This is a genomic window from Pseudoalteromonas sp. 2CM36K (genome assembly GCF_023161865.1).
In the GTDB taxonomy this organism is placed as follows: domain Bacteria; phylum Pseudomonadota; class Gammaproteobacteria; order Enterobacterales; family Alteromonadaceae; genus Pseudoalteromonas; species Pseudoalteromonas tetraodonis.
On record NZ_JALNTK010000008.1, the window covers coordinates 1 to 57,671 of the forward strand.

50 protein-coding genes, 1 pseudogene and 1 riboswitch are annotated in these 57,671 nt (G+C 40.8%); of the genes and pseudogenes, 15 read left to right on the forward strand and 36 right to left on the reverse strand.

Going from position 1 to position 57,671, the window contains the following annotated elements; translation table 11 throughout:
* Positions 1-167: 167 nt before the first annotated feature.
* A complete protein-coding gene (gene orn, locus MTN97_RS06500) occupies positions 168-713 on the reverse strand; it encodes an oligoribonuclease (protein WP_028834530.1) in 546 nt (181 codons plus the stop codon).
* 122 nt (positions 714-835) lie between these two features.
* Between orn and rsgA the strand changes: the two genes are divergently transcribed.
* Together rsgA and asd are read left to right on the forward strand one after the other, a co-directional pair.
* The gene (rsgA, locus tag MTN97_RS06505) at positions 836-1,894 is read left to right on the forward strand and encodes a small ribosomal subunit biogenesis GTPase RsgA (RefSeq protein WP_248473986.1); all 1,059 of its coding nucleotides are present in this window, start codon (positions 836-838) and stop codon (positions 1,892-1,894) included.
* Positions 1,895-1,908: 14 nt separating this feature from the next.
* The gene (asd, locus tag MTN97_RS06510) at positions 1,909-2,775 is read left to right on the forward strand and encodes an archaetidylserine decarboxylase (protein WP_248473987.1); all 867 of its coding nucleotides are present in this window, start codon (positions 1,909-1,911) and stop codon (positions 2,773-2,775) included.
* Positions 2,776-2,867: 92 nt separating this feature from the next.
* Here the strand turns inward: asd and MTN97_RS06515 are convergent, their stop codons facing one another.
* From MTN97_RS06515 to MTN97_RS06550, 8 genes are all read right to left on the reverse strand, one after another.
* On the reverse strand, positions 2,868-3,665 hold the full coding sequence (locus MTN97_RS06515) for a HesA/MoeB/ThiF family protein (protein ID WP_248473988.1): 798 nt from the start codon (positions 3,663-3,665) through the stop codon (positions 2,868-2,870).
* Positions 3,649-5,175, reverse strand: coding sequence for a thiamine phosphate synthase (thiE, locus tag MTN97_RS06520; RefSeq protein ID WP_248473989.1), 1,527 nt, complete (start codon positions 5,173-5,175; stop codon positions 3,649-3,651). Before thiE ends, MTN97_RS06515 begins: the two co-directional genes overlap by 17 nt.
* A 12-nt stretch (positions 5,176-5,187) precedes the next feature.
* Positions 5,188-5,979: a thiazole synthase gene (locus MTN97_RS06525; RefSeq protein ID WP_076922725.1), complete on the reverse strand. Its 792-nt coding sequence runs from the start codon at positions 5,977-5,979 to the stop codon at positions 5,188-5,190.
* Positions 5,980-5,983: 4 nt separating this feature from the next.
* Positions 5,984-6,178, reverse strand: coding sequence for a sulfur carrier protein ThiS (gene thiS, locus MTN97_RS06530; protein WP_033104272.1), 195 nt, complete (start codon positions 6,176-6,178; stop codon positions 5,984-5,986).
* A 7-nt stretch (positions 6,179-6,185) separates the two neighbouring features.
* Entirely contained in the window at positions 6,186-7,187 is a 1,002-nt protein-coding gene (locus MTN97_RS06535) for an FAD-dependent oxidoreductase (RefSeq protein WP_036955831.1), read from the reverse strand.
* A gap of 103 nt (positions 7,188-7,290) precedes the next feature.
* Complete coding sequence (gene thiC / locus MTN97_RS06540; RefSeq protein ID WP_248473990.1) at positions 7,291-9,243, reverse strand: phosphomethylpyrimidine synthase ThiC; 1,953 nt, start codon at positions 9,241-9,243, stop codon at positions 7,291-7,293.
* A gap of 139 nt (positions 9,244-9,382) precedes the next feature.
* Positions 9,383-9,489, reverse strand: a riboswitch (TPP riboswitch).
* A 100-nt stretch (positions 9,490-9,589) separates the two neighbouring features.
* Complete coding sequence (locus MTN97_RS06545) at positions 9,590-9,988, reverse strand: META domain-containing protein (RefSeq protein WP_282447323.1); 399 nt, start codon at positions 9,986-9,988, stop codon at positions 9,590-9,592.
* Positions 9,989-10,114: 126 nt separating this feature from the next.
* The gene (locus MTN97_RS06550) at positions 10,115-10,513 is read right to left on the reverse strand and encodes an acyl-CoA thioesterase (RefSeq protein WP_248473991.1); all 399 of its coding nucleotides are present in this window, start codon (positions 10,511-10,513) and stop codon (positions 10,115-10,117) included.
* A gap of 102 nt (positions 10,514-10,615) precedes the next feature.
* Here MTN97_RS06550 and MTN97_RS06555 point away from each other — a divergent pair, with 102 nt between their 5' ends.
* A complete protein-coding gene (locus MTN97_RS06555) occupies positions 10,616-12,715 on the forward strand; it encodes a TonB-dependent receptor (RefSeq protein WP_248473992.1) in 2,100 nt (699 codons plus the stop codon).
* Positions 12,716-12,817: 102 nt separating this feature from the next.
* On the opposite strand, the gene epmA is transcribed toward MTN97_RS06555, so the two are convergent.
* Both epmA and efp read right to left on the reverse strand, forming a co-directional pair.
* Entirely contained in the window at positions 12,818-13,792 is a 975-nt protein-coding gene (gene epmA, locus MTN97_RS06560) for an elongation factor P--(R)-beta-lysine ligase (protein ID WP_076918890.1), read from the reverse strand.
* Positions 13,793-13,852: 60 nt separating this feature from the next.
* The gene (efp, locus tag MTN97_RS06565; protein WP_010390517.1) at positions 13,853-14,419 is read right to left on the reverse strand and encodes an elongation factor P; all 567 of its coding nucleotides are present in this window, start codon (positions 14,417-14,419) and stop codon (positions 13,853-13,855) included.
* Positions 14,420-14,459: 40 nt separating this feature from the next.
* On the opposite strand from efp, the gene epmB reads away from it, so the two are divergent.
* A complete protein-coding gene (epmB, locus tag MTN97_RS06570; protein WP_076922713.1) occupies positions 14,460-15,473 on the forward strand; it encodes an EF-P beta-lysylation protein EpmB in 1,014 nt (337 codons plus the stop codon).
* Here epmB and MTN97_RS06575 read toward each other — a convergent pair.
* Positions 15,470-15,679, reverse strand: a complete 210-nt coding sequence (locus MTN97_RS06575) for a hypothetical protein (RefSeq protein ID WP_024601670.1) — start codon at positions 15,677-15,679, stop codon at positions 15,470-15,472. The two genes, epmB and MTN97_RS06575, sit on opposite strands and share 4 nt — an antisense overlap.
* Positions 15,680-15,798: 119 nt before the next feature.
* Between MTN97_RS06575 and MTN97_RS06580 the strand changes: the two genes are divergently transcribed.
* On the forward strand, positions 15,799-16,089 hold the full coding sequence (locus MTN97_RS06580) for a hypothetical protein (protein ID WP_010390514.1): 291 nt from the start codon (positions 15,799-15,801) through the stop codon (positions 16,087-16,089).
* A gap of 55 nt (positions 16,090-16,144) precedes the next feature.
* On the opposite strand, the gene MTN97_RS06585 is transcribed toward MTN97_RS06580, so the two are convergent.
* Positions 16,145-16,630, reverse strand: a complete 486-nt coding sequence (locus tag MTN97_RS06585) for a DUF3016 domain-containing protein (RefSeq protein ID WP_248473993.1) — start codon at positions 16,628-16,630, stop codon at positions 16,145-16,147.
* Positions 16,631-16,881: 251 nt separating this feature from the next.
* Here MTN97_RS06585 and galE point away from each other — a divergent pair, with 251 nt between their 5' ends.
* On the forward strand, positions 16,882-17,898 hold the full coding sequence (galE, locus tag MTN97_RS06590; protein ID WP_013463948.1) for a UDP-glucose 4-epimerase GalE: 1,017 nt from the start codon (positions 16,882-16,884) through the stop codon (positions 17,896-17,898).
* A gap of 72 nt (positions 17,899-17,970) precedes the next feature.
* Here galE and zapE read toward each other — a convergent pair whose 3' ends face one another.
* Positions 17,971-19,080 (reverse strand): cell division protein ZapE, encoded by a 1,110-nt coding sequence (gene zapE / locus MTN97_RS06595; RefSeq protein ID WP_248473994.1) that lies wholly within the window; start codon positions 19,078-19,080, stop codon positions 17,971-17,973.
* Positions 19,081-19,138: 58 nt separating this feature from the next.
* Between zapE and rsuA the strand changes: the two genes are divergently transcribed.
* Complete coding sequence (gene rsuA, locus MTN97_RS06600; RefSeq protein WP_248473995.1) at positions 19,139-19,837, forward strand: 16S rRNA pseudouridine(516) synthase RsuA; 699 nt, start codon at positions 19,139-19,141, stop codon at positions 19,835-19,837.
* Positions 19,838-19,971: 134 nt separating this feature from the next.
* Here rsuA and MTN97_RS06605 read toward each other — a convergent pair whose 3' ends face one another.
* On the reverse strand, positions 19,972-20,745 hold the full coding sequence (locus MTN97_RS06605) for a YggN family protein (protein WP_008115461.1): 774 nt from the start codon (positions 20,743-20,745) through the stop codon (positions 19,972-19,974).
* Positions 20,746-20,884: 139 nt separating this feature from the next.
* On the reverse strand, positions 20,885-23,314 hold the full coding sequence (locus MTN97_RS06610; protein WP_248473996.1) for a zinc-dependent metalloprotease: 2,430 nt from the start codon (positions 23,312-23,314) through the stop codon (positions 20,885-20,887).
* A 155-nt stretch (positions 23,315-23,469) separates the two neighbouring features.
* Between MTN97_RS06610 and MTN97_RS06615 the strand changes: the two genes are divergently transcribed.
* Positions 23,470-24,438 carry a class 1 fructose-bisphosphatase gene (locus MTN97_RS06615; RefSeq protein ID WP_248473997.1) on the forward strand — a complete coding sequence of 323 codons (969 nt, stop codon included), beginning with the start codon at positions 23,470-23,472 and terminating at the stop codon, positions 24,436-24,438.
* A 113-nt stretch (positions 24,439-24,551) separates the two neighbouring features.
* On the opposite strand, the gene MTN97_RS06620 is transcribed toward MTN97_RS06615, so the two are convergent.
* Entirely contained in the window at positions 24,552-24,878 is a 327-nt protein-coding gene (locus tag MTN97_RS06620) for a hypothetical protein (RefSeq protein ID WP_248473998.1), read from the reverse strand.
* Positions 24,879-24,921: 43 nt separating this feature from the next.
* On the opposite strand from MTN97_RS06620, the gene MTN97_RS06625 reads away from it, so the two are divergent.
* Entirely contained in the window at positions 24,922-25,272 is a 351-nt protein-coding gene (locus tag MTN97_RS06625) for a DUF5522 domain-containing protein (protein WP_248473999.1), read from the forward strand.
* A 1-nt stretch (position 25,273) separates the two neighbouring features.
* On the opposite strand, the gene MTN97_RS06630 is transcribed toward MTN97_RS06625, so the two are convergent.
* From MTN97_RS06630 to MTN97_RS06660, 7 genes are all read right to left on the reverse strand, one after another.
* Complete coding sequence (locus MTN97_RS06630) at positions 25,274-26,104, reverse strand: sulfurtransferase (RefSeq protein WP_248474000.1); 831 nt, start codon at positions 26,102-26,104, stop codon at positions 25,274-25,276.
* A complete protein-coding gene (locus MTN97_RS06635; protein WP_248474001.1) occupies positions 26,101-27,273 on the reverse strand; it encodes a capsular biosynthesis protein in 1,173 nt (390 codons plus the stop codon). Before MTN97_RS06635 ends, MTN97_RS06630 begins: the two co-directional genes overlap by 4 nt.
* Positions 27,274-27,374: 101 nt before the next feature.
* On the reverse strand, positions 27,375-27,794 hold the full coding sequence (locus MTN97_RS06640; protein ID WP_248474002.1) for a group 1 truncated hemoglobin: 420 nt from the start codon (positions 27,792-27,794) through the stop codon (positions 27,375-27,377).
* Positions 27,794-28,624: a DUF3034 family protein gene (locus MTN97_RS06645; protein WP_008113758.1), complete on the reverse strand. Its 831-nt coding sequence runs from the start codon at positions 28,622-28,624 to the stop codon at positions 27,794-27,796. Before MTN97_RS06645 ends, MTN97_RS06640 begins: the two co-directional genes overlap by 1 nt.
* A complete protein-coding gene (locus MTN97_RS06650; protein WP_248474003.1) occupies positions 28,614-30,929 on the reverse strand; it encodes an EAL domain-containing protein in 2,316 nt (771 codons plus the stop codon). Before MTN97_RS06650 ends, MTN97_RS06645 begins: the two co-directional genes overlap by 11 nt.
* The gene (locus tag MTN97_RS06655; RefSeq protein ID WP_248474004.1) at positions 30,919-31,584 is read right to left on the reverse strand and encodes a methylamine utilization protein; all 666 of its coding nucleotides are present in this window, start codon (positions 31,582-31,584) and stop codon (positions 30,919-30,921) included. Before MTN97_RS06655 ends, MTN97_RS06650 begins: the two co-directional genes overlap by 11 nt.
* Before the next feature lie 137 nt (positions 31,585-31,721).
* Entirely contained in the window at positions 31,722-32,825 is a 1,104-nt protein-coding gene (locus MTN97_RS06660; protein WP_248474005.1) for a phosphoribosylaminoimidazolesuccinocarboxamide synthase, read from the reverse strand.
* Positions 32,826-33,003: 178 nt separating this feature from the next.
* Here MTN97_RS06660 and MTN97_RS06665 point away from each other — a divergent pair, with 178 nt between their 5' ends.
* From MTN97_RS06665 to MTN97_RS06680, 4 genes are read left to right on the forward strand one after another with little or no spacing between them, the layout of a single operon-like run.
* Positions 33,004-34,074 (forward strand): CDP-glycerol glycerophosphotransferase family protein, encoded by a 1,071-nt coding sequence (locus MTN97_RS06665; RefSeq protein ID WP_083238636.1) that lies wholly within the window; start codon positions 33,004-33,006, stop codon positions 34,072-34,074.
* Between the two features lie 7 nt (positions 34,075-34,081).
* Positions 34,082-34,780: an ABC transporter ATP-binding protein gene (locus MTN97_RS06670; protein WP_069438833.1), complete on the forward strand. Its 699-nt coding sequence runs from the start codon at positions 34,082-34,084 to the stop codon at positions 34,778-34,780.
* Entirely contained in the window at positions 34,777-36,024 is a 1,248-nt protein-coding gene (locus MTN97_RS06675; protein WP_248474006.1) for an ABC transporter permease, read from the forward strand. The genes MTN97_RS06670 and MTN97_RS06675 overlap by 4 nt, the downstream gene beginning before the upstream one ends.
* 14 nt (positions 36,025-36,038) lie before the next feature.
* Positions 36,039-36,539, forward strand: coding sequence for a DUF3299 domain-containing protein (locus MTN97_RS06680; protein WP_028834506.1), 501 nt, complete (start codon positions 36,039-36,041; stop codon positions 36,537-36,539).
* Positions 36,540-36,599: 60 nt separating this feature from the next.
* Here the strand turns inward: MTN97_RS06680 and tldD are convergent, their stop codons facing one another.
* From tldD to MTN97_RS06725, 9 genes and pseudogenes are all read right to left on the reverse strand, one after another.
* A complete protein-coding gene (gene tldD / locus MTN97_RS06685; RefSeq protein WP_248474007.1) occupies positions 36,600-38,039 on the reverse strand; it encodes a metalloprotease TldD in 1,440 nt (479 codons plus the stop codon).
* Complete coding sequence (locus MTN97_RS06690) at positions 38,036-38,875, reverse strand: carbon-nitrogen hydrolase family protein (RefSeq protein WP_248474008.1); 840 nt, start codon at positions 38,873-38,875, stop codon at positions 38,036-38,038. Before MTN97_RS06690 ends, tldD begins: the two co-directional genes overlap by 4 nt.
* Complete coding sequence (locus MTN97_RS06695; RefSeq protein WP_248474009.1) at positions 38,872-42,720, reverse strand: YhdP family protein; 3,849 nt, start codon at positions 42,718-42,720, stop codon at positions 38,872-38,874. Before MTN97_RS06695 ends, MTN97_RS06690 begins: the two co-directional genes overlap by 4 nt.
* Positions 42,720-44,192, reverse strand: coding sequence for a ribonuclease G (rng, locus tag MTN97_RS06700; protein WP_013463925.1), 1,473 nt, complete (start codon positions 44,190-44,192; stop codon positions 42,720-42,722). The genes MTN97_RS06695 and rng overlap by 1 nt, the downstream gene beginning before the upstream one ends.
* 1 nt (position 44,193) lies before the next feature.
* Complete coding sequence (locus MTN97_RS06705; RefSeq protein WP_036981129.1) at positions 44,194-44,763, reverse strand: Maf family protein; 570 nt, start codon at positions 44,761-44,763, stop codon at positions 44,194-44,196.
* Positions 44,763-45,242 carry a rod shape-determining protein MreD gene (gene mreD / locus MTN97_RS06710; RefSeq protein ID WP_036981128.1) on the reverse strand — a complete coding sequence of 160 codons (480 nt, stop codon included), beginning with the start codon at positions 45,240-45,242 and terminating at the stop codon, positions 44,763-44,765. Before mreD ends, MTN97_RS06705 begins: the two co-directional genes overlap by 1 nt.
* Positions 45,235-46,077, reverse strand: coding sequence for a rod shape-determining protein MreC (gene mreC, locus MTN97_RS06715; protein WP_171034717.1), 843 nt, complete (start codon positions 46,075-46,077; stop codon positions 45,235-45,237). The genes mreD and mreC overlap by 8 nt, the downstream gene beginning before the upstream one ends.
* Positions 46,077-47,120, reverse strand: coding sequence for a rod shape-determining protein (locus MTN97_RS06720; protein WP_036981126.1), 1,044 nt, complete (start codon positions 47,118-47,120; stop codon positions 46,077-46,079). Before MTN97_RS06720 ends, mreC begins: the two co-directional genes overlap by 1 nt.
* Positions 47,121-47,254: 134 nt before the next feature.
* Positions 47,255-49,178: pseudogene (locus tag MTN97_RS06725) on the reverse strand (SUMF1/EgtB/PvdO family nonheme iron enzyme).
* 336 nt (positions 49,179-49,514) lie between these two features.
* On the opposite strand from MTN97_RS06725, the gene MTN97_RS06730 reads away from it, so the two are divergent.
* The gene (locus MTN97_RS06730) at positions 49,515-50,423 is read left to right on the forward strand and encodes a 1-aminocyclopropane-1-carboxylate deaminase/D-cysteine desulfhydrase (RefSeq protein WP_248474010.1); all 909 of its coding nucleotides are present in this window, start codon (positions 49,515-49,517) and stop codon (positions 50,421-50,423) included.
* Between the two features lie 29 nt (positions 50,424-50,452).
* On the opposite strand, the gene MTN97_RS06735 is transcribed toward MTN97_RS06730, so the two are convergent.
* The 3 genes from MTN97_RS06735 to MTN97_RS06745 all read right to left on the reverse strand — a co-directional run bounded on the left by MTN97_RS06735 (position 50,453) and on the right by MTN97_RS06745 (position 54,544).
* Positions 50,453-51,643: an EAL domain-containing protein gene (locus MTN97_RS06735; RefSeq protein ID WP_248474011.1), complete on the reverse strand. Its 1,191-nt coding sequence runs from the start codon at positions 51,641-51,643 to the stop codon at positions 50,453-50,455.
* Between the two features lie 823 nt (positions 51,644-52,466).
* On the reverse strand, positions 52,467-53,156 hold the full coding sequence (gene ssb / locus MTN97_RS06740; protein WP_248474012.1) for a single-stranded DNA-binding protein: 690 nt from the start codon (positions 53,154-53,156) through the stop codon (positions 52,467-52,469).
* Positions 53,157-53,176: 20 nt separating this feature from the next.
* Positions 53,177-54,544, reverse strand: coding sequence for an MFS transporter (locus tag MTN97_RS06745; protein WP_248474013.1), 1,368 nt, complete (start codon positions 54,542-54,544; stop codon positions 53,177-53,179).
* Between the two features lie 163 nt (positions 54,545-54,707).
* On the opposite strand from MTN97_RS06745, the gene uvrA reads away from it, so the two are divergent.
* On the forward strand, positions 54,708-57,533 hold the full coding sequence (gene uvrA, locus MTN97_RS06750; protein WP_248474014.1) for an excinuclease ABC subunit UvrA: 2,826 nt from the start codon (positions 54,708-54,710) through the stop codon (positions 57,531-57,533).
* The last annotated feature ends 138 nt before the right edge of the window (positions 57,534-57,671 follow it).

The window sequence follows — 57,671 nt, forward strand, 5'->3', positions numbered from 1 at the left end:
TTCTAGGTTCTAGGTTCTAGGTTCTAGGTTCTATCAATATTAAACCTTGTTCCTTTAACCTTTCATCTTGAATCTTTAACTTAAGCTCAAACACACTAACCCCGCGGGGGTTATCGTCTTAAGCGGGGCAGGATTCTACAATAATTAGGGTGCTTTGCAAGTATTTTTTATAAATTAAAAAACTTTTCTCGGTAAACCTTTAATTCCATAATCGAATCTTTAATGTCGTCTAACGCTAAATGTGACCCTTTTTTATTCACTTGAGCCAATACATCTGGTTTCCAACGACGAGCAAGTTCTTTAATAGTACTTACATCTAAATTACGGTAATGAAAAAAGTCTTCAAGCTCACGCATATACTTATTCATAAAACGACGGTCTTGGCCAATCGAGTTACCACACATAGGTGAAGCACCCGCTGGCACCCATTGCTTTAAAAACGCGAGGGTTTGATCAACGGCATAAGCTTCATCGAAAGTACTTGCCTTACAACGCGCTGTAAGCCCTGATTTGCCATGCTGAGTTGTACACCACTCATCCATACCATCAAGTAGTTCATCACTTTGATGAATGGCAATGGTTGGGCCTTCGGCTAATATATTCAGATCAGCGTCAGTGACAACAGTTGCAATTTCAAGTATTTTGTCAGTCTCTGGTTCAAGTCCGGTCATTTCCAGATCGAGCCAAATTAAATTTGATTTATTAATAGTCATAATTACCTTAAACGGTGCTTTTCTTTAGATCCAACGCATTTCGATATATCATATTAGCATCAACCGTCGAGCTAAAGCTTTTTTTGGCAAACTCGGCATTTAACTCAGGTTATAGGCCTCAAGTGGCAAAACAGAAAAAATTAAGTAAAGGCCAATCCCGTAGGATCAAGGCCAATCATCAAAAGCGCTTATCGAATGCCGATACAAAACCGGCAAAAGTCGGCGCGCAAGAATGGCAAACAGATAATTTAGGTCAAGTGGAAAATGCGATTGTTATTAGCCGCTTTGGACAACATGCCGATGTAGAAACACAAAACGGTGATGTATTACGTTGTAATATTCGTCGTACCGTATCGAACTTGGTTTGCGGCGATGAAGTATTGTTTCGCCGTGCAAAAGTAAGTGAAGGTGATTTAGCGGGTGTTATTGAAGCAACTCAAGAGCGCCGTTCACAACTCACGCGCCCCGATTTTTATGATGGGGTTAAAGTGATTGCCGCTAACATTGATCAAATTTTAATGGTTTCAGCGGTACTGCCAGAGTTTACCCCGAGCATTATTGACCGCTATTTAATTGCCTGTGAAGACATGGGTATCGAACCCATTTTAGTACTTAATAAAATTGATTTAATTGATGAAGCTGGTTTAAACGAAATACAACAAATCCTCGACATTTACCGTAAGCTTAATTATCAGGTGCTGCTGGTTAGTAATATAACTGGCGAAGGAATTAATGAGTTAAAAGAAGTACTTGCGAGCAAAAACAATATTTTTGTTGGTCAAAGTGGCGTGGGTAAATCTACCTTAGTTAACACTGTACTGCCGGATGCTGAAATTTTGACTAAAGAAGTGTCTGAAAACAGCGGGCTTGGCCAGCACACCACCACGGTATCGCGCCTTCATCATTTACCGAGTGGGGGTAATTTAATTGACTCACCGGGAATTCGTGAATTTGGCCTATGGCATTTAGATGTTGAACGCGTCACTTGGTGCTTTAAAGAATTTAGAGAATTTATAGGCGGATGCCGGTTTAGAGATTGTAAACATTTAAACGATCCGGGCTGTATAATTAAACAAGCGGTAGTCGATGGCGATATTTCAAAATTACGCTTTGAAAGCTACCACCGTATTTTAGAAACCATGGCCGATGGCCGTGCAGGCGCTCGTGCGCCCCGCGTATAATAAGGGAATAACCTGTGAGTTTAGATAAATTTAAAATCGCCATGCAGTATGCCATGCCAAAACACTTTATTTCTCGTGTGGTAGGTAAACTTGCTGCAGCAAAAGCCGGTGCGTTAACAACCGCATTAATTAAATTATTTATTAAACAATATAAAATAGATATGAGCGAAGCTAAATATTCAGATCCGGCTCATTACAAAAGCTTTAATGAATTTTTTACCCGTCCGTTAAAAGACGGTGTGCGTCCTATGGTTGAAGATGACGATATTATTATTCATCCAGTAGACGGCGCAATTAGCCAACTAGGCGACATTGTTGATGGTCAACTTATTCAAGCTAAAGGTCACGATTACAGCTTACAAGCATTGTTAGGTGGATCACAAGACGACACAACCGCGTTTTTAGGCGGTAAATTTGCAACTATTTACTTGGCACCAAAAGATTACCACCGTATTCATATGCCAATTGATGGCACGCTAAGCAAAATGATTTATGTACCGGGCGATTTATTTTCGGTAAATCCTCTTACCGCACAAAACGTACCGAACTTATTTGCCCGTAACGAGCGTGTAGTAGCAATTTTTGAAACTGAAATTGGCCCGCTTGCTATGGTCCTTGTAGGCGCAACCATTGTTGCTAGCATAGAAACTATTTGGGCTGGCACAGTCACTCCACCAGCTGGCAGTGATGTGTTTAGCTGGAACTACCCAACTAAAGGCGAAAACGCGATCACCCTTAAGAAAGGGGAAGAAATGGGCCGCTTTAAATTAGGCTCAACAGTTGTGCTTGCATGGGGTGCAGATAAAGCCGATATTTTTGATGATCAACGCCCTGAAACGGTAACTCGTTTAGGCACTGCGTTTGCAAAAATTGATGATTAATAAATAGTACCAGTTGTCAGATCGAAATTAAAAAGCACCGCGTTTATTGTATTGAACGCGGTGTTTTTTTGTAGACGAAGAGCTTGCTCAGGTTAAAAGCGAAGCTGTTCTTTACTCACACTTGCGCACTCTCTACACGCTAAATTTTTAGCCATCTTAAAATGCTGTTGCTTTAAGCTTAATGCGTCAAAGGTTATAAACATACTCCCACCACAATGACCTAACAACATATTAAGAGTTAGCTGTGCCTGCATAGAGCCAATTACACCAAGTAAGGGACTAATAACGCCCGCATTGTCGCAATTAACAACATGGTTAGTATCATTTTGTGGAAATACGCAGCCATAGCAAGGGCTATCTGTTTGCCTAAAGTCAAAGCCCATTAATTGCCCTTGGGTTGCTAGCGCTGCTGCAGAAATTAGTGGTGTTTTGTTGTTTACGCAAAAACGATTGACGGTGTAACGAGTCGCAAAGTTATCAGAGCAATCAAGTACGATATCGGCGTTACTGAATAGTGCATCACTGTTAGCATCGCTCAACTTTTGCGAGTGAGTCACTATGTTTATTTGATTGTTAAGGCTCGCAAGCACCTTCCCTGCTGCATTTACTTTTTGCTGCCCTAAGTGATTCACTTTATACAGTATTTGCCGCTGTAAATTAGAGAGTTCAACGGTATCGTCATCAATTAATATTAGTGTGCCAATACCAGCAGCTGCTAAATAAAGTAGCGCAGGACTTCCTAGTCCACCTGCACCTACCACAGCAACGGTTGCCGCTTTAAGTGTTAACTGCCCCTCAAGCCCCACCTCTTTTAATAATAAGTGGCGGCTATAACGTAGAGTTTCTTTGTCGCTGAGCTGCTGCGTTTGCATGTTAGCAGGCATTCTCATTTATCACCGATTTTAAGGTATTGATTGCCTCTACATAATCATCAGCCTCGGTAATAGCACGCACCACGGCTACACTGCCCACGCCCGTTTTAGCAACCTCTTGCGCCCTATTTAAATCAATACCGCCAATAGCGACTGTAGGGTAACTCTGCATAAGCGGTACAAATTTATTGAGCTTTTCAAGCCCTTGTATTTGCCCTGTCATGTCTTTGGTGGTGGTAGGATAAATCGCGCCAAAGGCCATGTAGCTTGGGCGGTAATTATGCGCCCGAAGCATTTCATAAAACCCATGGGTAGAGAGACCAAGTCGCAGGCCTGCTTCTTTTATAGCAACTAAGTTTGCACTCTCTAAGTCTTCTTGCCCTAAATGCACCCCATAGGCGCCATGTTTGATGGCAAGTTGCCAGTAATCATTTATAAATACCTGCGCATTATACTGCTCACCCAAGGTGACCGCTTTGGCAATCAGTTCATCTAGCTCATTCTGCGTTTTATTTTTAACACGAAGCTGAGCTGTTTTAATTCCTTGCTGTAAGCACTTTTCTAGCCATTCAATACTATCAACCACACCATAGAGGCCAAGCTTTTTACTTTCACAGGCTGCAAAATCAGCAGCCATATTAAAATCAAGCGGCACATCAAAATCCAACTCATCACCTAACCAGCTACCCGGTTCAATCACCTGAGGGTAATGCGCTAAATCGGTAGGAAACTGCGTTTGTGCAACCGGCCCTATGCCCTCGCCATAGCGAACTGATTGCTTTAAACCTTGGTTTATATAGGCTTTAGCTAAAATAAACGCATCTTTTAACGGATAGTCTTTTGCAAGACACGCAGCAATTACTGACGCCATACTGCACCCTGTACCATGGCTATGAGGAACTTGAATTTTTTCATTACCTAGCCAATAGTCTTCAGCGTTTTGTGTGCAGTAATCAATGCAATACCCGCTTGGGTAATCCCAATGTCCGCCTTTAATCACCACCGCTTTTGCGCCCCACGCCATCAGCTTACTCGCCGCTTCTTTAATCGCTGCAGGGCCAATTAAATACACACCCGTTAATAACTGGGTTTCGTGGGTATTTGGGGTAATTACATCCACCAGCGGTAGTAAACATTCTTTTATCGCACTTACGGTGTCTTCTTCTGTAAGTAAGTCACCGCTTGAGGCAATAGCCACAGGGTCATACACAATAACCGGCGGGGTTGGCCATTTGGCTTTGTAATGGCTTATGTGCTCACTAATTAACTGAATTTGCTGCACATTGGCAAGCATACCAATTTTTATCACTTTGGCTTTCATGTCTTTTTCAAGTGCAAGCAACTGGGACTCAATAATATCGGTAGACACTGCATTAATGGCCTCTACACCTAAGCTATTTTGAGCGGTAAGCGCGGTGATTGCTGTACAACCATGCACACCAAAACTTTGCATTGCCTTAATATCGGCTTGAATACCCGCGCCGCCGCCAGAATCAGAGCCAGCAATTGTCCACACTACGTTTGTCATATTTTTCTTTCCTTACTGCTGATGCCAAAATGGCATACCCATTGTTGGGGTTGAGGGGGTTGCAACGTCTTTTTCGGGCATTGCTTTGGCATTGTATGCAAAGCGCCCTGCCTCTACCGCAGCTTTAAATGCACGGCTCATAGTCACTGGGCAACCCGCCCCTGCAATGGCTGAATTTAATAATACAGCATCATACCCTAATTCAAGTGCTTGGCAGGCGTGCGATGGTAAACCTAACCCGGCATCAACAATTAATGTTGCATTAGGCAGGCGTTCTCTAATGGTTTTTAAATTATAACTATTTAACAATCCTTTACCGGTGCCAATAGGCGCGCCCCACGGCATTAGCACCTCACAGCCTAATCCATTCAAGCGCTGACACAGCACTAAATCATCAGTGCAATAAGGCAGTACTTTAAACCCATCATCAATCAATATTTTTGTGGCTTCAAGTAATGCAAAGGGATCGGGCTGTAAATTATAGTCATCGCCTATTAATTCAAGTTTTATCCAATCGGTAGCAAATACTTCTCGGCACATTTTAGCTAGGTTAATAGCCTCTTTGACGCTGTGGCATCCGGCAGTATTAGGCAGTATTTTTAAACCGGTGTTTTTAATTAATTGCCAAAAATCATTCCCTGCCGCCGCGTTTTGTTGTCGTCTAAGTGACACGGTGACTATCTCAGCACCTGAGGCTTTAATTGATTGCGTCATGATATCTGGTGACGGATATAACGCAGATCCAATTAACAAGCGACTATTGATTGGTTCACCATAAATTGTTAAACAGTCTTTGCTTTGCATAGCACTATCCACCTTGGATAGGTGACAATAACTCAATACTGTCACCTTCATTTATAACAACGTGGCTATGGCGACTCTGAGGAATAAACTCTCCATTTACAGCCACGGCATAAGGCGCCATTGCACCCACGTTTTTTACTATTTCCAGCAGTGCATGGCTAGTCACATTTAAAAGCTCACCATTAATTGTAATGTTCATTTAATACTCACTCTATTTGCGATAGTGCTTGTGCTACAAGCGCGGGGGCCAACATATAGCCGTGGCGATACAAGCCATTGATACTGATAACCTTGCTCGTTTTTTTTACCTGTGGGCGATTATCGCTAAACGCTGGGCGTAAGCCTGTTTGAATATTTAATAATCGCGCTTCGGCAAAGCCACTATGAACAGTGTAGGCCGCTGATAATAGTTCAAGGGTTGAGCGCACAGTTGCAGGACCTGTATCTTGCGATTCGATCTCCGTTGCCCCTATGACATATTCATGATTAGGTTTAGGTGCAATATAAATAGGGTAACGCGGATGCATTAACCGCACAGGCCGCGTTAAGTTAACCTCAGGGGCGTATAACCTTGCCACTTCCCCGCGCACGCCTCGAAGTGGCTGATCTTGTTTGGCTCCAAGCCCTCTGCAATCAATAATGTAATCAAACTCTCGATTATTCACTTTATTATCAAAGATGCTGGCGCGTTGATTAAACACAAACTTTACTTTGCGCTTATTTAGCAACCTAAAGCTGGCTTTATAAAAGGCTTGGTTATCTATTTGCGCTTCACCGGGTAAAAATAGCCCTTGATTAAAACGCCCTGTAAGCTCAGGTTCTAAATCCGCTATTTGCTGCGTATTAACCGCTTTGGCACTAAAATTTAGTAACGGCTTTATTCGCTGTGCAAAACTTTGTAAGTCGCCTTTATCCTGCGGGTGAGCAACCACTAAGGTGCCCTGCTGTTGAAAGAACACCTCACTGTTTAACTCATCTAAAATAGCAGGCCAGCGAGCAATAGAATCTACTCCCAATAGCGCTAAATCATGTTCACACATAACCGATTCAGCTAGTGGTGCCAGCATAGCCGCCGCCACTTTACCGGCACTGTTCTGAGTATGTTCATCATCGGCTTCAAATACGGTAATACGGTGCTGCTTACTTAACTCAAGCGCCGCCAACCGCCCTGCTAAACCAAAGCCCACCACAGCAATGTTATAAAACATAAACACTCCTACATTTAGCTGCGAGATGCGGGTCTCTGGCTTCGAGCAACAAGATGCTAAGATAAACATTTCGCTACTCGATGCTCGCAACTCACAACCTATTTTATATTGCTTTATGGTAAATCTCTGAGCCTGATTGTTTAAACTCTTCAGATTTAGCTTTCATCTCGGCCTCTACATCAACCATTTTGATTTCAATGGCATCACCCACGTTATTAGGATCAATACCGCGCGCTTCTAGATCTTTGGCGTAGTCACGTACTTCTTGGGTTATTTTCATCGAACAAAATTTAGGGCCACACATGGAGCAAAAGTGGGCTACTTTACCTGATTCTTGTGGCAGTGTTTCATCATGGTATTCACGGGCGCGAACCGGGTCTAAACCAATGTTGAATTGGTCGTGCCATCTAAATTCAAAGCGTGCTTTTGATAGCGCGTTGTCTCGCTCTTGTGCACCGGGGTGACCTTTGGCTAAATCGGCGGCATGAGCGGCAATTTTGTAAGTAATAAGGCCTTCTTTAACGTCTTCTTTATTTGGCAAACCTAAATGTTCTTTCGGTGTTACATAACACAGCATGGCACAGCCATACCAAGCTATTTGCGCAGCCCCAATCCCTGAGGTTATATGGTCGTACCCCGGTGCAATATCAGTGGTGAGTGGGCCTAAGGTATAAAAGGGCGCTTCGTCACAATGTTTAAGTTGCTCTTCCATATTGGCTTTGATCATATGCATAGGCACATGCCCAGGGCCTTCTATGAACACTTGTACATCATGCTTCCAAGCTATTTTAGTCAGTTCGCCTAAGGTACGAAGCTCACTAAATTGCGCTTCATCGTTAGCATCGGCAATAGAGCCCGGACGCAGACCGTCCCCTAGTGAAAAACACACATCATATTGTTTTAAAATTTCACAAATATCTTCAAAGTGGGTGTATAAGAAGTTTTCTTTGTGGTGCGCTAAACACCATTTAGCCATAATAGAGCCACCGCGCGATACAATGCCTGTTACGCGTTTTGCTGTCATAGGCACATAGCGCAAAAGCACGCCGGCATGAATAGTAAAGTAGTCAACACCTTGCTCGGCTTGCTCAATTAAAGTATCGCGGAATATTTCCCACGTTAAGTCTTCAGCTACGCCATTTACTTTTTCAAGTGCTTGGTAAATTGGAACAGTACCGATAGGGACTGGCGAATTACGTACCAGCCATTCACGGGTTTCGTGAATGTAACGTCCTGTTGATAAATCCATTACGGTGTCGGCACCCCAACGGGTTGACCACACCATTTTTTCAACTTCTTCTTCGATAGATGAACCCACTGATGAATTACCTATATTGGCGTTAACCTTAACTAAAAAGTTACGACCAACAATCATAGGCTCGGTTTCTGGGTGATTAATATTGTTAGGTAAAATAGCGCGACCACGAGCAATTTCTTCACGCACAAATTCAGGAGTAATAAACTCAGGAATACTCGCGCCAAACGACTCCCCTTTATGCTGCGCAGCTAGTAACTCTTCACGTATTTGCGCACGCCCCATGTTTTCACGTATCGCTACATATTCCATTTCTGGGGTAACTATCCCTTGGCGGGCATAATGCATTTGCGTTACGTTTTTACCCGCTTTTGCACGGCGAATTTTTGGTAAATGCTCAAAGCGAATATGATCTAGCCCATCATCAGCCATACGCTGCTGTGCAAACTGTGAGGTTACCGACTCTAGTACTTCGGTATCATTACGGCTCTCAATCCATTGTTCACGGTATTTATTAAGTCCCTTGCGCACATCCAATTTAAATTCAGGATCGGTATACGGGCCTGATGTATCGTAAACACGCAATGGTGCATTTGACTCATACACTGGGTTTTGTTCATCACCACCAATAAAAGTATCGCTCAATGTGATTTCACGCATACCCACACGTACATTTTCTTGCGTGCCTTCAACATACACTTTATGAGAGCTTGGGAATGGTTGACCCGTTAGGTTATAAATATAGTCAGATGCAGCGGCACGGGTTTCGCGGCGCGACGATTTTTTTGTAGTGTTTGACATGACTTACCTCATTGCTTAAGGGTTGTCTTGCCAGATATTCCGATGGAATAGAGAAAGATCGTAAAGTCGCTTTATGCGACTTTGCGGCCTAAGACGGATGTTGCTTTTTTGTGCGCATAAAAAAAGACGCACAAGCGTCCCGTTTAGGCAGCTTGTTCCCTACGCAGGTATTAACCTGATCAGGTTCACGGATCCCGCTTTCGCGATCTCAGCCTAAATAAAACTTAGGCACTCCGACAAGTAGTTAAATTGTTCGTTGATTTGATAATGTTTTAATCAAATCTGCTATGAGTGTACGCCAGTTGAAAATTCCCTGCAAGGGGCTGTTTTTCAAAATGTGTAAAATTTACTTAGGGATAAACACAAATTTTTGCTCGCCTTGCATCACCAATTTTTGGTCTTGCATGTTAAGCACTGCACCTTGCTGCAGAGCTTGTAAAAACTGTTGTTCAAACTCATCCAGTTCAGGGCCACATGATTTACGTGTCATACCTAATTTGCTTACGCTCAAGCTGCTATCTTCAAGTGAGCCTTCACCAAAAAACTTATTACATCCGGCAAAGCCGTTTATTTGTAGCGCTTCTATAAAGCTCATTGATGCTTTAAAAGATGCGGGAATGCCCAAACCATCAACCTTTGATAATTGCCATTGTGTATATTTTAGCTGCTCAGTGGTAACTGTCCCTGTTGATGCGCAACCAACACATAAACCGATTACAAGCATCGGTATTGCTGCTAATTTCATGTTACTACTAACTTATTGTCTAATTAGTGTAATAGTATCAATATTTGTCAGGTTTATCCGTTAAAAATGCATGTTTTAAATGTAAATTTTTGTTCTAAGCTAGTTTAAAAGCAGTGCTATTTGGAATTATGCAATTGCTTGGAATAAGTTATCTATCTGTGGTGGTAAAAATGGACGACCTTTCTCGTTAACCGACGTACCTATTACTAAGGCATTGAGCATCACTTTTTCGTCTAATTTGCGTATTATGGTTTGTTTAAACGCAAATTTAAGGCGACTAATGCGTACAGGCTCTACTACTACATAAAATTCATCCGCTGGCTTTAAAGACTGCTTGTAATCCATTTCACTGCGAAGTACCACTAAGTTAATTTTATCTTTGGCAAGTTGTGCAAAATCAACACCCTGTGCGTATAAAAACTCATGACGAGCGTGCTCCAGATAATTAAAATAAACACTATTATTTACAATACCTTGTAGGTCACACTCGTAGTCACGCACTTTAAAGTCTACTTTAAAGGTCATATTAGTAATCCAAATTATTTAACGTATAATTGCCGCGTTTATAGCACAAGTGTTGAAATAATTGCTACCATACAAGTCCCTAAAATGGAGTTAAGTAACCTAATGAATTTACGTTTGTCTTTAATTACAGCCACGTTATTACCACTATTCGGTGCCCCAATCTACGCCAATGCAGATGACACCGACCTAGAGAAAATCATTGTTACTGGTGACTTTCAAAAAGAAAGCATTCAAACGCTAAGTGCCAGCGCAAGTTTATTTTCTGAGGATGAAGTAAATCTCAGAGGGGCTACTTATTTAGATGAAATGCTAGCAAGCGCTGCAAATGTGAATTTTGCTTCAGGCGCCTCGCGCGGACGTTATATTCAAATTCGAGGCGTGGGACTTCGTTCACAATTCGTCGACCCAATTAACCCATCTGTCGGTTTAGTGATTGACGGTATAAATTATTCTGGCCTTGGTGGCAGCTCATTATTATTTGATATTGACCAAGTAGAAATTTACCGCGGTCCACAAGGTACACGTTTTGGCGCCGATGGCATGGCGGGTATGATTCAAATGCAATCAGCTAATGCAACCAGCGTTCCTAGTTTAAAATTACATTTAGGTGCTGGCACTTATAACAGCCATGAAGCAGGCGTTGCTGCTAGCACAGGTTTAACCGATGATACCAGTGCACGCGTTAGCTACTTTCGCAGAAAATCTGACGGTTACGTAAACAACCTCTATTTAAATGATGAAACACAAAACCAAGATGAACAAGTTGCCCGCTTTAAATTAAATAGCCAACTCACAGCTCATTTAAATTCAGAGCTAAACCTGCACTATATCGATATCAATAACGGTTATGATGCATTTACCCTTGATAATTCTCGCAACAGTCTTGCTGATCAACCGGGCGAAGATAATCAACAAAGCTATGCTGTTGGCCTTAATAATACTTACACCGGTTTTGACGCCTTTGATGTCAGCTTAAACCTTTCAGCCATTGATACTGAGCTTTTTTATAGTTTTGATGAAGACTGGGTATGTAACGATACAAGTAAGCCGCAATTATGTGCTGCCGGTTTACATCCTGATGGTTATAGTTCAACAGATATTTATAGCCGCGATCGTGATGATCAAGCGCTCGATCTGCAGTTTAATGGCAAAACAGGTAATTGGGTGGCGGGTATTTACTATCAAAACCGCGATGTTGACCTTGAGCGTCAATATACATGGTTAGCCAATCCATTTGCCTCAACCTATGAAACCAATAACATGGCAGCTTATGGCCAATTAGCCACAGCAATTGGCCCAAAAACTACGCTTATTACTGGTTTACGAGTTGAGCAATATCAAGGTGATTACACCGATAGTAACGGTTTTATTGAAGAAACTGACGATATTATGCTCGGTGGTAAAATTGCACTTGAATACCAAGTTATTGACCGCACCATGATTTATACCAGTATCACGCGCGGTTACAAAGCCGGTGGGATTAATTCAGAAGCGCTAGCAAAAGCAAAAGATGAAGGGTTAAGTTTAGATGCTGATTTTTTCAAACAGCATACTAGCTTTGATCCAGAGTACTTATGGAGTGGTGAGTTTGGTGTTAAAGGCAGCTCATTGGATGATAAGTTTACCCTGCGTTTAGCTGCATTTTATATGCACCGTGACAATATTCAGTTAAAGTCGTGGCAAGTATCAGACCAACAATTTACCGGTTATGTCGCCAATGCCAGCTCTGGCAGTAACTATGGCCTTGAAATTGAAGGCAGCTATCAACTAACACCAAACTTATTTATTACCGGAAGTGCCGGATACTTAGACACTAAAATTAATGACTTTGTTACTAAATCTGGTTTAAATCAAGACGGTCGTGAGCAAGCACAAGCGCCTAAATATCAATATGCATTTAGTGCACGCTACAATGTTACTGATGAGTTATATGCTATGTTAGGTGTTGAAGGTAAAGATGATTATTACTTCTCCGATAGCCATAATGCACAAGCTCCAAACACAAACTTAGTGAATGTAAGCCTTGGTTACGAAGCCGATATGTGGGCTGTACGCGCATGGGCACGTAATGTGTTTGATGAAACCGTTCCAACTCGCGGTTTTGAATTTGGTAACAACCCGTTAGATGGTTATACAAGTCAAACTTACATTCAACTAGGTGAGCCACGTGTGGCCGGCGTTACGTTTACGCTTAATCTGTAATACAGCGAACCAGTTGTCAGTTCGAGAATAAAAAGCACCGCGTTCAATGCAAACGCGGTGTTTTTTTATCTGATAGCTGACCGCTTTAAGCTATTAGCTGCTTTAAGCTCTTGCCACATCAAACGCAATCACCTCTTTTATTTTTTGCTTATTGGTTGCTAGCATCACTAATCTATCAATTCCCAATGCAACCCCCGCACATTGCTCTAAACCATGCTCTAATGCGGCAATTAAACGCGTATCCATAGGTACTTGTTTTAAGCCACTAGCAGCGCGGTAGGCGTTATCTTGGTTAAACCTTTTTGCTTGCTCTTTGGCATTGGTGAGTTCATTAAAGCCGTTGGCTAACTCCATATTTTTATAATAAAGCTCAAAGCGCCCTGCAACTCGCTGATCGTGTTTACAAATTTGTGCAAGTGCCGCTTGCGATGCGGGAAAGTGATACACAAAACAGGGGATGTCTTGACCAATAGTCGGCTCTACTTTCATACAAAATAATAATTGCAGTAAGGTATCTTTATGAGTCTCGTTTTTAGCAATATCAGCAAAGCCATGTTCGCATGCGAGTTGTTGTAGCTGCGTGATAGAGGCAGTTAATGGATCAAGCCCTAGCGTGCGTTCAAATGCGTGTTGGTAGGTAATCCGCTCTGCAGGCGCAACCTCAAGAATAAGCTGCATCAACTCATCTATTTCATCCATTAAAGCAAATTCGTCAAACCCAGGACGATACCATTCGAGCATTGTAAATTCAGGGTTGTGATGACTGCCCGCTTCTTCATTTCTAAATGCCTTACAAAGCTGGAAAATAGCGCCTGAGCCGGCCGCTAACAAGCGTTTCATCGCAAACTCTGGAGATGTTTGCAAAAACAGGGGAAGCCCACCAGCATGACCTGGGCCGACAAATGTAGTATCAAAGCTGGCTAAATGTACATCGGTTACACTGGCAGCACTTAAACTTGGTGTTTCGACTTCCATTACATTACGAACATAAAAGAATTCACGAATGCTGCGCATAATCGCTGCTCGTTGCTTGAGTGTATCTATGCTGGCACTCGGCGCCCAAAGATCTGCTGACATATTCTCTCCAAAAAAAATCCCAGCTTAAGCCGGGATTTAATTAATAAGGCGTGTTACAGCTTACTTAACACGGCTTACGTATTCACCATTGCGAGTGTCTACTTTAATTACTTCGCCAATTTGTACGAATAATGGAACACGTACTACAGCACCTGTGCTAAGCGTTGCTGGTTTACCACCCGTGCCTGCTGTATCACCTTTAAGGCCAGGGTCGGTTTCAGTGATCTCAAGCTCAACAAAGTTTGGTGGAGTTACAGCAATTGGGCTGCCGTTCCATAATGTAATAGTACATACATCGTTTTCAACTAACCATTTGCCAGCATCGCCCAGTGCTTTTTCATCAGCAGCGATTTGTTCAAATGTTTCGTTGTTCATGAAATGCCAAAATTCACCGTCTGTGTATAGGTACGCTAAATCGGTATCCATTACATCAGCACCTTCAACCGATTCACCCGATTTAAAGGTTTTTTCAAGTACCTTGCCAGAGATAAGCTTACGGATACGAACACGGTTAAACGCTTGGCCTTTACCCGGTTTTACCATTTCATTTTCTAAGATACTGCAAGGTTCGCCGTCCATCATAATTTTTAGGCCGCCCTTGAACTCGTTGGTGCTATAATTCGCCATCGTTTCCTCTATTTATATTTTTCGAGTAATCTACGTGCCAATGATACAAAGAAATGAAGCAAATTTGCATAAAAACTGGCAAAAAGAATTAGCAAATGTAGTTACCTGCCCAAAAGTGTTGCTAGAAATGGTTGGTTTATCGAGCCAAGTCCATGAAAACGACATAAAAGCTCGTAGCTTGTTCCCTGTTCGTGTGCCATTGCCTTTTATAAAAAAAATTCGTCACGGCGATGCAAATGACCCTTTATTGCTGCAAGTTATGCCCCGCCATCAAGAGTTTTTAACTAAATCGGGGTTTAATAAAGACCCGTTACTTGAGCAAGATAACAATCAACCGGGTCTGTTACATAAATATAAATCGCGTGTTTTAGTCATGTTTAAAACCGGTTGTGCTGTAAATTGCCGCTACTGCTTTAGACGCCATTTTCCTTATCAAGAAAACCAACTGAATAAACGTAGTCTTATTGATGCATTGAGCTATATAAAATCGGATAAAAATATTAACGAAGTGATTTTAAGTGGTGGCGATCCACTAATGGCCAAAGACGATGCTATTAGCTGGTTTTTAGATGAGCTTGAGCAAATACCACAAATTAAACGCATGCGCATACACAGCCGCTTGCCTGTGGTTATTCCTGCACGTATTACTGAACAATTATGTGAAAGATTAGCAAAGTCACCATTAAAAATTATATTCGTTAATCATATTAACCATGCAAACGAAATAGATAATGACTTTAAAAACGCCATGAACATGCTCAAAAAAGCAGATGTGCTACTGTTAAACCAGGCGGTTATTTTAAAAGATGTGAACGATACAGTTGATGCGCAAATAAACTTAAGTGAAGCGTTATTTGATGCGGACGTACTGCCTTATTATTTACACTTACTGGATAAGGTAGAAGGCGCAAGTCATTTTGATATTGACGAACAACAAGCAATAAAAATTCAGGCCGAGCTACTAAAAGCCCTGCCAGGATTTTTAGTGCCTAAACTAGTTCGGGAAATAGGAGGTCAAAAAAGTAAAACCCCTATCGACCTCAAATTAGTTTAAACATAAACGTTTACATTATTCCCAAGTGTTGCAGTGACCGACTTAGCCGGTGTTTGCGCACTTGAAGATTGTGTAGCACCTTCAATAAGTGCCAGTGCAGCGGCACCATCAGCTTGCTGTTGCTTTTTAGATAAAGCAGCAGTTAATACTTCTGCGCCTTGGCCTGCACCAGGCATTGTAGGTAGATTTCCACCTGATATATTCATAACTCACACCTGACTTTTAACTGTAATACACGTATTATAGTCGCTGAATTGGTAAATTAATTCACCAACCCACTTATTAAGTATTTATCGGCAACATTGCACTAAGCTTTAGGAAAACCATGGATTCTATAATTGAACAACTCAACGCCAACTTAAAAATTGTTTACCGTCAGGCACTTGACGCTGACAAAAAACTCGATGAGTTACAACAGCAAGGTCACGGAAAATTTAAAGCCTTATTTGCCGAGGACGCTGGATTTAGTTTCGAAGCTAAACGTTTTAAGCCTTACGTGTTAGACGTTGCCGCTGATGTAGAAAGCTTATCGAGCGACGGTTTGGATGAAGAAAAACTAAAACAAGCGGTTATTAAACTACAAAATTTACTAACGCTGTTAGCGACCTTTAAGTAAAAATTAGCGACTTACTTGCAAAGCATCTACCAAAGTAGATGCTTTGCGTTATTAGCTAGATACGCGGTAAAATTTGCTCACCAAACCACTCTGTTAATAAGCGTTTTTCATAGTAAAATGCTTCGTCTCGACCCATTTTAATTTTATCCATAAAGCCCATATCTTTTAAGCTCACGTTGTCTTCTTGTGCGACAACACCACTTTCATTACTGAGCACATAGTTAAATTCAATCCGTGGAAAGTGAATGGGTTTAACCACCCGAATTTCGTTAACACCGCCATAGCGCACGTCACCAGCTAAATCTAAATCGGTTACTTCAATTTTTAAACTATAATTTTTAGGAAGCTGCTCACTGAGCTTTGCAAAGTGCTCATCAATATTTTTGGCAATTTGCTTATGGTATGAGCCTTTAGTTTGGTTTGATGGGCGTACATCGTGATAATCATTAAAGTCATGCCATTTAACTTGTGCCTCACCCGCGCAAACAACACTCGGTAGTGCAATAAATATCAACATTGCTATTTTTTTAACTGAGTTCATACGTTTCTCCAACGAGTATGCTGATCATTATAATCAACTAAATATTTTACAAATTGCTATACCTTACTTTAGCAATTACATATGAACTATAACTTAATCTTTACGCTGAGGTGTTATTAAAACTGCACAAAATGTAATCGAAAGTACAGCTTGCGATGTTACGATTGCAAAACAAACAAAATAATACATGTAAAAGCTCAGTATTTATGGTGAAATTAGGATAATTGAACAGAGGTTTCCAAGGGGCATTCATGGCAATTTTAGTAACCGGTGGCGCAGGCTATATTGGCTCACACACCGTTTTAGAACTTTTACAGCAAGGCAGCGACGTTATCGTGATTGATAACTTAAGTAACTCCTCTGAAGAGTCACTTGAAAGAGTGAAAAAAATAACTGACAAAGCAATTACATTTTATCAAGGTGATATTTTAGATAAACCCTTTTTAGACTCGGTATTTGCCAAGCATACCATTGAAAGTGTGATTCATTTTGCTGGCCTAAAAGCCGTGGGAGAATCGGTCGTAAAACCCATTGAGTATTATCAAAATAATGTACAAGGTACACTAACACTGGTTGATGCTATGCGTGATGCGGGTGTATTCAAACTGGTATTTAGCTCATCCGCCACTGTATACGGCGACCCAGCAAGCTTACCAATACGCGAAGACTTCCCCGTTGGCGGTACAACCAATCCATATGGTACGTCTAAACTAATGGTTGAAATGATGTTGCAAGATATCGCTAAATCAGATGAGCGCTTCGCGTTTGCTATTTTGCGCTACTTTAATCCTGTCGGTGCACATGAGTCAGGTTTGATTGGTGAAGACCCTAATGGTATTCCTAATAATTTATTGCCTTTCATTTCACAAGTTGCGGTTGGCAAATTAAAGCAACTTGCTGTATTTGGCGACGATTATGATACGGTTGATGGTACTGGCGTTCGTGATTACATTCACGTTGTAGATTTAGCCCTAGGGCATTTAAAAGCACTTGATAAAATAGCCGCAGAAACCGGTGCGCTTGTTTATAACCTTGGTACAGGTAACGGCTATTCAGTATTACAAATGGTCAATGCGTTTATTAAGGCTAGCGACCAAGCAATCCCTTATGCGGTGTCACCTCGTCGCCCAGGTGATATTGCAGCCTGTTATGCTGCGCCAGAAAAAGCCCTTAGTGAACTAGGTTGGCAAGCTGAGCGTGGTATTGATGTCATGATGCAAGATACTTGGCGCTGGCAATCAAATAATCCAAATGGATATAAGTCATAAAGGCTTCTTTAAGTTATCAGCTTAAAATTAAAACACCGCATTTAAATTAAATGCGGTGTTTTAATGTTGTACTTACCAATTTTGCATTTCTACAATCCGTGACTGGGTTCGCGCATATTCAAAACTTAACTTTTTACCTTGGTATAACTCGTTTATGTCGGCCTGGGCATTAATTACTAGTAATTTGTGGCAATCATAAAACTCATCGACTAAGGCAATAAAACGCCTTGCTTCATCATCGAGCGTATGCTCATCCAATTGCTGCTTTTCTCGCTGATAGCTATCTTCTATACCATGCACAATAATCTTACCGGTTGCTTCTTTGCCCATTATTGGCACATTCGCGATATATACTACCGAAAACTGTTCTGCTAAAAACATATAGTCATTGGCGCTGCGAGGACCTGAGCACAGTGCCATAAAATCAATCAGTAGTGCATCGTTAGTTTTTAATAAATAGGGAAGTGTTCGGCCATGCACAGTCATTGTATTATCACGCGTTGCTTGAGGGTATGCGGATAAAAACCTAGCCTCAAATTCAGCATCGGGCAAGTTAATAAAATAATGACGACTGCTTCTACCGCACCTGAAGCGGTGGTCTTCCTCCCCCGCTACGTTAATTACATGACAATGCGCATTTATTAAATCGATAGTTGGTAAAAATCGCGCGCGTTGCAAACCGTTGTAATAAAGTTGCTCGGGTTTTGTGTTAGAGGTTGCGACTAGTACCACGCCTTGTTCAAACAAAGCGTTAAATAACCGAGCCATAATCATGGCATCACCAATATCACTAACAAAAAACTCATCAAAGCACAGTACCTTTATCTCTTTGGCCCACTGTTTAGCTATTATTTGTAGCGGATTTTTATCCCCTTGTAACTTGGCTAGTTGAGCATGAACTTTTTCGATAAAATGATGAAAATGCAGGCGCTGCTTTTTCTCTGTGGGTAAGTTTTCATAAAATAAATCCATCAACATAGATTTACCCCGACCAACCGGGCCATATAAATATATTCCCTTAATTAAAGGTGCTTTTTGCCACCAACTTGCAGGCTGATTTAATTGCTCACTTAAAGACTGTAACGCACTCACTGCTAGGTGCTGCGCCGCATCGAAATCAAGCTCTCCTGATGAAACCTTGCTATGGTACAGGCTTAAAATTTCTGTGCTGGGCTCTGTCATGGTATTTCACTATCCGCTATACTCGCGGCCATTGTAGCCGACTAAAAATGTGAACAACATGAAATTTCCTTGCCGTTTAGATAAATTTATTAGCCATTTAGCAGAGTTACCACGCTCAAAAGCCCGCGCAGCAATAAAAAGCCAAGCGGCTAGCGTTAATGGCGAGGTGATCACGGCATTCGACTTTCAAGTTACTCAGCAAGATGACGTGTTATTTCATGATCAGCCATTAGTTTTTTTAGGTAAACGCTACTTTATGCTCAATAAGCCGGTAGGTTATGTATGCGCTAATTCAGATGAGTTACACAAAACCGTATTTGATTTGCTTGATGAGCCAAACATGGCCGACTTTCACATTGCCGGGCGTTTAGACATAGACACCACAGGCCTAGTGCTTATTACTAATGATGGCGACTGGTCACATAAAATTACCTCGCCGAAAAAGAATAAGTTTAAAACTTACCTAGTCGAAACCCAAGAGCCGATTACCGACGATGCACTGCAGCAACTACGCGATGGTGTACAGTTACACAATGAAAAAGATTTAACTCGCCCTGCTATTGCTGAACGCTTGGGCAGTTACGGTTTACGCTTGTCTATTTCTGAGGGGAAGTATCACCAAGTAAAACGTATGCTAGCAGCGGTAGATAACAAAGTGGTTGAACTACATCGTGAACAAATTGCGGGTATAAAGTTAGGTGAAGATTTGGCTGCAGGTGAATACCGCCCACTAACCGCCGCAGAGATAAAACTGTAAGGCTGTTTAGGTGTTAGGAAATGGCTTCGGGCCACGAGGTTCGGGCTGTTCATCTGCCGCTCTAGGTTCGCTACTCGTTGCCTTTAATAATCTTGCTTAATATCTGTCTGAAATCTGGCGTTTAACACCTGATCTTACGATTTAATTTGTACTAAATCAAAGTCTGTCATTCCGGGTACAATCGCTTGCAGACGAGATTCAGTAATATCTAAAGAGTTTAAGCATTCACAATATTCAGAGGCTTTAAGTTCTAATTGATGGGCTTTTTTCTGCAACGACTTATCGATTTCTTTAGTGATGATATCCATGCGTTGCCCCATGTCGTTCATGCGGTCTTCTATATTGCCTTCTCGAGATTTAAACGCATCCCCGAGCGACATTAAAATAGCACCCAAAGAGCCATGTACTGCAGAGTGTATTTTTTGGCTAATTTCTTTAGTAAAAAAATCATCAATTTGGGAGAGCGATTGAGGGGCTATAAAAAAGAAGTCGTCGCCACGCTTAAACTTATCCATAAGTGCACGCTCTACATATTGTAATTGCGTTTTTAGCACTTCGGGTTCTTTATCTGACATGCCCTCAACAACATGCTCAATAGCACTAAGCCCAAGGTTTACGCCATCAGTCGCTAAATCGACCAGCTCTGGCACCGTTTGACGAATACCATTGCTAAATTGTTCTAGCACTTTACTTTCGTCGGTACTTAAATCGACCCAGTAGCCTCGAATAAACAGTTGATTATTATTGTTAATTTGCACCCTGGTTTGGCCTTTATCAACAATACGGATCACATCATCGGTAATAATTAAACCATGACGAAGTTCAACATCACATTGTTTTTGTGCGATTGCATTGCAGCTTAAAAGTGCCATTGATAACGCCAATATCGAACGAGATAAAAACGCCATAAACACCTCAAAAAGACTAAAATAGGGGGTGGCTAGATTAACAAAAAACCAACTTTATGCAAGCAAAAGTAACACCCTAAAAACAAGGCACCATGAAACGTAACGTTTACACAGCGCCTTTATCCTCTGGCTTGTACTATTAAATAGGTGAGCCTGGTGGTATAGGTAACGCTTTAAAGTTATCAGGCCACTGGCCTGTTGTTAAAAACTGATTAATTTGCGCCGCTAAATAGTCTTTAAATGCGCTGTCACCTACTTCAGGATGGCTCAGTAAAGAGTGTTGATTAAACTCATCAGCAAGCTTGCTTAAATAGAAATGTAGTTGCGCTTGCACTTCAGGGCTTAAACCGTCGTTAGCCACAAGATCAGCCATGGTTTTTGCCGTTAAGTACTGTACTCGTTGCGTTACTTTTCCTGTCATGGTGGCAGGCGCTGATACGTTAAACACCTGCTTATTTAACTGTTTAAGTAACTCATCTAGGCTATAAAAGCGGTTATCACGTGCTTGTTGCTGCGCTAATCGGTTTAATCGTTGAGCATTTAGTAATAGCGATAAACTATGCTGCGCGGCGACTTCAGGCAATGCAAGTGCATCCATGGTTAAGCCGGTACGCCCCACTATACTTTCTCGTGATTTAGACTCGCCATACGCTTTAGGTACGATTAAGGAAAGTATCGACTCTGGAAGCGTTAAGTTGCTTGCTTTTAGGGTCGCTAAAATGGCATTAACCGCTTGTTGTTGAGCCTCTTTAGTTACAACTTGGGCGCCTTTAACGGGTGCATCACTGCGTATCTCATAGTCATAATCAACGCCCGCGATAAGCTTAGCAACCGCTTCAACTTGATAACGGTGGAACAAATAAAGCGGTACTAGCTTTTCTTCCAATTGCGATAGCGCAACCCCAGTTTTTATATTATTAATACCAAACTGCCCAAGCGCCTGCTTTCGCACATCAAGCACTCTAAGTAATTCTTCACTTGGATTACTACCGTTATCCCAAAGGTGCGCTGTAGGGTGCGCCCCACCTTTGGCACGGGCATCACTGTCAGAAATAAACGCCAAACCTTGCGCTTTATTTTGCTGTAAAATAGCAGCGAGTGCTGCGCTTTCATCTTGTCCGGTAAAGTCGCTGTAGCCATATTTGATCACTTGCTTATCCCATGCGCCCATACCTTTAGCATAACCATCAGATACATCTAACTGACCATTATCAGCAAAACTTAACAACGGATGCGGATAGTCCATCACCGAAGCACGATTATTTACTGACGCAGCAAAGTTGTGCGCAATACCCAGTGTATGACCAATTTCGTGAGCACTGAGTTGACGAATACGATCAAGTGCCATTGCATGTAAAGTGCTTGCCACTTCATTGCCTTTTAAATAAGGCGCCGCCAGTGATTCAGCAATTAAAATATCTTGGCGTACTCGTAGCGATCCTAGTGTGACATGGCCTTTAATAATTTCACCTGTACGTGGGTCTATAATTGAACTGCCATAAGACCAACCACGAGTTGCGCGATGCACCCATTGAATAACGTTGTAGCGCACATCCATAGGATCAGCATTATCAGGTAGCACTTTAACTTTAAAGGCATTTTTATAGCCTGCAGCATTAAAAGCGTCATTCCACCATTGCCCACCATCTAATAAAGCCGTTTTTACTGGCTCAGGTACCCCAGGATCTAAGTAATAAACAATAGGCTCTACTGGCTCACTAACTGCTAGGCTTGGATCTTTTTTTGCTAAACGATGGCGCGGAATGTAACGCACATACATAGACTCATCGAGCCCTGCTGCATAATTTTTATGCTCCACACTCCAATAACCCGATTGCGGGCTAAATTTACGAGGTGTGTAATTATCATCAGGCAATTGAATAAGTGAATGGTGCATATGCACACTCAAAGCGTAAGGGTCAGCACTCACTTGGCGCACATATTCACCTGGTTTAGACCCTTTAAAGGTGAGAATGGCTTCAAGTTCAGTATTTTTTACAAATGCTTTTGAGCGATTCATAAATACCGCACTGCGTGACTCATCAAGGCTAAACTGCCCTTGCTTGCGCGCAGCTAAAGTACGGCTTACGCCATGTACATCGCTTAGTAAATAGGGGGTGTAATCAATTAATGCAGCATTGTCATCTTGCGCGACAACTTTAAAACCCGCCAAAATACTGGATGCAAACGCTTCTTTAACGCTTTGCTGCTCTGCTATATTACTCGTGTTAGCACGGTAGTAAGTATTTACAGCGCGCAACATCACCTTGTTGCCAAAGCGCTCAAACTGTACTAAATAAGTACCGCCTAATTGGCCTCTATCTAAACCTATGTCGTTAGACCCAACGCCATAAGGTAAGCTGTGTTGTAATAAAAATTGTTGTTCAAGTTTATCGACCTTTAAATACACATTGCCGTTTTGGGTATCGTAAAAGAAAGAAAAATAACCAGGGAAATGGTTCATTTTTTCAGTAAATTCGTCAATAGACTTAATTGCTGCGTGCGCTTGAGTTATCATACAGAGCAGCACAGTAAAGAGTATGTAACTTAATCGTGATATTTTTTGCATAATCTTATCTTTGTTATTAGCGTTTTAAATGCGATGTAGGTACCCCATTATAAGGGGGTTATTTATACAATACAGTTATTTAAGACGAATTTCAGCGCTCTAAACTAATCTCTCTCACATTATGATTAGTTTTAACACGTTATCAGGAAAAAAGAATGCGTAGACTCCCACCAGTATTACTAGAAGATGGCTGTTCAAGAGAACTTTTGTCGTTAATTCGTACTATTTTAGCGGCATGTAAAGAAATTTCATTTCGCGTCGGTCAAGGTGAATTATCGGGCGTATTAGGCTCAACCCTCGATGAAAACATTCAAGGCGAAACACAAAAGAAACTCGATGTACTGTCTAATCAGTTATTAAAAGATATATTGCTGGAGTCAGGCACAGTTAAAGCGATTGCCTCTGAAGAAGAAGATTATACCGTTGCCGGTAACCCAGATGCTGAGTACATTGTTGCATTTGACCCACTTGATGGCTCGTCAAATACCGATATTAACTCGCTAGTAGGTACTATTTTTTCTATTATGAAAGCGCCTGTGGGCTCAGATGCGGCTGATGAAAAGATTTTTATGCAGCCTGGGCATCAACAAGTAGCTGCAGGTTATGTACTGTATGGCCCATCAACTATGCTTGCGCTAACAACGGGTAAAGGTACACGCATGTTTACCTTAGATAAAACCCAAGGTAGCTTTTTACTTACCCAAGATTTTGCCGCTATTCCTGCTACAACTAATGAATTTGCAATTAACGCCTCTAACCAGCGCCACTGGGAACCGGCAATGCAAAACTACATTAACGACTTACTTGCCGGAGATACAGGCCCTCGTGCTCAAAACTTCAATATGCGCTGGATTGCTGCAATGGTTGGCGATGTACACCGTGTACTTAGCCGTGGTGGTTTATTTACTTACCCAACTGATACTAAAGACCCTAATAAGCCTAATAAGCTGCGTTTACTTTATGAAGCAAACCCAATGGCAATGCTAGTAGAGCAAGCCGGTGGTATTGCTTCAACAGGTACTGAGCGTATTATGGATATTCAGCCTGATGCTATCCATCAGCGTGTTGCGGTTATTTTAGGCTCTAAAGACGAAGTAGAAACTTGCTTGAGCTATCATAAGTAAACTTTAAGAACAGGTTTTAGGTTTCAGGTGTCAGCTAGAGATTAGCCCAGCGGTGGTTACTAACATCTGAAAACTGTTGCTTAAAACCTTTAATATTTTCTGATAACCACCTGCTACTGTTGTAATAGTTTTAACAACTGTGCGAGCTTTTGATGAGTCAATTCGCCCATTTGCTCGCTGTTGCTCAGCGCGTAAATAACGCCTTCATGCTCGGCGCAATTTATGTCATCTCGCGACTCAATGACATTTGCCCACAGCTGTAAATCGTCAATATCAATTTCTTTATTGAAACAACGCGTAAGTACATTAATTAGTACAGGCTTTGTGAGTCTGTACAGGTAGATTTTATTGCTTGCTGCGGTTGAAACAATCACACTAATGGCACTATCTCTTTGCTCACCAAAAGTAATAAATTCAGCCAATGCTTTTTGTATATTCATAATGTTTGTTATTCTTGCTGCTCTACTGTTAATAAGACCTAAAATGACCCAGATAAACTGCAGCCAATGTAATACAACGCTTAACTGTAATGTTAATGATATAACCGCATGTTGGTGTTATCAGTTACCCGCTATTTTACCACTCGATGATACAGCAACCAGCTGCTTATGCGGATCATGTACTCTTGCTAAAATTAATTACTATATAGAAACCATATATACTCAGCCAATAAAAGCTCAAATCGCTTTTGCTAAACAATTTAGAAACCATGATAATTTAATTGAAGGGTTAGATTACACCATGCAGAATAATTACATGGTGTTTAGTAAGTGGTATTTTTTAAAACGGGGTACTTGCTGCAAAAACGGGTGTAAAAATTGTCCCTATAATTAAATTAGTCACCCACAGCAATATGCAGTGAGCTATCAGCGCCCCACTCACTCCACGAGCCGTCGTAAACACTTAAATTATTATATCCGCATTCATCAGCGAACAATGCAAGCGCACAGGCAGTAACACCTGAACCACAGCTAAATTGCAGCTGTTTTGCATTCCCGACTAATTTATTAAACTGTGCCTGTATAAAGTCGAGTGATTTTGCCTCGCCATTTTCTAATAAGCTAGTTAAAGGTAGCGAATAGCTATTAATAATATGGCCGCTGCGCATACCCGCTCTTGGCTCTTTATTTTTACCGGTAAAACGCTCATAAGCACGCGCATCTAAAATGACCGTATTGGTATCCTTAGTAGCACTTAGCACCTGTTTTTTATCAATAAAGTAACCAGGCTGGTATTGAGCAATAAAGTCACCTTTTAGTGATGCTTGTGTATAGCTTGACTCAACCGGAAGCTCTAGTTCAAGCCACTTGGCTAAACCACCACTGAGCACTTTTACGTTATTAAATCCCATGGCTTTAAACATCCACCAGGCTCTAGCTGCACTGAATAACCCCGCATCTTCATAAATCACCACCAATGAGTCGTGATTCACGCCCGCTTTTTGCATCACCTGAGTAAATTGCTCTGCACTACACAAGGTATTGGGTAATGGGTTTGAAGTATCTGCGAGTTCTTTTTTGATATCAAACCGTTGTGCTTTAGGTAGCATAGCAACGGGCGAATATTCCCCTGTAGCTGAGGGGCGTAGCATACCTGCATCAAAAATAACTAAGTTAGTTTGCTCTAAACGCGCATGTAACCATTGTGCATTGACTATATTTTTCATTGTTTATTCTTTTTAGTGCCATGATATTTAGAAAACTCATCATTGCCAGTAAAGCGCGCTTCAATTGCCTTGATGTGCTTCTCCTCTGTATGCTTCCAAACACCGGGTATGCAATAGACGTGTTCAAGAAAACTAAAAAACTTATTGCGTATTAACAAATCAGGCTGCCACCCTTGAGTGATCTCATAAACATACTTACTCAATAATTCCGCATCGTTAGCATGCTTAACCAACCCATCAATGTTATAACAAGCTTGGCCCAGTGTTAATACCGGCTTATTAAATAGCAAAGCCTCAAGGCCAACAGTTGAGTTAATAGTTATGACTGCCTCTGCACATTTGATTAAGTCACTAGTGTTATTTCCATTAGCGAATATTGCTACAGAATCTTTGCTGTAAAGGTGGGAGTAATGTTTGTGCCATGATGGATGTTCTTTAAAAACGACTTTTAATGAAGGATCGTTCAAACTCTTAACAGCCTCAACTACAACATCATAAAACATATCCATTGAGTCTACCCAAGGAGAAAAGCTTGCTAACTGCGTATCATGAGGTACCTGAAAAGGAGCAAAAATATATCGCTCTGGAACTTTTTCGAAGTCAAATGAACATCGCTTTCTATGATCTGCTCTAGGAATTAAAGCTGGCTCCGAAAATTTCAAGGAATTATGGGGATCAAAACTAAGATAAAAGGAGGGGTCACGACTTAAGGATGCATTAAAATTAATACCACGCGGGTCTAAACTACTAGTCCCCGGCAAAAGTCCATTTTCATAATAAAATTGATTTATTCCTAGCGCATTTGCAGCCATAGCTACAGTTATATTTGGTAATTTATTGCCATTCCAAAGAACAACATACTCAGGATCAACGTTGTTTAAAAGCGCTAAATATTTAGCATAACGCAAACGCTCAAACAAGATAAGACTGAGTGTGTAACCCTTTTTTATTATATAGCTATTCCAAATTATATTACGCGCTTGTTTACGTTTCAGTTGCGCTTTAACAACATCATTAAAGTCTACTCTAAATGCATCTTTTAAATACTTTATGGCAGAAAGCTTAGGTTTCCCCATGACATGTAGCTGGCAGTCTAGTGACATTTTTTTTATTATTTTTTTATAATATTTTGCATGTACGTTACTGCGGGATATAAATAAATAAGTCATAAAAGCTTCATTCACCAACTTTTTAATTAAATTTTACTACGTCGACAAGTGTATTAAAAGTTAGGTTGAATTATTAATGACTATCAATGTGATTTTAGTTGTTAAATCTTAATAATTTCGCCACGCAATGGCGCCATTTTAGCTAAAATTTCATTTTGCACTGTATGTGGGATATTTTGCTCGTTCATTGCATTTATTAATAAATCGACAACGTGATTGAAGTCTTTTTCATTTATGTTCATACCTGTATGGATAGCAACCATCGAGTCGCCTTTATATTCGCAAGGGCCCTCCACCAGCGAACATAAATGGCTAATAAACCCTTGTCGAAAATGACTGATATTACTGTGCTCAAAGTAATGAAACACTTGTTTGTCATTACCTATTTGTGTAATAAAACTATCAGTTAGTCTCTCAAGCCCAGCTTGTTCGCCAAGCTGGTGATACAAAGAGGTATTGGGTTGGGTTGTACACCCTGCAAGTAAGTTTAAACAACAAAAAATAAATACACTCAGTTTCATTACCAATACCCCGTAACCGATAAATACCAGCCGGTTTGTTTATCAACACCAGCAATCCGCCCTAAGTCTAAATAGGCCGCAGTCACACTCATGTGCTTATTAGGCATCCACGCTATAAATAAATCGCGCCAATCTTGTTCGCCTAAACCTAGGTTATTGGCTTTTTGTCGATATTCAACACCAATGGCAAGTTCACGACTTACAAAAACTGCACTACTTGCTTCTACTAAAATATGGCTGCCCTCATTAGCCCCGCCATATCCTAACAGTCCTAGCTGATTGGCTTTACTGTAGCGAGTAGTCACATTCCAAAACCAGTTGTACCCAGCAAGTGCGCCCAAATGTAATTTACTGGCGGCTAGGTACACATCTGTACCACTGGTATTTTTTGCGCCAACTAACTTTGCTACTGTGCCATCCTCTAGTGATTTATGCTGTACCCCCATGCTTAGCTGGGGCCACTTACTGTATACTATATCACCATATAAACGAATTTTTGCCCCAGAAATTGACTGCTCTATTTCGGTATTGAGTGCAGGCACATCAAACTGCTGCACTGCATAACTGAGCTCAACACGATTGAATAGGTTTAGTTGCATGCCGCAGGCATCAAGACGGTAGTCAGTAACATCAGCACGACTACAAAAACCATTAACAGCCCATTCGTCCTCACTAGCATATCCTGCTAGCTGCGCCCAAGGAACTAACCCTCCTCCTGCACTGCCTTCAACTTGAGACACGCCCGGTGTTGCTAATAATTTCCCCGTAGCAGCCATACTTAACGCACTACAAAATGAGAGTGCCAAGGCGAATAATAACTTAATGTACACGCTGATATTCCTCTAACCATTGTTCTAATTGCTGCGCTTTTAAAGGGCGACTTAAATAGTAACCTTGCGCATGATCGCATTGCATTTCGTGAAGCATTGATAAAGACTCAGCGGTTTCCACCCCTTCAGCCACAACAGAAAACCCCAATTGGTGACCCAATGTGATTGAGGAGCGCACTATGTATTGATCTTTTTGTGATTCGTGCAGAGTTAAAATAAAGCATTTATCTAACTTAAGCTCATCAATAGGTAACATTTTTAATCGCCCCAATGATGTTTGCCCGACACCGTAATCGTCTAATGATATTTTAACACCGATAGTTTTTAAGTTCTCTAACGCTTTGATACCATGAGCTTCATTTTCGATCATATCGCGCTCCGTCAACTCAATAGTGATAGAGCTTGGGTTTACATGATATTTCTTTAAGGTTGCGACCAACAAATTATGAAACCCCGCATGCGCAATATCTTGGGCTGACACATTAATGGCTGCCTGTAAGTGAATCCCTTTTTTATCCCAATCGGCTATTTGCGCAATAACTGTATCGACAACCCAGGCAGTTAGTTCCACAACTAATCCTGACTGCTCAGCTAAATCAATGAACACTTCAGGCGAAACCCAGCTCCCATCATCACGTTGCCAACGAATAAGAGACTCTACCTTATCAATTTTCTGACTTTTAATATTCAATTTAGGCTGATAGGTCATAAATAATTGTCCATTATCATCATCAATTGCTTGTTTGAGTTCATCAAGCATAATTAAACGGTCTAAATGCGCCTCATCTTCACCGTCTTGATAATAATGTAAGCTTTGCTGACTCGTTGTAGCTGCATCTACAGCAATGAGTACACGTCGCATTAAATCGTCTGCTTTAGTCCCTTGCTCTGGGTATTGCACAATACCAGCATTAAAACGTAAGCTTATTTTTAAATTTTTAACCTTGTAAGCTAGCTGTAATTGCTTGAGTAAATCAGCCACTGCACATTTTACCTGCTCAACCTCTGCACAAGGGTAAACCGTTAAAAATTCATCGCCACCAATACGGGCATGAAAACCACCTAGCTCATCAGAAAATTGACGAATACGGTTTGCCACTGCAATTAAACATCCATCCCCTACTTGTGGACCAAGCTTATCGTTTATATGCCTTAAGCCTTTTATATCAATAGCAACAAGCGTGTACCGCGCATCATTAGTGAGCCGCTTAGCTAATAAATCTAACATAGCAGAACGGTTATAAAACCCTGTTAAAGTATCGTGATGTGCTTGAAAACTTATTTGCTGCTCACGCTTATTAATATCATTACCCATGTTATTAAAAGCATTCACGAGCGTTTCTATTTCACTGCTTTGCTTTTTACCTTCAAATTTAAAGCGGTAGTCGCCTTTTGCAAACTGTCTGGCAATAACCGCTAACTGTGAAAGTCCTGTCGTTAAATTATTTGCTAACAAACTACTGGTGATCACACCAAATAACATAGTTAAAACAGCGAGTGTGATCAGCGTTAATAATAATTGCTCAATATCGCGATAACTTGAGGTTAAATCTGCGCTAAGCAGTAAGGTTATCGGATGCGATTGTAAAGAGGGTAAAGCTATTTGTTCGTTTTCATAGGCCAAGTATTCGGCAAAAAAACGAGCCGTAGTTTTATTGGTAAAGTACGTTATTGGTTGAAAGTTATCTGGTTGGGATACTAGCGAGCTTGTTGCAAAATCATCTAATTGCGCAACAAAACTAACCTCCATTCCGGTTAAGCTTTTTAGCTCAGTAGCCACTGCAGATGTTATTTTAAATCCGACCAAACTGTAAGCTATGGTTCTGGGAGTTTTAACGGGTAATAAAATCACTTGGTACAGCTGGTTATTTAACACCACAAAGCTCGATTGCTCAGAATTATTTAATAACTCATCCATTAAGGGCTGTAGGTTATCGGCAAAATTTTGTGCATTAACATTAGCTGATACTAACCGCCCTGATAAATCGAGCAACAGCATAAGATCCGCATTGATCCGTTGACTGTGGTTGTATAACACACTGCTAATAGTGGCGGCATCACGAGTTGCAACCGCTTGCTTAAAACCAAAATCAGCGGTTAACACCTTTGCGGCTGTTAATAATAAGCCCTCTTTTGATTTTAAATATTGTTTATAAACGCTTTGCGCAACCGTTATATTTTGTTGCACTTTTTCTGCCTGAAATTTACTGGTAGACCACCAAAAGCTCAGTAAACTAACCAAGGTAGTGAGTAACACCAAGCCAACGCATAGCGTTGTTATACGGCTGCGTAAATTATTGGCCATTGCCTTCCCTAAATTGACTGCCAAAGGTATTACGTGGTGCAGGGGTAGATGTATTTATAGTTATTGATAACGGGCTGGGTGATTCTATATTAAACTGTTTTTTATTATCCAAGGGAGCTGTTTGTAGTGAATGCCAAACACTGGCTTGCACAGGAAAAGTATCTACTTGCAGCTTTATCTGGCCTTGCTCGTTACTGGTATACACATGACTACTGTTAGCGACATATATATAGCCCACCATGGAGTCATGAATATTGCAGCCTAGAACAACAACACCTTGATTATCAAACTTAATAGGTTCTTCTGGCTGGCCAGAATAAAGCTTTAATTGAAAAGGTTTAGCTTTTGAAAAAGAATAAACATGGTGGCGAATATTATCGCTATTTGGAAAGTCGACGTACTGACCTTGGTGTACAATAAGCAACTCTGGAGAAAACTGTTTATCAACTTGATCCATTACCGCTGTGGGTAAATTGCCCGAAGTTTTTGAAGAAGGTAAATGATTTATTTCTACGACAGCATTAGGCAATACTTGGTCATGCTGATCTTTAATAACCAAATTAATGGTATTACCAAAAGCCGATACACTAAACAATACACCCAGTGCTAATAAATAACGACGTTTTGCAATAACTTGCCATGCTCGCTCTAACATAACCATACCCAAAAATTCACCATAGGTTAAGTTAATTAGAGACGAGCACTAATTGCAAGAATTATAGCTCAGTTACTTAAAATACATACTTTTTCATTAGTTAAAATGAGCTTTGCTATATCTGTCTACTTACTACGTTATTTAACGATTAAACCGTAATCAGCATCTAAAATAGCAATCACTTCTTGGCGCGGATCATTAGGTATAATAATCTCTTTACCAATAATTTTGCTCGCGATGCCCACATAAGTGTCAGACACTTCAAGCATTACTGACTCAGGTAAAATATAATCTTTTGCTAACTGCTCACGCTCAGCCATACGGTCTTTATTTAATAACACATCACTCTCTGGTACGTTATTAATTAACAGCTGACGGAAACCTTCCTTTGAGTTTTCAACAATCTTGCCATCTCTATAAGATGCTTCATCCCAAATACGCGATGAATCAGGTGTCCCTACTTCATCAATATAAATAAGTTGCTGCGCACCATTTAAATCTTCTACATAACCAAATTCAAATTTGGTATCAACAAAAATTTGCCCTAGCTTAGCTAACTCATTACTAATTAGCTCGAATCCTTCTACCAATAATTTTTCGTATTTGGTGACATCGTCAGCCGATTTAAAATTGAAAACATCTAAGTTGTTTGTAATATTTTCACGCGTGATGTTTACATCATCTACGGCAGGAATATCGGCAACCCCTTCTATAATACCTTTAGTAGAAGGAGTTATAAGTACTTGCTCAAGCTTTTGATTCGCTTTTAAGCCTTCAGGAAGTTGCAAACCACAAAAGTGTCTTTCGCCTTTGGCGTAGTCGCGCCACATACTGCCGGTAATATATTGACGAGCAATCGCTTCAACTTTAACTGTACTGGCTTTACGAACAATCCATACGTATGGATGAGGAATATCAACAATATGATTACCCGCCAAACCGGCTTCATTAAACATGTTAAACCAATGAGCAGCCACTGAGTTTAATGCAATCCCTTTACCAGGAACGCCATTTAGGCCATTTTCACCTTGCCATATACAATCAAAAGCAGAAATTCTGTCAGAAATAACCATAATGGCTAATTCAGTATCGGCAGGAACGTTATAGCCTTTTTCATTTATTAAGCGTTTGCTATCTGCATCAGTTAACCAATAAACTGAACGCACTTTGCCACTATGTACTTTACCTTTGGTACGAATGGGTAAGTCATCGTTTACGTCTAAAACTTTATAGCTAGTCATGCTATCTCCGGGGTTTGGCATGCTCAAAGAGCAAAGTATGGAATTGGGGTTAGGCGCTCTATAATAATCTAGCCAACCACAAAGCTCAATCTTAGGCTAAAAACAAATCATCTTAGAATATTTATCTAGCTGGCGCATTGGGGTAAACTTGAATGATTACTTGCCCTAAGGAGCTAGCTTGAACTATTTAACTGCCACTAAGAATAAGAAATATTTAATGTATATTTCTCAAAATTATTCCTATGCTATTTTAAGGCCTTTACAGGCGCAAATATTGGCACATGGTGGTGAAGTACGCTGGTTTTTAGCGGGTAGCGAAGTAAACCCCGATTTTTTAACTACAGACGAGCCACGTTTACGTACCATAAAAGATGTTAAAAACTGGGCTCCAAACATTACATTTATACCGGGCAATATAGTACCTAGCTTTATTCCGGGTAAAAAAGTGGCTGTATTTCATGGTTTTAATTCTGAAAAGCGCAGCTCTGAAGGTAATCGTGGTCACTTTACTATTCGTGGTTGTTACGATTTATATTGTACGCAAGGCCCAAATACAACAACCCGATTTAAAGAGCTCGCTAAACAGCATGGTTTCTTTAAAGTAACAGAAACTGGCTGGCCAACACTCGATCCACTTTTTAGTAATACTTCAAATAACCCTTATGTAAGTGACGACCCTCGCCCTACTTTACTTATATGCTCAACTTTCTCACGAAAGCTATCACTTGCTCCTAAATTATATGAACAAATAAAGCATTTTAGTGAACAAGGTAAGTGGCGTATTTTGATGCAGTTTCATCCTAAAATGCCAGTCGAATGGGTTAATAAATACAAAGCGCTGAGTAACGAAAATCTAACATTTATTGAAACCGATAACGTTTTGCCGTTGCTACAAACTGCTGATGTTATGCTGTGCGATACATCGTCAGTTCTTTTAATGTTTTTACTACTACGTAAACCGGTAGTCACGTTTTGTAATCAAAAACCTCTTTCTCATTTACTTAATATTACCGACGCTGATGACGTAGAAGCAGCTATTGAACACGCGCTTACTAAGCCTACTGATTTAATGCAAAATATTGAAAGTTACTGTCAGGAGCTTCATCCGTACACCGATGGTCAATCTAGCCAGCGCGTATTAAATGCAGCTAATGAATTTTTACAACGTAACGAAAAACTAAAACCCAAGCCATTAAATATTATAAGACAACTAAAAATGCGTAAAGATCTAAACTACTGGGGTTGGTAACCTGATAATGATAAATCTGAAAAACGTAACTTTTAAGTGGCATCAAAGCGATAGCTCACTCACACTCAACATAAAAGAGTTAGTCATAGAAAAAAGTGAGCATATTTTTTTACACGGTCCTAGTGGCTCAGGTAAATCAACATTATTAGCGATTCTTGCTGGTATTAATACAGCCACTAGCGGTGAGGTATCAATTTTAAACCAAAACCTAACTGCATTAAGCAATACTACCCGTGATGTTTTTAGAGCGGATCACATTGGCTACATTTTTCAGAACTTTAACCTGCTTCCTTATTTAACTCCTATTGAAAATATAACGCTTGGGTGTGAGTTTTCAAAAAACCGAAAACGAAAAACATTAAAGCAATCATCAAATAAAAACTCTGCCTTACAACAAGAAGCGATACGGTTATTAATTGCTTTAGGCCTTACACCGCAGTATCACCATAAAGATGTTGCCACTTTAAGTATTGGGCAACAACAGCGAGTTGCCGCAGCACGCGCATTTATAGGCAGCCCTGAACTTATCATTGCCGATGAGCCTACTTCAGCACTTGATACGCAAAATCGTGAAAGCTTTATTAAGCTGCTATTTGAACAAGCAAAAAAAAGTAACAGCACGCTTGTTTTTGTCAGTCACGATGAAACATTAAAGCCACTCTTTAGCCGCACAATCGACTTAGTAAGTTTACAAGGTGATGTATGATTTTATTTAAACTTGCCTATAAAAGTTTGCTCAATAGACGTGCCAGCGTATTACTGACATTGCTCACTATTGCGATTAGCGTCATGTTATTACTCAGTATTGAGCGAGTTCGCGTAGATGCTAAAAGTAGTTTTAGTAATACCATTTCGGGTACCGATTTAATTGTTGGCGCACGCACTGGCGATATTCAATTACTCCTCTCCTCGGTGTTTAGAATTGGCCATACCAACAATGGGGTGAGTTGGCAAAGCTATCAATACATAACAAAACAGCGCGGGGTTAAGTGGAGCATTCCTATCAGCCTTGGAGATAGCCATAAAGGTCAAGCTGTCTTAGGCACCACACTCGATTATTTTAAGCACTATCGATTTGCTAAAAAACAACCCTTAGCATTTGAACAAGGACAGGCTTTTTCTAGCATCAATGAAGTTGTTATAGGTAGTGAGGTTGCAAGTAAACTGGCCTATAAAATTGGTGATGAAATTGTGATTTCTCATGGCATGGGCAATACTAGCTTTCATCATCATGATGATAACCCTTTTAAAGTGGTTGGTATCTTAAAGCCTACCGGTACCCCGGTGGATAAAACCTTGCATGTGCCACTGGCGGCAATTGAGCTGATCCATGGTGGCGGCCATCATGATCATGACGATCATCATGATCACTCGAGCCATGCATTAATTGGGCACCCAAAACAAATTACCGCCTTTTTAATGGGCTTCGACTCACCGCTTTATACGCTACAAATTAGGCGTAACATAAATCAATATAAACAAGAGCCTCTATTAGCGATTATGCCCACAGTCACTTTAAAAGAGCTTTGGGAAATGCTGGCAATAATAGAAAAGATCCTACTGCTATTTTCATTTGTGGTGGTCATTATTAGCTTGCTCGGTATGTTAACCACATTACTTGCTAACCTTAATCAACGCCGCAGAGAACTGGCAATACTGCGTTCTGTGGGTGCCCGCCCTTGGCAATTATTTTCGCTGATCAGTATGGAATCACTGCTCACCACCTTTTTAGGCTGCTTGGTAGGCTGTATTTTATTTTATACGCTTATGGGTACGACCGCGGGTTACTTACAGAGCCAAGCTGGAGTAAGTATTAATATCAGCATGCTCTCTGACTATGAACTCACTTTGATTGGCGTTATTATGGCTGCGGGATTTATTATTGGCTTGATCCCCGCTACACGCGCTTACTTTTATTCTCTCAGTGATGGTATGAGTATAAAAATATAAACTTTAGGATGATCATGACGTTGTTTAAAGTAACTACACACTCTTTAATGCTATTAAGCGCAGTGCTAATTAGCTTTGCTAGCATTGCAAATCCACCCAAGGAAATTTTTTGGGAAGACCTCATACCCGAGGGCCATGTACAAATAGATACTCAAGCACAAGCTAATCACGAAGGCAGTGAACAAAACTGGGTGCAACCTGATTTAGACGCGCCAGTTGTTAAAGCACTTGATGGGCAGTCTGTTAGCTTACCTGGTTTTGTTGTACCTCTTGAAGGCGATAGCGAACTTATCACCGAGTTTTTATTAGTCCCTTACTTTGGTGCCTGTATTCATGTGCCCCCGCCGCCGCCAAATCAGCTGGTTCATGTGACCATTAAAGGCGGTGTCCCTATCGATAGCTTATACGATGCGATTGTTGTAACGGGTATTATTAAAACGCAAACTTGGTCTGGCGAAATCGCTCAAGTAGGTTACACAATGCAAGCTGTCGGTGTTGCTCCTTTTGAGCTTTAATTCTTAAAATAAAAAAACCGCGTAAAAACGCGGTTCTTTTATAACGACTTTGTAATAAAATTAAGCCGTGCCACCTACCGTTAACTGATCAATTTTCAAACTTGGCTGGCCTACGCCTACTGGTACACTTTGACCGTCTTTACCACAAACACCTACACCTTTATCAAGCGCTAAATCATTACCTACCATAGAAATTTGTTGCATAACCTCAGGGCCATTACCAATTAATGTTGCCCCTTTAATTGGCTGGGTGATTTTACCATTTTCAATTAAATACGCTTCTGAGGCACTAAATACAAACTTACCTGAGGTGATATCCACTTGACCACCACCAAAATTGGGAGCAAACACGCCTTTTTTAACCGTGCTGATAATATCAGCTTGGCTATGCTCGCCGCCTAACATGTAAGTGTTGGTCATACGTGGCATAGGTAAATGCGCGTATGACTCACGACGTGCATTACCTGTTGGGTTTACCCCCATCAAACGCGCGTTCATTTTATCTTGCATATAGCCTTTTAAAATACCGTTTTCGATAAGTACGTTATAGGCTGCAGGCGTACCTTCGTCATCTACATTAAGTGAACCACGGCGATCGGCCATAGTACCATCATCAACCACAGTACATAGCTCTGAAGCAACTTTTTGCCCTACTTTACCGCTAAACGCAGACGCGCCTTTACGGTTAAAGTCACCCTCTAGGCCATGACCTACGGCCTCGTGTAACAACACGCCTGGCCAGCCATTACCTAATACCACTTCCATAGTACCCGCAGGGGCATCAATGGCTTCTAAGTTTACTTTAGCTTGACGAACAGCTTCTTCTGCAAAACCCATCCAACGCGGCTTGCCATCAACAAGCTCTTTAAAGTAACCATAATCTAGGCGGGCGCCGCCACCAGCACCGCCACGTTCACGACGACCATTTTTTTCAAGTAATACAGAGCAGTTTAAACGGATCAGTGGGCGAATATCGGTAGCAAAGGTGCCATCGCTGGCTGCAATTAATACTTCTTCGTATACCGCAGACATTGAGCTAATAACTTGCTCAGCATCAGGGGCTAATTCGCGAATATAATTTTCAAGCTCACGTAACAAATTAACTTTATCGGTATCGCTCATGCTAGAAATAGGCTGATGTGGCGCATACTGCTGCTTTGCAGCCACATCGCTGAATACTTTAACCGCTTTATCTTCACCGGCATCGGCAATACTCCGTGCTGCCGTGGCTGCTTTGTTTAACGCTTCAAGATTGATTGCGTCTGAATACGAAAAACCGGTTTTTTCACCACTAACAGCCCGTACGCCAACACCACGCTCAACATTATAAGACCCTTCTTTAACAAGGCCATCTTCTAATACCCAAGACTCATGATGACTCGATTGAAAATAAAGATCGGCATAATCAACTTTGTGCTGATGAATATAAGCTAATGTTTTTTCGAGTTCTTCTCGATTTAGCTGGCTGTCGTGTAATAAATGCTGTTCAACCGAATTCATAATAATGGCTCTCTAAATCGTTGGTGAGATTGCAGCGGCATATCTCGTCTAATTTTGTGTAACTGGTTTAAATCTACGGCGCAACTAATAAAACCAAGCCCTGTTGATTTTTCACTTAATGTTTCACCCCAAGGCGATAACATGAGGCTGTGACCATAAGTTTGCCTACCGTTTTCATGCGTTCCATATTGCGCTGCAGCAATAACATAACATTGCGTTTCTATAGCTCGCGCTGCAAGTAGCGGCTGCCAATGCGCTTTACCTGTTGGAACAGTAAACGCACTGGGTACTAATATAATTTCGGCGCCTTTGCGAACTAAGGCATTAAATAAACCAGCAAAACGCAAATCATAACACACTGTTAAACCAATTTTACCAAAGGGCGAATCAACAACCACAACCTCATCGCCGGCTTGAGTAAAATCGGATTCTCGGTAGCTGCCGGTCTGGTCATCTACCTCAACATCAAATAAATGTATTTTGTTATAGCTTGCAACAATATCGCCTTGGTTATTAAACAAGTGTGAGGCAGCGTAATACTTATGCTGGTTATACGGCTCTGGTAGCGTGCCAGCATTTAACCAAATATTGTGCTTACGGCACAATTCACTGAGTTGCTGTTTGTACTGTTCAATACGCTGTGACACTAAAAGCGTATCACCTGCGTGTTTACTAAACACTAAAAATGCTTCTGGTAAACACACTAGCAGCGGACGAGCTGTCGGTAAGGTTTGTAATGCCTGTTTTAATTTTGCAATATTATCATCAGGGTTTAAGCCTGAGCACATTTGCAATGCAATAATCGCAGGGGCTGAATTTATACCTTGTTTATTCATTGTGTGGCGCTAACCTCGGCATCTTTAAGCTTTAACTCTGAGGATGCTTGTGGCTGACTTTGTGCTGCTTGCGGTAAAGTCACCTCTCGACTCTTACGATCTAACTCTTGTACCTGAGGATCGTTCATTTTGCCTGTTACTTTAAAGTTGATCTCTGAGATCACTCGGGCAGAATGAATCACTTTATCAATTGCTAAAGCTGCAAGCCCCGTTACTGGATTAACCATCCAAGCCACAATCACCGGAATGCTCGAGGTTACTTGTGGTGCCACGGCTAAGTCGTAGTCAATTTCGAGAGTATTTAAATTTGCATACCCTTTTATAGAGAGATCGGCAGGTACCCCATCCATTTTAGTATCTTGGGTATAGGCAATGCCTTTATCTATCTGCATGGTGCCTTGCATGCTGTTATAAAAAAAACCTTTAGAAAATACATCTCTAAAATCAAGCTTTAGCTTACGCACTAATGAATCAAGGCTCAGTAATGAGAATACGCGTGCACCTCCATCACTGATTTCAGTTAAATGGCCTTCGCCTAAATCCCAGCTAATTTCGCCATCTAAACTGGCAATGTCTAAATCATAAGGTGCCGCTTGCCAATTTAGCTGATAATTTAGATTGGCGTTTGAGTCTTTAATAGTGGTGGTAATATCAAACTCATTAAATAAGGCGCCAATATCATCACTTTTAAGTTCACCACTCATCGCCGTTAGGCCATTCTGCCATTGCCCTTTAGTCCGTAATATATGGTCGCCCTTATCAACCACTAGCTCAGAAATAAGCAGCTTTTTACCATCGCCTAACAATGAGGCGCTTACCTTATCAAGCTGATAATGACTTACTTTACAATCGGCACATTCAAATTCAATAGCCGGTAATTTTGTAAGCCATGCAAGTTGTTCAGGGGTTGATTTTTCGCTCAGTCGCTCTGATTCTGTATCTAAAAAATTAAGCCTTAAATAATCGCTATTAATTCGAATCGGCTGACTTGATTGCCCGCTAGGTATAAATACTTCGGCTCTTAACTCTTTGGCATTGAGCTTTAATTGCAAATTATTATTTAGGGGCGATAAACGCATATCAAAATCATTAAACTGCATGTCACTCACGTTAAAAGAGTTAATATTCGCAACCACTTCATGTAAAGGCGGCATCACGCCCGGCGATGCATTCTCAGGCTGCGCTTTAGCTACATTAATAATTTGATCAATTAAATCAATCCAAGGTAATAACTCACTCTGCGCTAAATTAATACTCACCGCTAAATTTTGTGAGTTAAGCCCTAAGTTTTTTTCACCGATGATAAAATGAGCGTTGGTAAACTGCGATTGAGTATTGTCTAGAATGGCATTGAAATAAAATAACTCATTAATATTTGCAGTGATCAGATTAGAGATATCATCACCTTGAATAACCGCACTCAGAGGCCAAATTTGCTCACTGCTTTTTGTGTATACTCCTGGCAAGGAACTATTTAAGCCAATAAGTGGCGATTCAACTTCGGCACGATAGTTAAACCCTTGCTCGGTAAAATTAAGCTCTAAAGCAATATCAACGTCACTTTGCCCACTTAAGTAACCATCTAAAATGCCTTGACCATGGTTTATGAGTGTTTGCGCATCAAGCTGAGCATTTATATTTATATTAGCGCGATAATCCTCTGCGTTTGCGTCACTAGTGTAGTTAATCGTTAATGGCATACCAAGCCATGTAGCCGTAGCATCGGTGAGGTTTATTAGTTGATTATTAAAGCTAAGTTCACCCTTTAAATGCTCAAGTGAAATGCCTGGCGCTGAAATATAAAGTGGTGAATCAAGTAAATTAACCGTACCAGTTACACTCGCCCCGCCCTCAAATTGTGAGCCGATTAGCAATTCAATGTTTGCGCTGGCAAGCCCCTGTCCCTGTACAACATTAAAAATATCAGCTAATGGATTTGCTAAAGGTGTGGCGGCAAAAAAATCGTGCATTTTTTCAAGTTCAGCTTGCTTATCAATACTAACCACCAATGGCGCATCGCCCATTAAGTCATCAATACTCACATGTACACTACTGCCAACGTCAAGGTTTACCAGTTGGCCTTGCTGGCTATAAATATCCATTCGCTCATTTGCAAAATGCAGCTTTACACTGGCATTTGTGACTGCTGGCCAAGCCGGATCGAATTGATAGGTAGCATTATCTATTTGCGCTAAAACATCAAACTGCCCAGAACCATCGTCAAATGGAAAGCCTGATAATGGACCAGAGAATAACACCTGGGCATTTGTTACTTCACCTGATTTTATTGCGCCATTTAAATAACTAACTAACTCAGGGCTCATTAACGTTAAAGGAAAATAATGACCGGCAACACTGGCATCGGGGGCAAATGCTTCGGCATATAAATCTAAGCGAGGCGTCTTACCTAAACTTAATTTCATCTGTGCGCTTAAGGTCACTTCATTGTTATCAAACCACAGGTTATCACTACTAATATGCCAATCGCCTGAGCGCTTAGCTAAATCTAATTCAATGTTTAGCTGGTTATAGTCAATATTATTACTAAAACTAGCACCTGTAATTAAATGGCTGTTTTCACCAAAAATAGTGATCCGCCCATATTGCTGATTAACTAATCCATCAACCCTTAAAGATTGAGCGGCGGGTACGGCGTTTTTTTCTTGCCAGCTAATTTCATCGGCTTTAAACCATAGTTGCCATTGCTTTGCATCGGCAAACTCTAGATACGCGTTTTTTATTTCACCACTGGGTTGGCGAGCTAAAAAAGGAGTTAAATCAGTAAAATTAGTTAATTCTGCTAAATCATTTAATAGGGCTAAATCGAGTTGCTGTAGCCATATTTTATTTTTCTTGCCTAATAAAGCTTCAAATTCGAGGCTAGGCCACATTATTTCGTTGGTACTAAACGCTAAGCCAGTGCTTTTTAACCGCCAGCTATTTTGCTCAGGGTATAAATGAAATCCCCCTTCACTTAGGCTGACTTTTTGTGTTTGCTCATTGAGTTGCCAATTTACCGCACTCGGTAACCACTGTACTTTTACGTCACTTACTAAGCCTTGTTCTAACCTAAGCCATGCTTGTAAATTTAAATCACTATGCAGTTGCTGCTTTTGAGTATTTATATACTGGGCTAACCAATTTGACACATCAACCTGATTAGCCTGCACATACAGATCACCTACCATTTGCTCTAAGGTTTCACCTTTGAGCGCAATACGGGCATCAAAATTACCCACAGAAATACCCGGTAGCGCTAGACTACCACTGCCAAGATGCTGTTTATCTTGGTTTTGCCATACAATGTTTTCTAATAACAGTTTACGTTCTTTGTTATCTTCTAGTACAAAGCTGATGCTGGAGTTTTCTATTGCAAAGTGACCGGTTTCGCCTAAAAACAGTCCTTCTATTAATTCTTTTTGCTCAAATGAAACTTCATCTTGATCACCTGCAAATAAATTGGCGACATTAACCTTGGTATGAAAACCATTGATCACAAAGTAATTTGATTTAAACTGCAGCGACTTTAAACTTTCCCAAAGATTTAGCTCTAAACTGGTTTTAGCTATGGTTAAAGAGATAGGGGCTGTTTGGTTGTCTTTAAATGATAATTCTTCGAGTACTAAAGCGGGACCACTGCCTTGCCAACTTGCTGATATAGTACCTATAGATAAACTAATATCAAACCTATCATCAAGGTAGCTTTCTATATCCCCTTTATAATCGTTCGCGTAGGGTAAAGTGTATTTTAAAATAGAAACAATCACGGCCAGTAGTACTAAAATTACAGCACTTATTTGCCATAATTTTCGTACACAATAAAAACAGGCCGCTTTAAATTTCATTACATCATTACCACATCAAACTGCTCTTGGCTGTATAAACTTTCAGTTTGAATATTGACCTGCTTTCCAATAAATAGTTCTAATTCGGCGAGGTTATGATACTCATCATTTAATAGCGCTTCACAAACTGCAGGCGAAGCATATACTACAAACTTATCTGCATCGTAAGCGCGATTAACACGTACTATTTCACGAAGAATTTCATAGCAGACCGTTTCAACTGTTTTTTGTGAGCCACGCCCTGAACATGCTGGGCATACATCACACAGTACATGCTCTAGGCTTTCGCGGGTACGTTTGCGGGTCATTTCAACTAAGCCTAATGCCGACAAACCATTGATATTAGATTTGGCACGATCTTTATCGAGTGCAGATTCTAATGAATGCATTACACGGCGTTTATGCTCATCGCTTACCATATCAATAAAGTCGATAATAATAATACCGCCCAAATTGCGCAGCCTTAGTTGACGGGCAATAGCAGACGTTGCTTCTACATTGGTATTAAAAATAGTTTCTTCAAGGTTACGGTGACCAACAAAAGCACCGGTATTAACATCGACAGTGGTCATCGCTTCAGTTTGATCTATGATCAAATAACCACCCGATTTTAAAGTAACTTTACGATGCAGTGCTTTTTGAATTTCACTTTCTACATCAAATAAATCAAAAATGGGACGCTCACCTGGGTAATACTCAAGCACTTGTGATAACAAAGGCACAAACTCTTCAGTAAACAGCTTAAGCTCTTGGTAGGTAAGCTTAGAGTCAACACGAATGCGCTCCATATCTTCACCTACGTAATCACGTAACGTTCTAAAGGCAAGTGTAAGATCTTCATGCAAGATACTGGCTTTGCTTGTTTTTCTGCGTCTAGAGACAATTTTATCCCAGAGCTTTTTTAAAAAAGCTGCATCGTGTCTCAGCTCAGCTTCACTTGCGCCTTCAGCAGCTGTTCTGACAATAAAACTACCATTTTCATCGCCGTATTCGGCTACAATTTTTTTCAGCCTTGCACGCTCTTCTTCCGTTTCGATACGCTGACTCACCCCAACATGTGTCGCATCAGGCATAAACACTAAATACCGTGAAGGTATCGTGATATCAGTGGTTAAACGTGCCCCTTTGCTACCCAAAGGATCTTTAACCACTTGCACCATAATGTACTGACCTTGGCGAACAAGCTCACGAATATCTTGGACTTTTTTAATCGGCTCGTCGTCAACACCCTCAACGATAGAGGCACTATTAACGATATCTGAAGCGTGTAAAAAGGCAGCTTTCTCTAGGCCTATATCAACAAAAGCGGCTTGCATACCTGGTAACACGCGGCTTATTTTACCTAAGTAAATATTACCCACGATACCTAAGTTACCAATACGTTCTAGCTGAATTTCTTGTAATACACCGTTTTCGATTAGGGCAACGCGACTTTCACTTGGCGTGACATTGATCAGTAGTTCTGTACTCATGCTACCCTCTTAAGAATGTATTTAATAATTGTTCTGTCTCATATAAAGGTAAGCCGACAACGGCAAAATAGCTACCCGAAATATGCGTTACAAAGCGCCCACCTAATCCTTGGATACCGTAACCACCGGCTTTATCTTGAGGCTCGCCCGTTTGCCAATAAGCATGTATTTCTTCATCACTGAGCGTTTTAAAGGTGACATCTGTACTGACCACACAACTGAGTACTTTATCTGATGTAGCAAAAGCGATGGCTGTTAACACTTGGTGCGTGCTCCCTGATAAGCGCTTTAAGGTTTGAGTAAAATCGTCTTTATCTCGAGGCTTACATAATGATTGGTTATCCATCACCACCACAGTATCACTACCTAGCACTGGCCGGTCAGTATACCCTTGCTCTACGCCCATTTGCGCCTTTAAACGCGCTAAACGCTCTACATAGTCATACGGGCGCTCATTAGCAAGCTGACTTTCATCGGCATCAACACTAAACTGTGAAAATTCAATCCCCAATTGGGTTAGAAGCTCTTTACGACGGGGAGACGCGGAGGCTAAATATACTGCGCAAGTCATTATCTGATCCTAAAATGTCTACGGTATTTTCGAAGTAATAAAAATACCCATATCCAGCTCAACATGCCTGTTAATACAGGCCATAAGTAATGTGGGCTAAAATAAACGCCAAGTAAAAAGTGATTTAACCAAAACTGCATTAAGTGGTAAAGCGTTAAGAACAAGCCTATAAGTAGGCTTTGTTGCCACAATGAAAAATTGCGAATTTTTTGGAAGTTACTTGCAGTAATAAAAATACATACTGAATAAGTTAAGGAATTAACACCCAATGAGGAGCCTGTTGCTAAGTCAATTAATAACCCAACAACCCAGGCAGTCCCTATATTTAGTCTATGCGGTAAAGCTAAAGACCAGTACATAAGCACCAACAGCACCCAATCAGGACGAAATGGTTCAAGTGAAAAAGGTAACGGCATTAGCACCATTACTAATGCAAAGAAAATACTTAATGCGATTAAGAGCATATGACGGTTAATCATCACCCATCAACTCCTGCTGATTTAGCCATAATACCACTAGTAACCGAATTCGATCTAATTGAGCTATCGGCTCAGCAAATACTTGAGCAAAAGGTTGGCCTTCATCACGAGTTATTTCGGTGATCACCGCAACCGGATAACCTTCAGGAAAGGTACCACCTAGGCCAGAGGTTACCAGCACATCACCAATACGCACATCTAAGCTATGCGGTACATGTGATAGCTTTAACACGTTAATTTTACCGATACCTTCAACCACTGTGCGCACATCGTTTCGTAATATACGCACCGGTGTTGCATGGGTAGTATCTGTAATTAACAGCACCCGCGAGGTTGTTGAACCAACTTTAGTCAACTGCCCGACTAACCCCATATCATCAATCACCGCTTGGCTTTCGCTTAAACCATCGGTGGTCCCCCGATTTATCACCACTTGGTGACTATAAGGATTTGAATGAACAGAAAGTACTTGAGCAATAATTTTACGATTGGTGTGTTTAGAGGAAGAGCCAAGTAATGCACGAAGTTTTTGATTCTCTTTTGCTAAAAACTCATATTGCTGGATTTGCTCACTTTGCAATACTTGCTTCTTTTTGAGTGCTTCGTTTTCGGTTAGTAACTGCTCACGGGTATGCAAACTTTTGGCGCTAAAGCTAAATACTTCGTAAGGTAGGTTAGCAACATAAATAAGTGGACTGACCAATGTATTCAAACTAGTACGAATGTTCTGTCCACCTTGCGTGTACTTGTCTCCAAGGATCAATACGATACTCAAAAGCACTGCGACAAAAAGTCGCAGTTGCAAAGAAACCGTTTTTTCAAACATTGATTTCATTAATCGTAACTAAAAACGTCACCACCGTGCACATCAATCATTTCAAGGGCCTTGCCGCCGCCACGTGCAACACACGTAAGTGGATCATCAGCAACAACCACTGGAATGCCCGTTTCTTCCATTAGCAGGCGATCTAAATCCTTAAGTAATGCGCCGCCGCCAGTTAACACCATACCATGCGCTGAAATATCAGATGCCAGCTCAGGTGGAGACTGCTCAAGCGCCACCATGACAGCGCTTACAATCCCCATTAGTGGTTCTTGTAATGCTTCTAAGATTTCATGCGAGTTAAGCGTAAACGAACGAGGTACGCCTTCTGCAAGGTTACGACCACGCACTTCTATCTCTACTGGCTCGTCTGTTTTAAATGCCGATCCAATTTGGTGTTTAATATTCTCAGCGGTGGCTTCACCGATTAAGCTACCAAAGTTACGACGCACATAATTAATAATGGCTTCATCGAACTTATCACCACCAATGCGTACTGAAGATGAATACACAACACCATTAAGTGAAATAATAGCGACTTCTGTTGTACCGCCACCAATATCAACCACCATAGAACCCGTTGCTTCAGACACCGGTAAACCGGCACCAATTGCAGCTGCCATTGGCTCTTCGATTAAGTAGACTTCGCGAGCACCTGCACCCATTGCTGATTCACGAATTGCACGCTTTTCAACTTGAGTAGCTCCACAAGGAACACAAATAAGCACGCGTGGGCTTGGGCGCATAAAATTATTATTGTGCACTTGTTTGATGAAGTGCTGTAACATTTTTTCAGTAACATAAAAATCAGCAATCACACCGTCTTTCATTGGACGTATAGCTTTAATATTACCAGGCGTACGGCCCAACATTTGCTTAGCTTCTGCACCTACAGATGCAACACTTTTAGGTCCACCAGCACGCTCTTGACGAATAGCAACAACTGAAGGTTCGTTTAATACAATACCTTCTTCTTTTACATAAATTAGTGTGTTGGCTGTACCTAAATCGATCGATAGATCGTTTGAAAAAATACCACGGAGTTTTTTAAACATGAGGCTGGATGACCTTTGAAATTCGTTCTTGTTTTAGTTGCGCTTACTTTAACATTCTCAACACAATGAGCAATGTAAAGCGCAGCCGTCTTTGTAATCATTAAAAAGAGGAAGCGTCGCTTCCCCATTAAATATTATCGTTCGCTCATTAAGCGAAAGCCAATATAATTAGCTCTAAAATCTGGCGCTAAAATTAAACGCGTTGATGCACGAGCAAGGCTTGGGGCAAAATTCCATGCACCTTCGCGAACAACGGCATCTTTTTTATTCCCTGTACTACTAGTCCATTCCCATACATTGCCTACAGTATCGCATAAGCCAAATGCATTTGCAGAAAAAGACCCTACCGGAGCCGTGCGTTTATTAGACCACTCGCTACCACACCAACCACAGTTAGCTAGATTTTTACCAATTTCGTTATCCCATGGGTACTCTGTCTCAGTGCCTGCACGCACCGCATATTCCCACTCAACCTCAGTAGGTAAACGATACGTTTGCGCTGCTTTATCAAAAAACCATTCAGCGTAAACAATAGCATCATTTTTTTGTCAAACACACAGCAGGAAACTCATTGGTTTGCTCAAATCCTGGAGCTCGCCAATTTAAGCTTTCTTCCCAAACAGGTTCGCCTGTTGAGGTAATATGCGCAACCTTTGCCTTTTTCAGCTTCGGTTTTATATTGCGTTTCGTTTACAAACGCTTCAAATGCGCCAACAGTCACTTCTTTGCTCTGCGTAGCAAAAGATTCACTAATCGTTTTTTCAACCACGGGGCGTTCATTTTCAAGCCCATTGCCGTTTATATCACCCATTTTAAATTTGCCAACGGGGATCATCACTGCTGATGGGTCCACCATAGGTAGGCGTGTATCAACTTCCACTCCTTTTGGGCAATCTGCTTGTATTATTTGCTCGCGCTTTATAAGGGATGTAACCCTCTTTGCGTATTTCTAATTTATGCAAACCACGTGGTAAGTTCGTCACCAAACGAGTAGAACCGACTCAATATCATTAATAAATACTGCATCGCCGTGTACATTAGAGCGTAAGGTTAACTGAACTAATTTATCTTTCTTGTTCTCAGCGACCACTTTAGGCTTTTTATTAACTGTTTTAGCGACAACGGCAGCAGCTTTATTATCCCCATTATCGCTGAATATTAACTGACTATCAGAGAAAGTAGTACTATAAGCTGGCTGATAAGTATTTGCCAGCGGGGTACCATACTCTAAACAAAAACTATTATTCACACTAAGTAAGTGACATAAACGACTGCTGTTTACATCTTCGCGCTTAGTAACGCTTAAATTGGCGTTGCAATCACCTTGCCCGCTAAATGCGCTCTTAATCACGTGACTACTTAAAATTTGTGCTTGTGCCCCAGCCATGTCTCGCTTAGGTTCAACAAGACGTTTTTCTGTATAATTTTCAAATATTTGATCTAAAAAACGTTTAGTTGCCTTTTTCAGTCCTATTTGCTGACCGCTCTGCTCACTTGCCGCCAGTGCTTCAGTGCGCTTACAGTTAATGGTATGGTCAACTTCAAGCGTACCCTCTCGGGTAAATTCATTGCGTAATCGCTCTACACGCGCCGTAATATATTGCACTTTTAAGCTTTCAATCGTGTTTTGAAGTGCATGTTTATCAGCGCGAACTTGCTCAATATCTTTTAGATGGATGCAATTGCCGCCAATTGCATAAAAATATCATTTTTATTTTGTTCTTGATCAACAACGGCTTTTTGATAACGCGATTGTGCAGAGGTAATGTATAGCGACGGATTATCAATGAAACGTCGATACATATCATTCATCGCATCCAACGCTTGGGTTTTTTCTTTATCAAGCTGTGTGGAACACGTTCTCAGCAATTCAAGTTGTGTTTGAAGTTGATTCTCTTCTTTTAAATATTTATCGAGCATCGTCGTTGAACGAGTGTATTCTGTTTGTTTCGCATTAATCTCTGATTCAATTCTGTTTACAGTAGTTGTATCTTGTGCAAATACTGTGCTTGCAAAAAAGCTAGCATAAAATAACAGAGATAAAGGGGCGATTCGCATATATTTCAGTCCCAAAAAAGCGGCAATTATTTGGTTATTATTATTTTTTATAATAAAACCTTATGCTATGTACTTGAAGCACAAAACACAAGCTTTGTTCATTTATTATCTCAGTTTACAACTATTATCCCGTTTCATGCCAGTAAATAACCGTTTCATTTGTACTAAATAGCTAATTTATTTAACAACACCGAGATTTATCTGCATTTTACGCTATATAAGATGCCAATTTAGCCGCGTATTCATATTTTTTAGTTTGCTTAAGTAATAAAAACTGAGTCAAAATAATGCTATTACACAGCACATTCATAATGTAACTAATGAAAAAGAGTGATAATGCCAATACCATTCAGTATTAATGAACATAGCTATTTACAAACAATTACCAGTGAATTACTAACAGACAAAAAAATAACTTTAACTATTAAGCGCGATGATTTATTGCATCCACTTATCAGCGGTAATAAATGGCGAAAGCTCAAATACAATTTAGTTCGTATGCAACAACTGGGTAAATCTGAATTACTTACATTTGGTGGGGCCTTTTCAAATCATATTCATGCGTGCGCCGCTGCTGGTAAAGAGTTTAACTTAACAACCCACGCAATTGTGCGCGGCCCACAGCTTGATCTAAATAATCCTACTCTAAAATTTGCACAGCAATGTGGTATGCAGTTATATGCAGTCAATCGTATAGAGTACAAACAACGACATGATGAAGCCTATTTAGCCGCATTACAGGCACGCTTTCCAAACGCATACATTCTACCTGAAGGAGGCACTAACGAGTTTGCTATAGAGGGATGTAAAGAGCTTGCCCAGAGTTTACCTGAGCACGACTACTTAATCTGTCCAACTGGCAGTGGCGGCACCTTGGCTGGATTGATAGAGGGCAGCTCAAATAAAATCAACCTACTAGGGATTGCTGTTTTGAAGCAAGCCGACTACCTGCGGGACGAAATACGCGCTCTTAGTCCTAAAGCAAAATCACAAAATAACTGGCAACTACTTACGCAATTTCACGGTGGTGGATATGGTCGTTTTACAGCTGAGTTATGGCAGTTTTGCCAACACATGCAGCAGCAACATCAATTACCCTTGGAGCCTATTTACAGCGGTAAAATGATGTACGCACTTTGGCAGCTCATCAATAATGATTACTTTGCCCCTAACAGCAAAATTATTGCAATACATACTGGTGGGTTGCAAGGTTTAGAAGGGCTAAAATATCGCAAATTAGTGTAGAGTATATTTAACTTGTTAATTGCTTAGCATTAGTGAAATGCGACTTGGGTATAATTGGGGAGCAATTTAGAAAAATATCCTCCTTGCGCGCCGCTAATGCCTATTACTTTTAAAAGTTGTAGCTCCTGAGGCGTCTCCACATCAAGTGCAAATACTGACAAGCTCAATAATCTACCCATATGCACAATCCCCCTAACGTATTTTTGTTGTGAATTACTGCGCTCTATCCCATGGACAAGTTCAGAAGCTAAGTTAAGCCCTGATATTTGTTTATTAAGCATAAACTTAAAGATATTTTTACTGCTTCTCACATCATCAATTACAATATTGCAGTTTAGTGCCGCTATTGTTGCAAAAGCGCCTTGCAAACGTAATTGATTATTTAAGAATTCTGATTCATTTATAGAAAATTGCAGTGTATGTTGGTTTTTTAAGTCATTGATATAAGCAGTTAACCAGCTCCAAAACTCGTTATTAAACCAGTTTTTAGGATGTAACTTAATACTAATAACTGACGATGATTTATCTATAAGCAATAGTTTTTTTACTTGCATAACTACCGCTTGATCGTGCAATAGCGCCTCACCTTCGTTATAAAATTGACTGATACTTTCTTGATTAAGTAATTGTTTATTTCCCCTGTCATTACTTTTAATTGATACGTAATGCTTAATAATAGCGCCGCTATCGAGCTCGTATACGGGTTGAAATAAAATAGCCAATTTTTGCTTTTTAATTCGTTGTGGTATTGAGTGTCTATCGAGCTTTTGGACATGACCATAATTTAACGCTAATTGGTGATAATGCTTAACTCGATTTTGCTGTGAAAGAGTAAGTGCCGACTTTGCCAGCTGATACACCATAACCTGATCAGCCTCTGAATAATAAGTACATAAACCTACTTTTACATGCCTCTGTGCAGTTCTTGGCGCCAATACATGAGCGGCACTTACAATGCATTGATGTAAATATTTAGCGCAATTGAGTTTATCAATTGCATCAATCCCTTTGAGAGTAAAAGCAAAATTGCCTGCAGTTAATAACTTAACGGATATTTCAGTCGTATTAATAAAGTCTTTTGCCAATAAGACTTTAAAGGTCGCTTGTAAGTCAGTGTTTGCATCAAAATGACATTCACACTGAATAAGTGCAAATACATTATATTTAATTGCTTCCTGCACATTAGTTGTCGCTATTGGAGCGAGCTGTAAAGAACTCACTTTGGGTGCATAACGCACTTTCTTATTATTAAAGTGCTGCTGACGTTTAGAGGCTATTGTGCTGTTTTTTATTGTTTTAGGCTTTTTAAAACGTCGAATACAAAGCATAGCGAGCAAAAAAACGCGTTTATTATTAAAAACAAATAGCTATAGCTATACCAAACTGGCCATGAGTAGAGCAAAATTCCTTTTGAGTTAGCGCTAAAATAATGTTTTTGTTTTTCTATATAAATAGAGTTTTTATTAGGGGCGAGCGTAAAAGGCGTATTTGCAATAAGTTGATTTTCATTGGCCAATGGCTGTTGCAATTGCTTCGCTAGCTTTAAACCAACTTGCTCGTTTTGATGCTGTAAAACCAAACTTAAACCGCTATTAATAATCACTAGCAAGGCGATACACAGAGCATAAAACAAAGCATTTGAATAATTGGTAAAGTGAAATTTACTGGCTTTCATAACCCACCGGCACATCAAATAAGTTATTAAAGTGTTGTCTACTATTTGCAATTGTACAAGCCAACAATAAAAGTTTAGCAGAGGTTTAAAAGTTAGTACTTAATGTTATAAACATTATATTTAGCCTTTAATTAGTTAACTAAACAGCTGTCATTATTTATATATTAGTTTGAACAAAGGAGGGCTTGGCTTAAAAAATAAAAACACCAGTATCACAGTGCTTTTTACACATTCATATGTTTACTTTAGGAAGTATTTATTCAGATTTAAAAACTGTAGAAATGGAATACGGTCATTTTTTTAATAATAAAAGCCGCTTAATAGCGGCTTTCTAGAGAATTTTTCAACATTCTTATTTTTGTCTTTGGTTAAAACGGGATATCGTCATCAAAGTCGATTGTTGGTTCCATAGGGTTTGATGCGCCACCTTGCGGTGCATTTTGTGGCTTAGGTGCAAACCCGCCTTGCTGTTGTGGTGCACTATTTTGTTGTGGTGCAAAACCACCTTGCTGCTGTGGCTGGTATTGGTTGTTTTGCTGCTGAGCAGGTGCAGATTGCTGCTGTGGAGCATAACTGCCTTGCTGGCTATTTTGGCCTTGGTTATTTTGACCATAACCACCGCTTTGTTGCCCGCCTTGGTTTCCTTGATAGCCACTACTTTGTTGACTACCTTGGTTACCTTGATAACCACCACCTTGTTGGTCGCCACCGCGTGCACCTAGCATTTGCATTTGACCCGTAAAGCCATCAACAACGATTTCTGTAGTGTATTTTTCTTGGCCTTGTTGATCAGTCCATTTACGGGTTTGAAGTTTTCCTTCTACGTAAATTTGTGATCCCTTGCGGCAGTATTCACCCACAATTTCAGCTAACTTGCCAAAAAATACCACACGGTGCCACTCAGTTTTATCAACCATTTGGCCAGTGTTTTTATCTTTATAGCTATCTGAAGTTGCTAAGGTAATATTTGCTACACCATTACCATTAGGCATGTAACGAACTTCAGGATCTTGCCCTAAATTACCAACCAAAATTACTTTGTTCACACCGCGTGCCATGGAACCATCTCCTATAAACGTTAGATTAAACCAGCCACTCTTCGGGCTTGGTCTAGGTCAAATTCTTTATCATTAATCTTTAAGTAGCTGCGGCTTTCGTCGCGAACTACGGTTGCTTCTATTACGCCGGGTAAAGCAACTAACTGAGAAGCCAGTGTTTGTGCCTGCTCTTCAGAATCTAATTGGGTCATTAAACTAATAACTTTGCTTTTCGGTGGGACTTGCATTTTCCACGCTATAATAAGCCATATTACCCCAACAAGTGCCGCCGCCGCAAACACAGCTTGCGTACTAGTTGTTTGTGCTACATACCCGCCAAGCATGCCGCCTAAAAAAGCGCCTAAAAACTGGCTCGATGAATACCCCCCCATGGCTGAGCCTTTTTGGCTTGCTGGAGCAATACGCGACACAAGAGCCGGCATAGTGGCTTCTAAAAAGTTAAACGCAACAAAATATAACAGCATACAAACCGCAATACCAACAACGCTGTTTGCCCACATAGACATACTTAACATGCTGACTATTAAAACCATAACAGAACCAATAAAGGCTTGTTTTTCTTTCTCTTTTTTAATTGCCACTATCATTACTGGCACCATTAAAAAAAACGCCAAAAATAAAACCGGAATATAAAGCTGCCAATGGTTTACGGCCACTAAGCCATCTTTAATTAATTGGCTTGGTAATACTACAAAAATAGTCGTTAATGTTAGATGCAGCAATAATACGCCTGCATTTAAACGTGCCAGCTGTGGGTGTTTAATCAATTTTTTGATGTCACTAAAACTGGCAAGCGTATCGCCTTTAGGGGCTTTATTTATTGCACTGGGAACGAGCATAGTGACTATAAAAATACCACACACAGCCAAAATAGCCGTTAGCCAAAATACGCCTGCAATGCCCCATGAAGCTGCCACTATCGGCCCTAATAACATCGCAAACGCAAAGCTCATGCCGATGCTCATGCCGATCACCGCCATCACTTTGGGGCGCTGTTCATCACGGCTTAAATCTGATGCAAACGCTAATAATGCGCTGGCGATAGCTCCCATGCCTTGTAACGCACGCCCTACCGTCACCATTTGAATAGACTCTGCCAAAGCGGCAATTACCGAACCTAAAGCAAACACCGCCAAACCACCGACTATGACTTTTTTACGACCTATTTTATCGGAAAGTCTCCCCATTGGGATTTGTAATACGGCCTGAGTTAAACCATACGCACCAATTGCAAAACCAATCCAGATAGGTGAAAAGCCTTCAAGCTCTTGACCATAAATAGCTAAAACAGGCATCAGCATAAACAAGCCGAGCATTCTAAATGCAAACACACTCGCTAACGATACGGCGGCGCGTTTTTCTCGTGAATTAAGTGAAGATGCGGTCATTATTTGCGTGATCTTACTGTGTTAAAAAATTAGGCAAGGATTCTATCACAAGCTTGGCAATAATTAATCGTCTATAACTAAGGATTTTTTCGATGATCAAGGATTAATATTGCAGCGTATTATGCGATACTGAACAAATAATTTTGGCAATAAACGAGATAGCATGGAAAACATTGAAGTCCGAGGCGCCCGCACGCACAATTTAAAAGACATCAGCCTAACCATCCCACGTGATAAACTAATTGTTATTACTGGCTTATCTGGTTCAGGAAAGTCATCACTTGCATTTGATACGCTGTATGCAGAAGGGCAACGCCGGTATGTTGAATCACTCTCTGCTTATGCAAGGCAGTTTTTGTCATTAATGGAAAAGCCCGATGTAGATCATATTGAAGGCCTTTCTCCTGCTATTTCCATAGAACAAAAATCAACCTCGCATAACCCACGTTCAACCGTGGGAACTATTACTGAAATCTACGATTATTTACGCTTGATGTTTGCACGCGTTGGCGAACCTCGCTGTCCGACTCATGATTTACCGCTCGCGGCGCAAACAATCAGCCAAATGGTCGATACCACACTGGCGCTGCCTGAAGGCACAAAGTTAATGCTCTTGGCGCCTGTTGTTAAAGACCGTAAAGGCGAACATGTAAAGCTATTAGAGCAGCTTGCAAGCCAAGGCTACATTCGCGCACGTATTGATGGCGAAGTGTGCGACCTATCTGATCCACCATCACTAGATCTACATAAAAAGCACACAATTGAAGTCGTGGTTGATCGCTTTAAAGTCAAAGACGGCCAGCAACAACGTCTCGCGGAATCATTCGAAACAGCACTTGAAATGTCAGGCGGCGTTGCCAACATTGCGTTTATGGACGATAGCAATGCTGAAGAAATGCTGTTTTCAGCAAATTTTGCCTGTCCAACCTGTGGCTATGCGATGACAGAGCTTGAACCGCGTTTATTTTCGTTCAACAATCCTGCAGGGGCTTGTCAAAGCTGTGATGGTTTAGGCGTAAGACAATACTTTGACCCTAATCGCGTGGTCCATAATCCTGAAATAAGCTTAGCTGGCGGTGCAATTAAAGGTTGGGATAAACGCAGCTTTTACTACTATCAAATGTTGCAAGCAGTTGCACAACATTACGAGTTTGATTTAGATGTTCCTTATCAAGAGCTTGCAAAAGAACATAAGAAAATTATTCTAGATGGCTCGGGTGATACTAAAATTGCATTTAATTACCGTAATGACCGCGGTGATTTAGTTACACGTAATCATGTATTTGAAGGCGTGTTAAATAATATGAACCGCCGCTACCGCGAAACTGAATCAAACTCTGTGCGTGAAGAGCTAGCTAAGTATCAAACTAGTCAAGCGTGTCCTAGTTGTAAAGGTTCGCGCCTTCGCCAAGAAGCACGTAACGTATTTATTGGTCAAACTAACTTACCAACCATCACACATATGAGTATTGGTGAGGCAATGAGCTTTTTTGAAGGCTTGCATTTGACTGGGCAAAAAGGCCAAATCGCCGAGAAGATACTAAAAGAAATTCGCGACCGGTTATCGTTCTTAATAAATGTAGGTCTAAATTACTTATCACTTGAGCGCAGCGCCGACACACTTTCAGGTGGTGAGGCACAACGTATTCGCTTAGCGAGTCAAATTGGTGCTGGGTTAGTGGGTGTTATGTATGTACTGGATGAACCTTCAATTGGTTTGCACCAACGTGATAACGACCGTTTATTGAAAACCTTAGTTCATTTACGTGATTTAGGTAACACCGTTATTGTTGTAGAACACGATGAAGACGCCATTCGTGCCGCTGATCATATTATTGATATTGGCCCAGGTGCTGGCGTACATGGCGGCCATGTTATTGCTCAAGGTACACGCGATGATATTTTAGCAAGCAAAGACTCGGTTACCGGCCAGTTTTTATCGGGTGTGCGTAAAATAGAAGTACCTAAAGAGCGCCATGCTACTAACGAGAAATGGTTAGAACTGTTTGGTGCTACTGGTAATAACTTAAAAAATGTTGATTTAAAAATACCTTTTGGCTTAATGACCTGTATTACCGGCGTATCTGGTTCGGGTAAATCTACACTCATTAACGATACCTTATTTAAACTCGCTCACACTGAGCTTAATGGTGCCACAACCGCAGAAGCGGCACCTTACAAATCAATTGCAGGCCTTGAGCACTTTGATAAAGTAATTGATATTGACCAAAGTCCTATTGGCCGCACACCGCGTTCAAACCCTGCCACTTATACTGGTATTTTCACTGGTATTCGTGAGCTATTTGCAGGTACTCAAGAAGCCCGTTCACGTGGTTACAAAGTAGGTCGCTTTAGTTTTAATGTTAAAGGTGGGCGTTGTGAGGCATGCCAAGGTGATGGCGTTATTAAAGTAGAAATGCACTTTTTACCAGACGTTTATGTACCGTGTGATGTGTGTAAGGGTAAACGTTATAATCGCGAAACCTTAGAAGTACAATATAAAGGCAAAAACATCAACCAAGTGCTCGACATGACCGTTGAAGATGCCCATGACTACTTTGATAAAATACCGGCTATTGCACGTAAACTTAAAACCCTGATGGATGTTGGACTTTCTTATATCCGTTTAGGCCAAGCAGCTACAACACTTTCTGGTGGTGAAGCACAGCGAATTAAGTTAGCACGTGAGCTTTCTAAGCGTGATACCGGTAAAACGCTATACATATTAGATGAGCCAACAACAGGCCTGCACTTTGCAGATATAGAGCAATTATTAGTAGTACTGCATCGTCTGCGCGATCATGGCAATACCATTGTAGTGATTGAGCACAATTTAGATGTAATCAAAACAGCCGACTGGATCGTTGATTTAGGCCCTGAAGGTGGTGCTGGCGGCGGTGAAATACTGATTGCAGGTACACCTGAAGAAGTGGCTGAATGCCAGCGCTCTCATACTGGGCACTACTTAAAACCGTTATTAAATAAATAACGGTAATACGCTTTAGATAAGGAAAGTCGGTGTTAAGGTATTTAAAATTGCAAAATGGCGTGCTAATAAGCAGTTTAAGCAACAGCAAAAAAGCTGGCAACCACACCAAGTTAAACTGCTTAGCCATATAAAAAGCAT

What these genes read in the sequence shown, in the direction of transcription:
- orn (WP_028834530.1), bottom strand. Translation starts at nt 713, where the DNA reads ATGACTATTAATAAATCAAATTTAATTTGGCTCGATCTGGAAATGACC.
- MTN97_RS06515 (WP_248473988.1), bottom strand. Translation starts at nt 3,665, where the DNA reads ATGAGAATGCCTGCTAACATGCAAACGCAGCAGCTCAGCGACAAAGAA.
- thiE (WP_248473989.1), bottom strand. Translation starts at nt 5,175, where the DNA reads ATGACAAACGTAGTGTGGACAATTGCTGGCTCTGATTCTGGCGGCGGC.
- MTN97_RS06525 (WP_076922725.1), bottom strand. Translation starts at nt 5,979, where the DNA reads ATGCAAAGCAAAGACTGTTTAACAATTTATGGTGAACCAATCAATAGT.
- thiS (WP_033104272.1), bottom strand. Translation starts at nt 6,178, where the DNA reads ATGAACATTACAATTAATGGTGAGCTTTTAAATGTGACTAGCCATGCA.
- MTN97_RS06535 (WP_036955831.1), bottom strand. Translation starts at nt 7,187, where the DNA reads ATGTTTTATAACATTGCTGTGGTGGGCTTTGGTTTAGCAGGGCGGTTG.
- thiC (WP_248473990.1), bottom strand. Translation starts at nt 9,243, where the DNA reads ATGTCAAACACTACAAAAAAATCGTCGCGCCGCGAAACCCGTGCCGCT.
- MTN97_RS06545 (WP_282447323.1), bottom strand. Translation starts at nt 9,988, where the DNA reads ATGAAATTAGCAGCAATACCGATGCTTGTAATCGGTTTATGTGTTGGT.
- MTN97_RS06550 (WP_248473991.1), bottom strand. Translation starts at nt 10,513, where the DNA reads ATGACCTTTAAAGTAGACTTTAAAGTGCGTGACTACGAGTGTGACCTA.
- MTN97_RS06555 (WP_248473992.1), top strand. Translation starts at nt 10,616, where the DNA reads ATGAATTTACGTTTGTCTTTAATTACAGCCACGTTATTACCACTATTC.
- epmA (WP_076918890.1), bottom strand. Translation starts at nt 13,792, where the DNA reads ATGTCAGCAGATCTTTGGGCGCCGAGTGCCAGCATAGATACACTCAAG.
- efp (WP_010390517.1), bottom strand. Translation starts at nt 14,419, where the DNA reads ATGGCGAATTATAGCACCAACGAGTTCAAGGGCGGCCTAAAAATTATG.
- epmB (WP_076922713.1), top strand. Translation starts at nt 14,460, where the DNA reads ATGATACAAAGAAATGAAGCAAATTTGCATAAAAACTGGCAAAAAGAA.
- MTN97_RS06575 (WP_024601670.1), bottom strand. Translation starts at nt 15,679, where the DNA reads ATGAATATATCAGGTGGAAATCTACCTACAATGCCTGGTGCAGGCCAA.
- MTN97_RS06580 (WP_010390514.1), top strand. Translation starts at nt 15,799, where the DNA reads ATGGATTCTATAATTGAACAACTCAACGCCAACTTAAAAATTGTTTAC.
- MTN97_RS06585 (WP_248473993.1), bottom strand. Translation starts at nt 16,630, where the DNA reads ATGAACTCAGTTAAAAAAATAGCAATGTTGATATTTATTGCACTACCG.
- galE (WP_013463948.1), top strand. Translation starts at nt 16,882, where the DNA reads ATGGCAATTTTAGTAACCGGTGGCGCAGGCTATATTGGCTCACACACC.
- zapE (WP_248473994.1), bottom strand. Translation starts at nt 19,080, where the DNA reads ATGACAGAGCCCAGCACAGAAATTTTAAGCCTGTACCATAGCAAGGTT.
- rsuA (WP_248473995.1), top strand. Translation starts at nt 19,139, where the DNA reads ATGAAATTTCCTTGCCGTTTAGATAAATTTATTAGCCATTTAGCAGAG.
- MTN97_RS06605 (WP_008115461.1), bottom strand. Translation starts at nt 20,745, where the DNA reads ATGGCGTTTTTATCTCGTTCGATATTGGCGTTATCAATGGCACTTTTA.
- MTN97_RS06610 (WP_248473996.1), bottom strand. Translation starts at nt 23,314, where the DNA reads ATGCAAAAAATATCACGATTAAGTTACATACTCTTTACTGTGCTGCTC.
- MTN97_RS06615 (WP_248473997.1), top strand. Translation starts at nt 23,470, where the DNA reads ATGCGTAGACTCCCACCAGTATTACTAGAAGATGGCTGTTCAAGAGAA.
- MTN97_RS06620 (WP_248473998.1), bottom strand. Translation starts at nt 24,878, where the DNA reads ATGAATATACAAAAAGCATTGGCTGAATTTATTACTTTTGGTGAGCAA.
- MTN97_RS06625 (WP_248473999.1), top strand. Translation starts at nt 24,922, where the DNA reads ATGACCCAGATAAACTGCAGCCAATGTAATACAACGCTTAACTGTAAT.
- MTN97_RS06630 (WP_248474000.1), bottom strand. Translation starts at nt 26,104, where the DNA reads ATGAAAAATATAGTCAATGCACAATGGTTACATGCGCGTTTAGAGCAA.
- MTN97_RS06635 (WP_248474001.1), bottom strand. Translation starts at nt 27,273, where the DNA reads ATGACTTATTTATTTATATCCCGCAGTAACGTACATGCAAAATATTAT.
- MTN97_RS06640 (WP_248474002.1), bottom strand. Translation starts at nt 27,794, where the DNA reads ATGAAACTGAGTGTATTTATTTTTTGTTGTTTAAACTTACTTGCAGGG.
- MTN97_RS06650 (WP_248474003.1), bottom strand. Translation starts at nt 30,929, where the DNA reads ATGGCCAATAATTTACGCAGCCGTATAACAACGCTATGCGTTGGCTTG.
- MTN97_RS06655 (WP_248474004.1), bottom strand. Translation starts at nt 31,584, where the DNA reads ATGTTAGAGCGAGCATGGCAAGTTATTGCAAAACGTCGTTATTTATTA.
- MTN97_RS06660 (WP_248474005.1), bottom strand. Translation starts at nt 32,825, where the DNA reads ATGACTAGCTATAAAGTTTTAGACGTAAACGATGACTTACCCATTCGT.
- MTN97_RS06670 (WP_069438833.1), top strand. Translation starts at nt 34,082, where the DNA reads ATGATAAATCTGAAAAACGTAACTTTTAAGTGGCATCAAAGCGATAGC.
- MTN97_RS06675 (WP_248474006.1), top strand. Translation starts at nt 34,777, where the DNA reads ATGATTTTATTTAAACTTGCCTATAAAAGTTTGCTCAATAGACGTGCC.
- MTN97_RS06680 (WP_028834506.1), top strand. Translation starts at nt 36,039, where the DNA reads ATGACGTTGTTTAAAGTAACTACACACTCTTTAATGCTATTAAGCGCA.
- tldD (WP_248474007.1), bottom strand. Translation starts at nt 38,039, where the DNA reads ATGAATTCGGTTGAACAGCATTTATTACACGACAGCCAGCTAAATCGA.
- MTN97_RS06690 (WP_248474008.1), bottom strand. Translation starts at nt 38,875, where the DNA reads ATGAATAAACAAGGTATAAATTCAGCCCCTGCGATTATTGCATTGCAA.
- MTN97_RS06695 (WP_248474009.1), bottom strand. Translation starts at nt 42,720, where the DNA reads ATGAAATTTAAAGCGGCCTGTTTTTATTGTGTACGAAAATTATGGCAA.
- rng (WP_013463925.1), bottom strand. Translation starts at nt 44,192, where the DNA reads ATGAGTACAGAACTACTGATCAATGTCACGCCAAGTGAAAGTCGCGTT.
- MTN97_RS06705 (WP_036981129.1), bottom strand. Translation starts at nt 44,763, where the DNA reads ATGACTTGCGCAGTATATTTAGCCTCCGCGTCTCCCCGTCGTAAAGAG.
- mreD (WP_036981128.1), bottom strand. Translation starts at nt 45,242, where the DNA reads ATGATTAACCGTCATATGCTCTTAATCGCATTAAGTATTTTCTTTGCA.
- mreC (WP_171034717.1), bottom strand. Translation starts at nt 46,077, where the DNA reads ATGAAATCAATGTTTGAAAAAACGGTTTCTTTGCAACTGCGACTTTTT.
- MTN97_RS06720 (WP_036981126.1), bottom strand. Translation starts at nt 47,120, where the DNA reads ATGTTTAAAAAACTCCGTGGTATTTTTTCAAACGATCTATCGATCGAT.
- MTN97_RS06730 (WP_248474010.1), top strand. Translation starts at nt 49,515, where the DNA reads ATGCCAATACCATTCAGTATTAATGAACATAGCTATTTACAAACAATT.
- ssb (WP_248474012.1), bottom strand. Translation starts at nt 53,156, where the DNA reads ATGGCACGCGGTGTGAACAAAGTAATTTTGGTTGGTAATTTAGGGCAA.
- MTN97_RS06745 (WP_248474013.1), bottom strand. Translation starts at nt 54,544, where the DNA reads ATGACCGCATCTTCACTTAATTCACGAGAAAAACGCGCCGCCGTATCG.
- uvrA (WP_248474014.1), top strand. Translation starts at nt 54,708, where the DNA reads ATGGAAAACATTGAAGTCCGAGGCGCCCGCACGCACAATTTAAAAGAC.